The sequence below is a fragment of the Actinoplanes sp. KI2 genome, assembly GCF_025630775.1.
Taxonomy (GTDB): Bacteria; Actinomycetota; Actinomycetes; order Mycobacteriales; family Micromonosporaceae; genus Actinoplanes.
This window is the reverse complement of the sequence record NZ_JAOSZE010000041.1, coordinates 1-56697: the sequence shown is the minus strand read 5'-3', so window position 1 is coordinate 56697 and position 56697 is coordinate 1. Positions and strand designations below refer to the sequence as shown.

Annotated in this window: 55 protein-coding genes, 1 pseudogene and 1 riboswitch (1 of these 57 only partly in view); of the genes and pseudogenes, 19 read left to right on the top strand and 37 right to left on the bottom strand. The window is 70.4% G+C overall.

Annotation, left to right across the window (positions count from 1 at the left end; translation table 11 throughout):
* From ODJ79_RS35300 to ODJ79_RS35275, 6 genes are all read right to left on the bottom strand, one after another.
* A protein-coding gene (locus ODJ79_RS35300; RefSeq protein ID WP_263027993.1) for an acetylornithine transaminase crosses the window boundary here: on the bottom strand, window positions 1-360 show its start. The gene continues 789 nt to the left of window position 1, outside the view; only the first 360 of its 1149 coding nucleotides appear in the window; it begins with the start codon at window positions 358-360; its stop codon lies beyond the left edge, outside the window.
* Window positions 357-1271: an acetylglutamate kinase gene (argB, locus tag ODJ79_RS35295; RefSeq protein WP_263027992.1), complete on the bottom strand. Its 915-nt coding sequence runs from the start codon at window positions 1269-1271 to the stop codon at window positions 357-359. The genes ODJ79_RS35300 and argB overlap by 4 nt, the downstream gene beginning before the upstream one ends.
* Window positions 1268-2440, bottom strand: a complete 1173-nt coding sequence (gene argJ / locus ODJ79_RS35290) for a bifunctional glutamate N-acetyltransferase/amino-acid acetyltransferase ArgJ (RefSeq protein ID WP_263027991.1) — start codon at window positions 2438-2440, stop codon at window positions 1268-1270. The genes argB and argJ overlap by 4 nt, the downstream gene beginning before the upstream one ends.
* Window positions 2437-3438: an N-acetyl-gamma-glutamyl-phosphate reductase gene (argC, locus tag ODJ79_RS35285; protein ID WP_263027990.1), complete on the bottom strand. Its 1002-nt coding sequence runs from the start codon at window positions 3436-3438 to the stop codon at window positions 2437-2439. The genes argJ and argC overlap by 4 nt, the downstream gene beginning before the upstream one ends.
* Window positions 3439-3530: 92 nt before the next feature.
* Window positions 3531-4364 carry an LLM class flavin-dependent oxidoreductase gene (locus tag ODJ79_RS35280; RefSeq protein ID WP_263027989.1) on the bottom strand — a complete coding sequence of 278 codons (834 nt, stop codon included), beginning with the start codon at window positions 4362-4364 and terminating at the stop codon, window positions 3531-3533.
* Window positions 4365-4527: 163 nt separating this feature from the next.
* Window positions 4528-5655, bottom strand: coding sequence for a cellulose binding domain-containing protein (locus tag ODJ79_RS35275; protein ID WP_263027988.1), 1128 nt, complete (start codon window positions 5653-5655; stop codon window positions 4528-4530).
* Window positions 5656-6000: 345 nt separating this feature from the next.
* Here ODJ79_RS35275 and ODJ79_RS35270 point away from each other — a divergent pair, with 345 nt between their 5' ends.
* From ODJ79_RS35270 to ODJ79_RS35235, 8 genes are all read left to right on the top strand, one after another.
* Window positions 6001-7797, top strand: coding sequence for a cellulose-binding protein (locus tag ODJ79_RS35270; protein ID WP_263027987.1), 1797 nt, complete (start codon window positions 6001-6003; stop codon window positions 7795-7797).
* Between the two features lie 82 nt (window positions 7798-7879).
* The gene (locus tag ODJ79_RS35265; RefSeq protein WP_263027986.1) at window positions 7880-8878 is read left to right on the top strand and encodes a cellulose binding domain-containing protein; all 999 of its coding nucleotides are present in this window, start codon (window positions 7880-7882) and stop codon (window positions 8876-8878) included.
* A gap of 107 nt (window positions 8879-8985) precedes the next feature.
* Window positions 8986-9219 carry a hypothetical protein gene (locus ODJ79_RS35260; RefSeq protein ID WP_263027985.1) on the top strand — a complete coding sequence of 78 codons (234 nt, stop codon included), beginning with the start codon at window positions 8986-8988 and terminating at the stop codon, window positions 9217-9219.
* 114 nt (window positions 9220-9333) lie between these two features.
* Window positions 9334-11577, top strand: a complete 2244-nt coding sequence (locus ODJ79_RS35255) for a glycoside hydrolase family 3 N-terminal domain-containing protein (protein WP_263027984.1) — start codon at window positions 9334-9336, stop codon at window positions 11575-11577.
* A 40-nt stretch (window positions 11578-11617) separates the two neighbouring features.
* Window positions 11618-12286 (top strand): vancomycin high temperature exclusion protein, encoded by a 669-nt coding sequence (locus ODJ79_RS35250; protein WP_263027983.1) that lies wholly within the window; start codon window positions 11618-11620, stop codon window positions 12284-12286.
* A gap of 103 nt (window positions 12287-12389) precedes the next feature.
* Window positions 12390-13049 (top strand): hypothetical protein, encoded by a 660-nt coding sequence (locus tag ODJ79_RS35245; RefSeq protein WP_263027982.1) that lies wholly within the window; start codon window positions 12390-12392, stop codon window positions 13047-13049.
* Window positions 13050-13240: 191 nt separating this feature from the next.
* The gene (locus ODJ79_RS35240; protein ID WP_263027981.1) at window positions 13241-14623 is read left to right on the top strand and encodes a M20/M25/M40 family metallo-hydrolase; all 1383 of its coding nucleotides are present in this window, start codon (window positions 13241-13243) and stop codon (window positions 14621-14623) included.
* 40 nt (window positions 14624-14663) lie between these two features.
* Window positions 14664-15728, top strand: a complete 1065-nt coding sequence (locus ODJ79_RS35235; RefSeq protein WP_263027980.1) for a DUF3616 domain-containing protein — start codon at window positions 14664-14666, stop codon at window positions 15726-15728.
* A 48-nt stretch (window positions 15729-15776) separates the two neighbouring features.
* On the opposite strand, the gene ODJ79_RS35230 is transcribed toward ODJ79_RS35235, so the two are convergent.
* Window positions 15777-16058 (bottom strand): tyrosine-type recombinase/integrase, encoded by a 282-nt coding sequence (locus tag ODJ79_RS35230; protein ID WP_263027979.1) that lies wholly within the window; start codon window positions 16056-16058, stop codon window positions 15777-15779.
* A 15-nt stretch (window positions 16059-16073) separates the two neighbouring features.
* Between ODJ79_RS35230 and ODJ79_RS35225 the strand changes: the two genes are divergently transcribed.
* Entirely contained in the window at window positions 16074-16940 is an 867-nt protein-coding gene (locus ODJ79_RS35225) for an inositol monophosphatase family protein (protein WP_263027978.1), read from the top strand.
* Between the two features lie 244 nt (window positions 16941-17184).
* Window positions 17185-17925 carry a class I SAM-dependent methyltransferase gene (locus tag ODJ79_RS35220; RefSeq protein WP_263027977.1) on the top strand — a complete coding sequence of 247 codons (741 nt, stop codon included), beginning with the start codon at window positions 17185-17187 and terminating at the stop codon, window positions 17923-17925.
* A 302-nt stretch (window positions 17926-18227) separates the two neighbouring features.
* On the opposite strand, the gene ODJ79_RS35215 is transcribed toward ODJ79_RS35220, so the two are convergent.
* Complete coding sequence (locus ODJ79_RS35215) at window positions 18228-18515, bottom strand: hypothetical protein (RefSeq protein WP_263027976.1); 288 nt, start codon at window positions 18513-18515, stop codon at window positions 18228-18230.
* Window positions 18512-20281 (bottom strand): IS481 family transposase, encoded by a 1770-nt coding sequence (locus ODJ79_RS35210; protein WP_411267404.1) that lies wholly within the window; start codon window positions 20279-20281, stop codon window positions 18512-18514. The genes ODJ79_RS35215 and ODJ79_RS35210 overlap by 4 nt, the downstream gene beginning before the upstream one ends.
* A gap of 911 nt (window positions 20282-21192) precedes the next feature.
* Here ODJ79_RS35210 and ODJ79_RS35205 point away from each other — a divergent pair.
* On the top strand, window positions 21193-22290 hold the full coding sequence (locus ODJ79_RS35205; RefSeq protein ID WP_263027975.1) for a hypothetical protein: 1098 nt from the start codon (window positions 21193-21195) through the stop codon (window positions 22288-22290).
* 156 nt (window positions 22291-22446) lie between these two features.
* On the opposite strand, the gene ODJ79_RS35200 is transcribed toward ODJ79_RS35205, so the two are convergent.
* The 4 genes from ODJ79_RS35200 to ODJ79_RS35185 form a co-directional block, all read right to left on the bottom strand.
* A complete protein-coding gene (locus ODJ79_RS35200) occupies window positions 22447-22965 on the bottom strand; it encodes a hypothetical protein (RefSeq protein ID WP_263027974.1) in 519 nt (172 codons plus the stop codon).
* Between the two features lie 428 nt (window positions 22966-23393).
* Window positions 23394-24443, bottom strand: coding sequence for a serine/threonine-protein kinase (locus tag ODJ79_RS35195; protein WP_263027973.1), 1050 nt, complete (start codon window positions 24441-24443; stop codon window positions 23394-23396).
* A gap of 510 nt (window positions 24444-24953) precedes the next feature.
* Window positions 24954-25859 (bottom strand): multiprotein-bridging factor 1 family protein, encoded by a 906-nt coding sequence (locus tag ODJ79_RS35190; protein WP_263027972.1) that lies wholly within the window; start codon window positions 25857-25859, stop codon window positions 24954-24956.
* 97 nt (window positions 25860-25956) lie between these two features.
* Window positions 25957-26427, bottom strand: a complete 471-nt coding sequence (locus ODJ79_RS35185) for a hypothetical protein (RefSeq protein ID WP_263027971.1) — start codon at window positions 26425-26427, stop codon at window positions 25957-25959.
* A gap of 126 nt (window positions 26428-26553) precedes the next feature.
* Between ODJ79_RS35185 and ODJ79_RS35180 the strand changes: the two genes are divergently transcribed.
* Window positions 26554-27306 (top strand): ABC transporter ATP-binding protein, encoded by a 753-nt coding sequence (locus ODJ79_RS35180; protein WP_411267402.1) that lies wholly within the window; start codon window positions 26554-26556, stop codon window positions 27304-27306.
* Complete coding sequence (locus tag ODJ79_RS35175) at window positions 27303-29204, top strand: FtsX-like permease family protein (protein ID WP_263027970.1); 1902 nt, start codon at window positions 27303-27305, stop codon at window positions 29202-29204. Before ODJ79_RS35180 ends, ODJ79_RS35175 begins: the two co-directional genes overlap by 4 nt.
* 6 nt (window positions 29205-29210) lie before the next feature.
* Here ODJ79_RS35175 and ODJ79_RS35170 read toward each other — a convergent pair whose 3' ends face one another.
* Both ODJ79_RS35170 and ODJ79_RS35165 read right to left on the bottom strand, forming a co-directional pair.
* Complete coding sequence (locus ODJ79_RS35170) at window positions 29211-30212, bottom strand: LLM class flavin-dependent oxidoreductase (protein ID WP_263027969.1); 1002 nt, start codon at window positions 30210-30212, stop codon at window positions 29211-29213.
* Window positions 30213-30223: 11 nt separating this feature from the next.
* Window positions 30224-30913, bottom strand: a complete 690-nt coding sequence (locus ODJ79_RS35165; protein WP_263027968.1) for a class I SAM-dependent methyltransferase — start codon at window positions 30911-30913, stop codon at window positions 30224-30226.
* A 53-nt stretch (window positions 30914-30966) separates the two neighbouring features.
* On the opposite strand from ODJ79_RS35165, the gene ODJ79_RS35160 reads away from it, so the two are divergent.
* Both ODJ79_RS35160 and ODJ79_RS35155 read left to right on the top strand, forming a co-directional pair.
* Window positions 30967-31299 (top strand): hypothetical protein, encoded by a 333-nt coding sequence (locus ODJ79_RS35160; protein WP_263027967.1) that lies wholly within the window; start codon window positions 30967-30969, stop codon window positions 31297-31299.
* A 5-nt stretch (window positions 31300-31304) separates the two neighbouring features.
* Window positions 31305-31670, top strand: coding sequence for a MerR family transcriptional regulator (locus tag ODJ79_RS35155; protein WP_411267401.1), 366 nt, complete (start codon window positions 31305-31307; stop codon window positions 31668-31670).
* Window positions 31671-31687: 17 nt separating this feature from the next.
* Here the strand turns inward: ODJ79_RS35155 and pheT are convergent, their stop codons facing one another.
* The 10 genes from pheT to ODJ79_RS35105 form a co-directional block, all read right to left on the bottom strand.
* A complete protein-coding gene (pheT, locus tag ODJ79_RS35150; RefSeq protein WP_263027966.1) occupies window positions 31688-34165 on the bottom strand; it encodes a phenylalanine--tRNA ligase subunit beta in 2478 nt (825 codons plus the stop codon).
* A 5-nt stretch (window positions 34166-34170) separates the two neighbouring features.
* Window positions 34171-35232, bottom strand: a complete 1062-nt coding sequence (pheS, locus tag ODJ79_RS35145; protein ID WP_263027965.1) for a phenylalanine--tRNA ligase subunit alpha — start codon at window positions 35230-35232, stop codon at window positions 34171-34173.
* A gap of 121 nt (window positions 35233-35353) precedes the next feature.
* On the bottom strand, window positions 35354-36367 hold the full coding sequence (locus ODJ79_RS35140) for an alcohol dehydrogenase catalytic domain-containing protein (protein WP_263027964.1): 1014 nt from the start codon (window positions 36365-36367) through the stop codon (window positions 35354-35356).
* A complete protein-coding gene (locus ODJ79_RS35135) occupies window positions 36364-37140 on the bottom strand; it encodes a TrmH family RNA methyltransferase (RefSeq protein ID WP_263027963.1) in 777 nt (258 codons plus the stop codon). Before ODJ79_RS35135 ends, ODJ79_RS35140 begins: the two co-directional genes overlap by 4 nt.
* A 71-nt stretch (window positions 37141-37211) precedes the next feature.
* On the bottom strand, window positions 37212-37604 hold the full coding sequence (gene rplT, locus ODJ79_RS35130; protein ID WP_263027962.1) for a 50S ribosomal protein L20: 393 nt from the start codon (window positions 37602-37604) through the stop codon (window positions 37212-37214).
* 39 nt (window positions 37605-37643) lie between these two features.
* Window positions 37644-37838, bottom strand: a complete 195-nt coding sequence (gene rpmI, locus ODJ79_RS35125) for a 50S ribosomal protein L35 (RefSeq protein WP_263027961.1) — start codon at window positions 37836-37838, stop codon at window positions 37644-37646.
* A 56-nt stretch (window positions 37839-37894) separates the two neighbouring features.
* The gene (infC, locus tag ODJ79_RS35120) at window positions 37895-38491 is read right to left on the bottom strand and encodes a translation initiation factor IF-3 (protein WP_263028033.1); all 597 of its coding nucleotides are present in this window, start codon (window positions 38489-38491) and stop codon (window positions 37895-37897) included.
* A 336-nt stretch (window positions 38492-38827) separates the two neighbouring features.
* Window positions 38828-39283 (bottom strand): PH domain-containing protein, encoded by a 456-nt coding sequence (locus ODJ79_RS35115; protein WP_263027960.1) that lies wholly within the window; start codon window positions 39281-39283, stop codon window positions 38828-38830.
* Entirely contained in the window at window positions 39280-40122 is an 843-nt protein-coding gene (gene hisG, locus ODJ79_RS35110; RefSeq protein WP_263027959.1) for an ATP phosphoribosyltransferase, read from the bottom strand. Before hisG ends, ODJ79_RS35115 begins: the two co-directional genes overlap by 4 nt.
* Window positions 40123-40162: 40 nt before the next feature.
* Window positions 40163-40435: a phosphoribosyl-ATP diphosphatase gene (locus tag ODJ79_RS35105; RefSeq protein WP_317620729.1), complete on the bottom strand. Its 273-nt coding sequence runs from the start codon at window positions 40433-40435 to the stop codon at window positions 40163-40165.
* A 69-nt stretch (window positions 40436-40504) separates the two neighbouring features.
* Here ODJ79_RS35105 and ODJ79_RS35100 point away from each other — a divergent pair, with 69 nt between their 5' ends.
* From ODJ79_RS35100 to ODJ79_RS35090, 3 genes are read left to right on the top strand one after another with little or no spacing between them, the layout of a single operon-like run.
* Window positions 40505-41377, top strand: a complete 873-nt coding sequence (locus ODJ79_RS35100; protein WP_263027957.1) for an ABC transporter substrate-binding protein — start codon at window positions 40505-40507, stop codon at window positions 41375-41377.
* Between the two features lie 4 nt (window positions 41378-41381).
* On the top strand, window positions 41382-42230 hold the full coding sequence (locus tag ODJ79_RS35095; RefSeq protein WP_263027956.1) for an amino acid ABC transporter permease: 849 nt from the start codon (window positions 41382-41384) through the stop codon (window positions 42228-42230).
* Complete coding sequence (locus ODJ79_RS35090; RefSeq protein WP_263027955.1) at window positions 42230-42970, top strand: amino acid ABC transporter ATP-binding protein; 741 nt, start codon at window positions 42230-42232, stop codon at window positions 42968-42970. The genes ODJ79_RS35095 and ODJ79_RS35090 overlap by 1 nt, the downstream gene beginning before the upstream one ends.
* 1591 nt (window positions 42971-44561) lie before the next feature.
* On the opposite strand, the gene ribH is transcribed toward ODJ79_RS35090, so the two are convergent.
* The 6 genes from ribH to rpe form a co-directional block, all read right to left on the bottom strand.
* Window positions 44562-45038 carry a 6,7-dimethyl-8-ribityllumazine synthase gene (gene ribH / locus ODJ79_RS35085; RefSeq protein ID WP_263027954.1) on the bottom strand — a complete coding sequence of 159 codons (477 nt, stop codon included), beginning with the start codon at window positions 45036-45038 and terminating at the stop codon, window positions 44562-44564.
* 33 nt (window positions 45039-45071) lie between these two features.
* Window positions 45072-46277, bottom strand: a complete 1206-nt coding sequence (locus ODJ79_RS35080) for a bifunctional 3,4-dihydroxy-2-butanone-4-phosphate synthase/GTP cyclohydrolase II (RefSeq protein ID WP_263027953.1) — start codon at window positions 46275-46277, stop codon at window positions 45072-45074.
* Window positions 46277-46870, bottom strand: coding sequence for a riboflavin synthase (locus tag ODJ79_RS35075; protein ID WP_263027952.1), 594 nt, complete (start codon window positions 46868-46870; stop codon window positions 46277-46279). Before ODJ79_RS35075 ends, ODJ79_RS35080 begins: the two co-directional genes overlap by 1 nt.
* The gene (ribD, locus tag ODJ79_RS35070) at window positions 46871-47968 is read right to left on the bottom strand and encodes a bifunctional diaminohydroxyphosphoribosylaminopyrimidine deaminase/5-amino-6-(5-phosphoribosylamino)uracil reductase RibD (protein ID WP_263027951.1); all 1098 of its coding nucleotides are present in this window, start codon (window positions 47966-47968) and stop codon (window positions 46871-46873) included.
* A gap of 127 nt (window positions 47969-48095) precedes the next feature.
* A riboswitch (FMN riboswitch) is annotated at window positions 48096-48275 on the bottom strand.
* A 112-nt stretch (window positions 48276-48387) separates the two neighbouring features.
* A complete protein-coding gene (locus ODJ79_RS35065) occupies window positions 48388-49395 on the bottom strand; it encodes a response regulator (RefSeq protein ID WP_263027950.1) in 1008 nt (335 codons plus the stop codon).
* Window positions 49396-49419: 24 nt separating this feature from the next.
* Window positions 49420-50100 (bottom strand): ribulose-phosphate 3-epimerase, encoded by a 681-nt coding sequence (gene rpe, locus ODJ79_RS35060; protein WP_263027949.1) that lies wholly within the window; start codon window positions 50098-50100, stop codon window positions 49420-49422.
* 90 nt (window positions 50101-50190) lie between these two features.
* Between rpe and ODJ79_RS35055 the strand changes: the two genes are divergently transcribed.
* Window positions 50191-51036, top strand: coding sequence for a septum formation family protein (locus ODJ79_RS35055; protein WP_263027948.1), 846 nt, complete (start codon window positions 50191-50193; stop codon window positions 51034-51036).
* Here the strand turns inward: ODJ79_RS35055 and ODJ79_RS35050 are convergent.
* From ODJ79_RS35050 to ODJ79_RS35025, 6 genes and pseudogenes are all read right to left on the bottom strand, one after another.
* Window positions 51011-51658 carry a sulfotransferase family protein gene (locus tag ODJ79_RS35050; RefSeq protein ID WP_263027947.1) on the bottom strand — a complete coding sequence of 216 codons (648 nt, stop codon included), beginning with the start codon at window positions 51656-51658 and terminating at the stop codon, window positions 51011-51013. The two genes, ODJ79_RS35055 and ODJ79_RS35050, sit on opposite strands and share 26 nt — an antisense overlap.
* A gap of 45 nt (window positions 51659-51703) precedes the next feature.
* Window positions 51704-53179 (bottom strand): RsmB/NOP family class I SAM-dependent RNA methyltransferase, encoded by a 1476-nt coding sequence (locus ODJ79_RS35045; protein WP_263027946.1) that lies wholly within the window; start codon window positions 53177-53179, stop codon window positions 51704-51706.
* Window positions 53176-54102 (bottom strand): methionyl-tRNA formyltransferase, encoded by a 927-nt coding sequence (gene fmt, locus ODJ79_RS35040; RefSeq protein ID WP_263028032.1) that lies wholly within the window; start codon window positions 54100-54102, stop codon window positions 53176-53178. Before fmt ends, ODJ79_RS35045 begins: the two co-directional genes overlap by 4 nt.
* Before the next feature lie 5 nt (window positions 54103-54107).
* Complete coding sequence (def, locus tag ODJ79_RS35035) at window positions 54108-54665, bottom strand: peptide deformylase (RefSeq protein WP_263027945.1); 558 nt, start codon at window positions 54663-54665, stop codon at window positions 54108-54110.
* Window positions 54666-54726: 61 nt separating this feature from the next.
* Window positions 54727-55935: a cytochrome P450 gene (locus ODJ79_RS35030; RefSeq protein ID WP_263028031.1), complete on the bottom strand. Its 1209-nt coding sequence runs from the start codon at window positions 55933-55935 to the stop codon at window positions 54727-54729.
* Between the two features lie 58 nt (window positions 55936-55993).
* A pseudogene (locus ODJ79_RS35025) lies at window positions 55994-56697 on the bottom strand (primosomal protein N'); the annotation flags it as partial.

Below are 56697 nucleotides of genomic sequence, written 5' to 3'. Positions count from 1 at the left end.
ACGTCCGGTGAGGCGGGACAGCTTGAAGGCGGCCTCGTTCGCCTCCGCGCCCGAGTTGCCGAAGACGACCCGGCCCGACCGGCCGGCCAGCGCCAGCAGCAACTCGGCGAGGGCGACGCACGGCTCGGCCAGGTACAGGTTGGAGACGTGCCCGAGGGAGGAGATCTGCTGGGTGACGGCCTGGACCACGGCCGGGTGGGCGTGGCCGAGCGCGTTGACCGCGATGCCGCCGAGGAAGTCGACGTACTGCTTGCCGTTCTCGTCGGTGAGGACCGCGCCCTCGCCGCGGACGAAGGCGATCCGCGGGGTCCCGTAGTTGTTCATCATCGACTGTTGCCAGCGGTCGACCAGCGCGGTCATGCTTCTGTTCCGTTCAGGGGCGGCGGGTGGGGCGGTTGGATGGATGAGGGCACCACCATGGTTCCGATCCCTTCGGACGTGAAGACTTCGAGCAGCGTGGAGTGGGCGACGCGGCCGTCGACGACATGCGCGGCGGGCACGCCACCGCGGACGGCGCGCAGGCACGCCTCCATCTTGGGGACCATGCCGGACTCGAGGCCGGGCAGCAGCTTCTCGAGGGCGTCGGCATCGATGCGGGTGGTGAGCGAGCTCGTGTCGGGCCAGTCGGTGTAGAGGCCGGGCACGTCGGTGAGGATCACCAGCTTGCGGGCGCCGAGGGCTTCGGCCAGCGCCGCGGCGGCGGTGTCCGCATTGACATTGTGCAAGATTCCCGAAATGTCGGGCGCGACGGTGGCAATGACCGGGATGCGACCGGCGGCGATCAGGTCGTCGACCGCCGAGGTGTCCACCCTGTCCACGTCGCCGACCTGCCCGATGTCGACCGCCGAACCGTCCACGAACGCGGTCCGGCGCACGGCGGTGAAGAGTTTGGCATCTTCGCCGGAGAGCCCCACCGCGAACGGCCCGTGCTGGTTGATCAACCCGACCAGCTCGCGCCCGACCTGTCCGGTGAGCACCATCCGGACGACGTCCATCGCCTCGGGCGAGGTGACCCGCAGGCCTCCCCGGAACTCGCTCTCGATCCCCAGCCGGTCCAGCATCTTGCTGATCTGCGGCCCGCCCCCGTGCACCACCACCGGCTTGATGCCGACATACCGCATAAATACGATATCGGCGGCGAAGGCGGCCTGGAGCTCCGGGTTGATCATGGCGTTCCCGCCATATTTGATCACGACGGTGGCGCCATGAAAGCGCTCCAGCCACGGCAGCGCCTCGATCAGCACCTCGGCCTTCTCGTGCGGGGTGGTCACGACGAGTACGCCGAGTTCTCGTGCACGTACGCGTGCGACAGATCGGTGGTCCAGATCGTCGCCGCCATCTCGCCCTCGCGCAGGTTGATGGTGATCGTCACGTCCCGCCCGCTGAGGTCGACCTTGGACCGGTCCTCGGCCGCGGCCCCGCCCTTGCAGATCCACACCCCGTTGATCGCCACGTCCACCCGGTCCGGCTCGAAGCGGGCCGAGGTCGTGCCGACCGCGGCCAGGATCCGCCCCCAGTTCGGGTCGTTGCCGAACAGCGCCGTCTTCACCAGGTTGTTGCGCGCCACGACCCGCCCGACCTCGACCGCGTCCGCCTCGCTCGCCGCGCCCTCCACGGTGATCGCGACGTGCTTGGTGGCGCCCTCGGCGTCCGCGATCAGCTGCTGCGCCAGGTCGTGGCACACGGCCGTCACCGCCTCGGTCAGTTCCGCCGGCGAGGGCTGCACGTTGGAGGCGCCGCTGGCCAGCAGCAGCACCGTGTCGTTGGTGGACATGCAGCCGTCCGAGTCGATCCGGTCGAAGGTGACCCTGGTGGCCGCGCGCAGCGCCGCGTCGAGCACCTCGTTGTCCGCCGAGGCGTCGGTGGTGATCACGACGAGCATCGTGGCCAGGGCCGGCGCCAGCATCCCGGCGCCCTTCGCCATCCCGCCGACCGACCAGCCCTCCTTGCGCACGACGGCGTTCTTGGCGACCGTGTCGGTCGTCATGATCGCTTCGGCGGCCCGTGCGCCGCCGTCGGCCGTGAGCGCCTTGGCCGCCGCGGTGACCCCCGGCAGCAGCTTGTCCATCGGCAGCAGCTCGCCGATCAGCCCGGTCGAGCAGACCGCCACGTCGCCCGGGCCGATCATCTGCGGCCGCGCGCCGCCGCGCAGCACCGTCGCGGTGTGCTCGGCGGTCGCGTGCGTGTCCCGGAAGCCCTGCGAGCCGGTGCACGCGTTCGCGCCGCCCGAGTTGAGCACGACGGCGCGCACGATGCCGCCCTTGAGCACCTGCTGGCTCCAGAGCACCGGCGCGGCCTTGACCCGGTTGCCGGTGAAGACGGCGGCCGCGGTGAAGTCGGGCCCGTCGTTGACGACCAGCGCGACGTCCGGGTTGCCGGAGGGCTTGAGCCCGGCGGCGACGCCGCCGGCCCGGAAGCCCTTGGGGTGGGTGACGGTCATGGTGCGACTCCGAACACGGACAGGCCCGTCGTCTCGGGCAGGCCGGACATGAGGTTGGCGCACTGCACGGCCTGGCCGGCGGCGCCCTTGCCGAGGTTGTCGAGCGCGCTGACCACGATCATCCGACCGGAGTCGACGTCGACCGTGGCCTGCAGGTGGCAGGAGTTCGAGCCGGCGGTCGCCGCCGTGTGCGGCCACTGCCCTTCGGGCAGCACATGCACAAAAGCCTCGTTCGCGTACGCCTGCGCCAGCACCTCGCGGGGATCCCCGTCCCGTCGAAAACGCGCGGTGACCGTCGCCAGGATGCCGCGTGGCATCGGGGCCAGCACCGGGGTCATCGAGAGCGACGTCGCGCCGGTGGCCTGCTTGATCTCCGGCACGTGCTGGTGTGCGCCCACCTTGTACGGCGAGAGGTCACCCATCACCTCGCTGGCCAGCAGGCTCACCTTCGCGTTGCGCCCCGCGCCGGAGGTGCCCGAGGCGGCCACCACGACCACATCGGCCGGGTCGGCGAGCCCACCGGCGATCAGCGGGGCGAGCGCGAGCGTGATGGTGGCCGCATAACAACCCGTGTTCGCCACCCGGTCGGCGGCCGCGATCAGCTCCCGCTGGCCGGGCAGCTCGGGCAGCCCGTACGTCCAGGTGCCGGCGTGCTCGCCGCCGTAGTATTGCCGCCAGAGCTCGCCGTCCCGCAGCCGGAAGTCCGCCCCGAGGTCCACCACCTTGGTGCCGGCCGGCAGCTGCGCGGCGAGTGCCGCCGACTGCCCGTGCGGCAGGGCGAGAAACACCAGGTCGGCGTCGGCCAGGCCGGCCGCGTCGGTCGCGCCGAGCGTCAGGTCGAGACCGGTCAGCTGCGGGTGCACGGCGCTGACGTGCGCGCCGGCCTGCGCGTGCGCCGTGGCCGCGACCAGGTCGAACTCGGGGTGCCCGGCGAGCAGGCGGAGCAGCTCGCCGCCCGCGTATCCACTGGCCCCGGCGACCGCAACCCGGATTCCCATACCAACCTCCGCATGACTATGCAGAGGACCGTATCAAGCCGGGCAGCGGGGCGGCAAATGATTAGGCGGCAATCGCCCACAAGATGGGAGGGTCAGCCCGCGCCTGGCCCTGATCTCAGGAGGTGGGCGATCGCCTCGACCTGAGCGGGATCGGCGCCGTAGCAGTAGAAGACGACTTCGTCGGCGCCGAGCGCGGCGTACTCGGCCACCGCTTCGGCGATCTGGGCCGGCTCGGTCAGCGGCGCGCCCCAGCCGGCCCGGCCGGTGAAGGCGTAGTACTCGGCCACGGCCCGGCGGGCGTCGGCGATCGTCTCCCGGGCGCCGACCGCGACGTTGACCTGGCAGACGATGCGCGGCGCGCCGGGGCGGCCGGCCTCGGCCCACTGCTCTCGCACCGAGTGGATCAGACCGCCGGCCCAGGAGGCGGGCGCCGCGCAGATGAACCCGTCGGCGTGCCGGGCGACCCGCTGCAGCGCCGCCGGGGCGAACCCGCCGATCAGGATGGGCGGGTCGGCGACCGGTCGCGGCCCGATGAGGTCGCCGCGCCAGATTTCCTTCAGCGCCACCAGCTGCTCGTCGAGCATCCGCCCGCGCCGGGCGATCGGCACGCCGGCCGCGGCGTGGTCGTCCTCGCGGCCGCCGACGCCGATGCCGAGCACGAACCTGCCGCCGGACATCCGGTGCAGCGTGGCGACCTGCTTGGCCAGCAGCGCGGTCTGCCGGAGCGGGCCGAGCAGCACCTCGGTCTGCAGCCGGATGCGGCCGGTCGCGCCGGCCAGCACGGCGAGGGCGGTCAGCGGTTCGGGGTTGTCGAAGGCGAGCCGGTCCAGCAGCGCCAGGGTGTCGAAGCCGCACGCTTCGGCGGCGCGGGCCCAGTCGAGGAGGCGTGCGGGCGCGCTGATGGGCAGCCCAAGGCCGAATTCCATGAGATCTCTCCGTAGGTAGGCAGCGACAACTGAGTCGCCCCCTCCTCCCCGGTCATGGGGTCCCGGGCTCATCTGCGACGTACTTCTCGAGCCGGGGATACGGATTTCGCGGCCAAGGCTACCCGACCGGGGCGGGGGCCCGCGCGCCGCGGGCCCCCGGGAGTCAGGCGTACGTGATGGCGAAGCTGTTGCAGGTGAAGTTGGACTGGCCGGCCGTGCCGCTCAGCTCGAAGCCGAACTGGATGTCGCCGACCGTCACGTCGCCGTACCAGCCCTGGGTCTTCAGCCAGTTCAGGACGGCCAGGACGTTGATCGTGCCGGAGTTGGTCGTGCTGGTGCGGACGAACGAGTAGACCTGGTTGCTGCCGTTCGAGCCGCGGTAGACGTTCCAGGTGTGACCGCCGACGGTGACGTTGGCGGCCGACGGGACGGCGCCGTTCTGGTCGTAGGACGAGGCGATCGGGCCGACCGCGCCGTGCTGGTTCGTCCAGATCATGATCTCGTACGCGTTGTTGTTGGCCCAGATGTCGTACGCCGTCTCGTAGTCGCCGTCCGCGGGCACCGCGACGTTGAACGAGCTGGAGATCGAGCTCAGCGAGCTCAGCGTGCGGTTGAGCGTCTTGCCGGTGTGCGGGTACGACTTCACGCCGCTGGTCCGCGGGTGGTTCGCGACCACGCCCCAGTTCGTTCCGGTACGCGCCCAGATCGTCTGCGGTCCGGCACCCGAGCCCCAGACGTCGTTGTTGAGCGTGTAGCCGTTGTTCGTCCACGAGTCCCACTGCCCGGAGGCGACCCACACCGCGTCCGACGGCACGCCGCTGCTCGGCGACGTGGTCGGCGAGGTGGTGGGCGGGGTCGTCGGCGAGGTGGTCGGGTTGGTCACGGTGCCGGTGCAGGCCGTGCCGTTGAGGGTGAAGCCGGTCGGCGCCGGATTCGTGCCGGTCCACGAGCCGTTGAAGCCGAACGACGCGGTCCCGTTGGTGGCGATCGAGCCGTTGTAGCTCGCGTTCTTCGCGGTCACGGTCGAACCGCTCTGGGTGAGCGTCGTGTTCCATGCCTGGGTGACCGTCTGGCCGGCCCCGAACGACCACACCAGGGTCCACGAGCCGATCGCGTCGCCCAGATTCTTGACGGTGACATTGGCCCCGAAACCGCCCGGCCAACTGCTGCTCACCTGGTAGGTGACCGTGCAGCCGGCGGCCGCGGACGCGGGCAGCGCCGGGACGACTCCGGCGGCGGTCGCGATGCCCAGGCTCGCGGCCAGGCAGACGGCGAGATTACGCCTTTGCATGGTGCATCTCCTTGTCGATCTTCGCTGACCACACGGGCGTCACCTGCGACTTTGCCTGTCGAAGCGCTTCGACAGCCGGGCCCAAAGTTTCATGAACGTCAATGCGGTATTGCGCAGATGTTAGGAGCCCTTCGCCGCGGCACGCAAGAAGTGCCCGGAATGTCCAAGTTACCTCACGCCAAGATCAATGCAACAAACCTGCAAATAGAATGCATTGACTCCCATATATGGCGGGATGAGGATTTCCAGCAACGTCCTCGGGAAACCGCCGGCGCTTCTGGCAATTCCGCGCCCATTTCAGTTCTCCCCCGGCGGGCTCCGAAATTGCGATAAGGAGAAATGCAGATGGCAACCGCACTACGCCTGCGGCGGCTGGCTGTCGTCGGCGGCCTGGCCACCGTGGTCGCCGCCGGCCTGTTCGTCACCGTCACGAACGCCGAAGCGGCCACCGTCTTCAGCGCGGACTTCGAGAGCGGCAGCACCAGCGGCTGGTCGAAGTCCGGCGGCACCTGGTCGATCGTCAGCGACGGCAGCCAGGTCTTCCAGCAGTCCGACTCCGGCAGCGAGCGAGCCCGCGAGTTCGCCGGCGACACGAGCTGGACCAACTACTCCGTGCAGGCCCGGGTCAAGGCCACCTCGTTCGCCTCCACCGCGGGCGTCGTCGCGCTCACCGCGCGTGCCTCGGGCTCGACCAAGATGTACCGGCTGTCGCTGACCGGCGGCAACAAGGTGCAGCTGGAGACCATGAACGGCTCGTCGATCACCGTACTCGGATCACTCTCCCAGACGATCTCGACCAGCACCTTCTACACGCTCAAGCTCACCCTCAACGGCAGCACGATCAGCGGCACGATCAACGGGACCAGCGTCGGGAGCGCCACCGACACCACGATCAGCGCCGGCCGGATCGGCCTGCTGACCGAGCACGCGGCCGGCCGCTTCGACGACGTCGTCGTGGACAACGGCGGCGGTGGCGGGACCACCTCGTCGCCGACCACCTCGCCCACGACCAGCCCAACGACGCCTCCGACGAGCCCGACGACGCCTCCGACCAGCGGGGCCCTCTACGTCGCCACGAACGGCGTGGCCGGCGCGGCGGGCACGCAGTCAGCACCGACCACCCTGGCCGACGCGATCACCCGGATCGCGGCCGGCGGGACGATCTACATGCGGGGCGGGACCTACAGCCTCTCGTCCACGATCACGATCGCGGCCGGCAACAACGGGGCGTCCGGCGCGCTCAAGACGCTCTCGGCGTACCCCGGTGAGACCCCGGTCCTCGACTTCTCCGCCCAGAGCGAGAGCTCGAGCAACCGCGGCCTGCAGCTGATGGCCAACTACTGGCACGTGTACGGCATCACCGTCCAGCACGCCGGCGACAACGGCATCTTCATCGGCGGCAGCAACAACGTCGTCGAGCGGGTCGTGACCGCCTTCAACCGGGACTCCGGGCTGCAGATCTCGCGGGCCGCCTCGGACACCCCGACCAGCCAGTGGCCGGCGAACAACCTGATCGTCAGCTCCGAGTCGCACGACAACATGGACTCCGGCGGCGAGAACGCCGACGGCTTCGCCGCGAAGCTGACCTCCGGCACCGGCAACGTGTTCCGCTACGACGTGTCGCACAACAACATCGACGACGGCTGGGACCTCTACACCAAGACCGACACCGGCGCGATCGGACCGGTCACGATCGAGTACTCGCTGTCCTACGGCAACGGCACGCTGACCAACGGCACGGTCAACGCCAACGGCGACCGCAACGGGTACAAGCTCGGCGGCGAGGACATCGCGGTCAACCACCTCATCCGGCACAACATCGCCTACCACAACGGTCATCACGGCTTCACCTACAACAGCAACCCCGGCTCGATGACCATCGCCAACGACGTGAGCATCGACAACGCCGAACGCAACTTCTCCTTCGACGAGGGCACCTCGACCTTCACCAACGACACCTCCTGCCGATTCGGCGTCAGCGGCTCCAACGACAAGACCGTCGGCACCACGGACGGCACCGACCAGTTCTGGTCGGGCACCAACGGGTCGCGGTGCGCCACCTACAGCGGCGCGCTGGGCTGGTCGTTCGCCTCGGACGGCAAGCTGCAGGTCACCTTCGGCGGCACGGTCGTCAACCCGTGACCGCCGGCCGGGCCGGTTCCGCCGAACCGGCCCGGCCCTTTCGGGCGTTGACAGTCGTCTATATATGACGGACGGTCAGGGCATGTCTCGTCCTCGTGTCTGGTTCGCCGCGACGCTCCTCGCGGCGACGCTTCTGACCGTGGCGGCCCGTCCGGCCGCCGCCGCCCTGCCCGCCCCCGGTGACCTGCATGTCACCGCCATCACCCCGGTCTCGGTCACGCTCGCCTGGACCGCGGCCGACGGCGCCACCGACTACCAGATCAACTACCACCAGGCGTTCAACGACGTGCTCTGGTCGCAGCCCGCCGGCAACGTCACCACCGCGACGGTCACCGGCTACATCCTCGGCGGCCGGCAGTACACGTTCTCGGTCAGCGCCCGGGACGCCACCGGCGGCGGATACTCCACCAGCAACTCGGTCACCGTCGTCACCCCGGTATCCACCACCGGGGACACGACGCCGCCGGCCACCCCGGCCAACTTCCGGCTGACCGAGGTCACCGCGACCGGCCCGGCGCTCGCCTGGGACGCCGCCACCGACAACGTCGGGGTCGCCGGGTACGACGTCTACCTCTTCGACGGCTGGTACACCTCGACCCTGCTCGGCACCACCACGGGTACGTCGATCACCGTCCCGTTCGGCAGCAGCCCCAGCACCGGCATGCACTACTACTACGCCCGCGCCCGGGACGCGGCCGGCAACGTCTCGATCGCCACGAACACGGTTCAGACGCCAACGACGACCACGACGCCGCCCCCGCAGTTGTGTCAGGTCGGGTACAAGACGACCTCGGAGTGGTCCACCGGCTTCGTCGCCGAGGTGACCATCACCAACAAGCGCACCACGGCCGTCAACGGCTGGACGGCCACCGTCACCCTCGGCGGCGACCAACGGGTCACCTCGGCCTGGAACGCCACCGCCACCCAGACCGGCGCGACCGTGACGATGACCGCGCCGACCTGGAACCGCACGATCCCGGCCGGCGGCAGCGTCACGGTCGGGCTGCTCGGCGGATGGCACGCGAGCGACGCCCCGCCGATCTCGGCCACCCTGAACGGAGCCGCCTGCACACTCGCCTGACGGGCATCACCACCGCCCCGAGGCTCCTCGGGGCGGTGGGGTGCGCATTCTTGCGGGACATTTCTGCCTTATCGGGCAGTCATGAGCGGGGTGATATGACTGAATGCATGGCTGACAAGACGATCATCGCTCTCCGGGAGGCGGCGGGCGCTTATGCCGCGGCCGTCCGCGCCACCCAGCGGTTCTTCGATCGCGTCGAGGACACCGACGATCCGTCGGTGCTGGTCGAGTACGCCACGCTCGTCGAGCGGGAGAAGGAGGCCGCCGAGGCCAGGCTGGACGCGATCGAGGCGGCCGGCATCGAAGCGCCGAGCATCGATGAAAGCGATCCGGATAATTAAGTGAACAGTTCCGGAACCGACCCGGGGTGCCGGAACCGGTTCCGGGCTGGAAGACTGCCGGTTGTTAGCGTTCCACAGACCGTGCCACCGCGGTCGTGATGACCGGAGGCACGTGTGCCCGCTGAGCTGCCCTACCAGAATCCGGCACTGCCCGTCGAGCGGCGGGTCGACGACCTGCTCGCGCGCATGTCCCTGCCGGAGAAGGTCGGGCAGATGCTGCAGCTGGACGCCCGCAACGACGTCAAGGAGATCGTCAGCGAGAAGCTGGCCGGCTCGATCCTGCACACGTCCCCGGCGAAGATGCTGGAGGCGATCGACCTGGTCGCCAAGACCCGGCTGCAGATCCCGCTGCTCGTCGCCGAGGACTGCATCCACGGCCACTCGTTCTGGCCGGGCGCGACGATCTTCCCGACCCAGCTGGCGATGGCGGCGACCTGGGATCCTGCCCTGCTCGAGCGGGTCGCCCGGGTCTCCGCCCTGGAGGTGGCCGCGACCGGCATCCACCAGACCTTCTCGCCGGTCCTGTGCATCGCCCGCGACCTGCGCTGGGGCCGCATCGACGAGACGTTCGGCGAGGACCCGTTCCTGATCGGCGAGCTGGGCTCCGCGATGATCCGCGGCTACCAGGGCGGCGGGCTGTCCGACCCGACCGGGATCCTGGCCACCGCCAAACACTTCGCCGGCTATTCGGAGACGCAGGGCGGCCGGGACGCGAGCGAGGCCGACATCAGCCCCCGCAAGCTGCGCTCGTGGTTCCTGCCGCCATTCGAGCGGGTCGCCCGGGAGGGCTGCCAGGTCTTCATGCTCGGGTACCAGTCGATGGACGGCGTGCCGATCACCGCGAACCGGTGGCTGCTCAACGACGTACTCAAGGAGGAATGGGGTTTTTCCGGCACGCTGGTGACCGACTGGGACAACGTGGGCCGGATGGTCTGGGAGCAGAAGGTCTGCGCCGACTACGCCGAGGCCGCCGCGGTCGCCGTGCGGGCCGGGAACGACCTGGTCATGGTCACGCCGGGCTTCTTCGAGGGCGCGCAGGAGGCGGTCGCCCGCGGCCTGCTCACCGAGGCGGAGATCGACGCCGCGGTGCGCCGGATCCTGCGGCTCAAGTTCGAAATGGGTCTTTTCGAGAATCCCCGGGCCCCCGACGCCCAGCGGCAGCGTGAGGTGATCGGCATCGCCGAGCACGCCGACCTCAACCTCGAGGTCGCTCGCCGCTCGCTGGTCCTGCTCCGCAACGACGGCGTCCTGCCGCTCGAGGACGACCGGTTCCGGCGGATAGCGGTGATCGGCCCGAACGCCGACGACCCGAGCGCCCAGCTCGGCGACTGGGCCGGCAACTCCGGACAGGTCGACTGGATGCCCGACGGCCACCCGCGCGAAATGATCGAGACGGTCCTGGACGGCTTCCGGCGCGTCGCCCCGGAGAACTGGGACATCACCCACGCGCGCGGCGCCGACATCGAGCGGTTGGTGCCCGATCCGGACGGCGACACCTACCCGGACGGCCAACCCCGCCCGCCGATCTCGCAGGCCGCGCCCGTCGACAGCCACCTGATCTCGCTCGCCCGCGACGAGGCGATCCGGGCCGACTATGCGGTCGTGGTGGTCGGCGACACGGTCAACCTGACCGGCGAGCACAAGTCGACCGCGACGCTGGAGCTGCAGGGCGGGCAGATCGCGCTGCTCGACGCGGTGGCGGCCACCCGCACCCCGATGATCGTCGTGCTGCTCGACTCGAAGCCGTGCGTGCTGCCGCCCTCGGCGCTGAACGCGGCGGCGATCATCCAGGCGTTCAACCCGGGGATGCTGGGCGGCCGGGCGATCGCCGAGCTGGTGCTGGGCCTGATCGAGCCGAGCGGGCGGATGCCGCTGTCGGTGCCGCGCCACGTCGGCCAGCAGCCGGTCTACTACAACCAGATCCGCGGCCAGCACGGGACGCGATACGCCGACCTCACGCAAGATCCGCTGTTCGTCTTCGGCGAGGGCTTGTCGTACACAACGGTCGAGTATTCAGATTTGTCCGTCAGCAACGAGCAAATCGGCCAGGACGGGATGATCGAGGCCCGCCTCACCCTGACCAACACCGGGACAAGGCCGTCCTTGGAGACCATTCAGGCGTACGTGAGTGACCTGGTCACCAGCGTGACCTGGGCCGTCCGGGAGCTGAAGGCCTACCGCCAGGTCACCGTGCCGGCCGGCCGGTCGGTCACGGTCGAGATCGAGCTGCCGGCCGCGGCCTGCACGCTGGTCACCGCCGACGGCCGCCGGGTCGTCGAGCCGGGCGACTTCGAGCTGCTGGTCGGCCCCTCGTCCCGCGAGTCCGACCTGCTGCGGGCGCCCTTCCGGATCGGCTGATCGTCCAGCCGCATTGACTCGACCTGGCATTCTCGGCGGCGTGCTGCTCCGGATCATGCGCCGCATACTCTTCCCGGGCGCGATCGCCGCCGCGATCGCGATCACCGCCGCGTCGTTCTGCTCCCTCTGGGTGCGGGCCGAGGCTTTCGGGCATGTGTACGACGAAAGCTCCGTCCCGCCCGCGCCGGTGGCGATCGTGCTGGGCGCCGAGGTCTACCCGGGCGGCGAGCCGTCGCCGTTCCTCGCGGCCCGGCTGGACATCGCGAAGCGCCTGCTCGACGAGGGGAAGGTGCGGGCGATCCTGGTCTCCGGCGACCACAGCCGCTGGGAGTACGACGAGCCCGGCTCGATGCAGGTCTACCTGGTCGCCCGGGGCGTGCCCGCCGCCCAGGTGGTGCTCGACTACGCCGGCTTCGACACGTACGACTCGTGCGCGCGGGCCAAACGCGTCTTCGGCGTCCGCAAGGCCATCGTGGTGACCCAGAGCTACCACATCGACCGGGCCGTGACGCTGTGTCGCAGCCAGGGCATCGACGCGTCCGGGGTGGGCGACGACTCGGTGCGCATCTACACGGAGCCGTGGGCACACTCGTACGTCCGGGAACAGGGCGCGATCCTGAAGGCGGCGTTCGACACGATCTCGCATCGCGACCCGGTCTTCCTGGGCCGGCACGAGCCGGGCATCGACGACGCCCTGCGCGATTCATAGGTGGTGCTCGCGCGGTTCTTAGCCGTTTCTTAGCCTGCGGTGGGCTCACCTTTCAGGAAGCGTGCCGATCCTTGGTGAACGCCCGCACCTACGGAGTTCAGCGATGACCGATAGAAACCCCGCACCCTCGCCCGACGAGCCCACCGAGCCGCAGCCCGCGGTGCCCGCCACCCCGGCGGAGCAGCCCGCCGCCGCCCAGCCGGCCGCTTCCCAGCCGGCCGCTTCCCAGCCGGCCGCCGCGGGGCCCGCCGCCGCAGCGCCCGCCGCTTCGGGACCCGCCGCCGCAGGGGCCGCCGCAGCGCCCGCCGCCGCAGCGCCCGCCGCTTCGGGGCCGACCGCCGAGCAGCCCGCGGCCGAGCAGCCTGTCGCGGCCGAGCAGCCGCCGCCCACGCAGCCGGCGCCCGGTGCCTGGCAGCCGGCCGGGCCGCAGACCTGGCAGCAGCGCCCGCCGCGCGGCCCGCGCTGGTACGACCGCCGGGTGCCGCTGCTGCTGGCCATCGCGCTGCTGTTGATCGGCTGCGTGGCCGGTGCCGGTGTGGTCGCGGTCGGCGCGGCGCTGACCCACTTCGGGCACGGCGACAGGCACCACTCCCGCTTCGAGAACGGCCCCGGCCGGCGCGGCGGCCCCGGCATGGGCCCCGGCCAGGACGGCCGCCGCTTCCGGCAGTTCCCGCCCGGCACCAACCACCAGCCCGGCCCGGTGCCGAACCCGAATGCCCCGACCCCGAGCGCCCCGACCCCGGCCCCCTCGGCCTCGTCCTGACGGAGTCCACCCGGGCCCGACGGCCGAGCCCGGGCGGACGGCCCCGGGGCGGAACGATCCCGGGGCGGAACGATCCCGGGGCGGAACGATCCGGGGCGGAACGATCCGGGGCGGAACAGCCCCGGGCGTACCCCTCGCGGAAATATCGACGCCCGTGGACATGTCGTCGACGTAGGACGAGAGTGGTCGGCATGGCCAAGTCGACTCGGCGAACGTTTCTGACGGTGTCCGCGGCGACCCTCGCCGCCGGCGTCTCGACCTCGGGCGAGGCGCTGGCGGCCGAGCGCCGCAAGCCCTCCCCCGCGCCCGAGCTGCGCGCGATCCTCCGGGAGATCGACCCGAGGCGGATCGAGGCGACGATCCGCAAGCTGGTCTCCTTCGGCACCCGGCACACCCTGTCGGTGCAGGACGACCCCGCCCGGGGCATCGGCGCCGCCCGCGACTGGATCTTCGCCGAGTTGCAGCGCTACGCGGCGGCGTCGAACGGCCGGATGACCGTCGAGCTGCAGTCCTTCATCCAGCCGGTCTCCAACCGCATCCCGGTGCCCACCCGGATCACCAACGTCGTGGCCACCCTGCGCGGCGCGGTCACCCCGGCCCGCACGTACGTGGTGACCGGCCACTACGACTCCCGGGTGACCGACGTGTTGAACGCGACCAGCGACGCTCCCGGCGCCGACGACGACGGCTCCGGCGTCGCCGTGATCATGGAGCTGGCCCGGGTGCTGGCCACCCGCTCGCCCGAGGCGACCATCGTGTTCGCCGCGGTGGCCGGCGAGGAGCAGGGCCTCTACGGCTCCGACCACCTGGCCCAGTCGTTCAAGGACGCGGGCACCGACATCCAGGGCATGTTCAGCAACGACATCGTCGGCACCGGCGACGCCCACGACGGCACGCCCGCCGACCCGCACACCGTCCGGCTCTTCGTCGAGGGGGTGCCGACCTCGGAGACCCCGGCCCAGGCCGCCGTCCGGCAGAGCGTCGGCGGCGAGAACGACGGGCCGTCCCGGCAGCTCGGCCGCTTCGTCGACGACGTGGCGAGCAACCCGCAGACCGGGATGAACGTGCGGACGATCTGGCGCCGGGACCGCTACCTGCGCGGCAGCGACCACATCTCGTTCCTGCTGCGCGGCTACCCGGCCGGGCGCTTCACCGAGCCGCGGGAGAACTTCAACCACGAACATCAGGACGTACGCGTGGAGAACGGCGTCCAGTACGGCGACCTGATCGAGTTCTGCGACTTCGCGTACATCGCACGGGTGGCCCGGGTGAACGCCGCCACACTGTGGACGCTCGCCCAGGCGCCCGGCACCCCCAAGGGCGTGGTGATCGACACGACCCAGCTGACCAACCAGACCACGCTGCGCTGGACGGCGAACCCCGAGCCGGATCTGGCTGGCTACGAGGTGCTCTGGCGCGAGACGACCGCACCGGACTGGACGAGCTCGCGCTTCGTCGGCAACGTCACCACGTACACCATCGATCTTTCCAAGGACAACGTGTTCTTCGGCGTGCGCTCGGTGGACCGGGCCGGCAACCACTCGCCGGCCGCCGCCCCTCAGCCGTCGAGCTGACCGATCGGCGGGCGTGCGTGCGGCTGCCACGATGACGACCATGACGGTCGACTACACGGTTCGGTTGCGCTTCGGGGAGACGTCCCAGGCCGCCGCCACGCACACCAACCTCTCCGCGGTCCGGCTGGACGGGCACGTGCTCTGGATCGCCGGCGACGAGACGGCGACCCTCGAGCGGCTGCTCGCCGACCATCCGGAGAAGGCGGCCGAGTTCGGCGACGAGACCACGTTCCGGCTCGCCGACTTCGTCGACCTCCCCGGCGACGACGAGAACGAGGAGGCCGACGTCGAGGGCCTGGCCCGCGCCGGCGACTTCCTCTGGGCGGTCGGCTCGCACAGCCTGCGCCGCAAGCAGATCAAGGAGCAGCACGAGGGCCGGGGCGCGCTGAAGCGGCTGGCGCGGGTGGAGGGCCAGGACAACCGCCAGATTCTCGTACGCCTGCCGATCGCCGACGTGGACGGCGTGCCGACCCCGGTCCGCGAGGTGGAGGTCGACGGCGTCCGGCACCGCCCCGCGGCCCTGCGCCGCCGCGACAACCTGCGGTCGCTGCTGCGCGACGACGAGCACCTCGGGCCGTTCCTGCCGATTCCCGGCAAGGACAACGGGCTGGACATCGAGGGGATCGCGGTCCGTGGCGACCGGGTCTACCTGGGCCTGCGCGGGCCGGTGCTGCGCGGCTGGGCGTTCGTGCTGGAGCTGCGACCGTACGTCGACGCCGACGACCCCACGAGGCTGCGCCTGCGCGACTTCCCGGAGCGGCTGCCGTACCGCAAACACGTGCTCGACCTCGACGGGCTGGGCGTCCGCGACCTCTGCCCGCACGGCGACGACCTGCTGATCCTGGCCGGGCCCACGATGGACCTGGACGGGCCGGTGCGGATCTACCGGTGGCACGGCGCGGCGACCGCCGACATCCCCACCATCGTGCGCGACGACCTGATCACCCGGGAGCTGGAGATCGCGTACGGCGAGGGCGACGACCACGCCGAGGGCATCAGCATGCTCGGCGACGACCGGGTGCTCGTGGTCTACGACAGCCCGGCGCGGGCACGCCTGACCGACGACGGCGCGGTCATCGCCGACGTGGTGCTGCTGCCGCGCTGACGGTCCTCGCTACGCCGCCAGTTGCCAGTCGAAGTGGTACTGAACGAGCTAGACCTGTGACCTGCGGGTGTGTGCCCACAGGTGCCGTGCAGGCCGTCCACGGGCCGTCCGGCGTGTACGGGCGAGTCGTCCCCGGCCTGATCGGGCGCCCCCGTCGCCGAGTGCCCGGTCGATGGCCCGCCGGGTCCGGCCTTCGCTGGTCGGCAGTAGATGGGTGTAGGTCCGGAGGGTGAATCCGGCGTCCGCGTGGCCCAAGTATTCGGCAAGGGCCCTGATCGACTCGCCAGCGTCAAGCAGAACTGAGGCGTAGTGGTGCCGCAGTGCGTGCATACCGTTCTTACGCTCGTGCGTGATGCCGGCCGCATCGGCGGCCGGCCACCAGACGCCGGTGTTGAAGTAGCTGCGTGTAAGGGCGGCTCCGGTCTTGCCGTACTTATGCGTATTGCGCTCGACGCCGTAGCCGTAGCGTCCGACATGATGAGGCGGCGAGTCCCGGGCATCGTCACCTCGAAGGGTGATCGAGACATGGCGTCGGAGCTTGACATCGAAATCGAACGAGAGGTCAAGCGCCTGCTTAGTGAGCGAACGCCGCACATCGGAATCTTGGGAGAGGAAGAAGGCGGATCAGGTAATCCCGAGACCACATGGGTACTTGACCCTATCGACGGGACCGCGAACTTCCTAAGGGGAATCCCGCTATGCGGCGTAACGCTTGGGTTGATAGAGCACGCACGCCCCACATTGGGAGTAATAAGCCTTCCGTTTCTAAACGAAACGTACTCGGCACTCACAGGCCAGGGTGCTTTTTCCGGTAGACGACGGCTAGCCGTAAGCCGGACCAGCAAGGTAGAAGACGCAATCGCAGCTATTGGCGACTACGCAGTCGGCCCCGGTGCCGAGGAGAAAAACATCGTTCGGGTCGCTCTCACCGGTAGACTCGCTGCCACAGTACAGCGCATTCGGATGGTTGGAACAGCGGCAGCCGATCTGGCGTGGCTAGCGACTGGACGTATCGACGCCTCTATCACTCTATCCAACCATCCGTGGGACATGCTGGCAGGAGCCGTCATCGCACGCGAAGCCGGCGCTGCCGTAGTGGACACAGACGGCAGCGATTACACGCTGAAGTCCTCCAGTTTGATCGCCTGTACACCAGGAATCGCAACCGAAATGCTGCGACTCGTTACTAGCGTCGTCCCCACTAGTGCCTAAAGGCAGAGCCCGTTCCGGGCTAGTCCGCGCCAGATCTAACCCAGCACGCGGCGGAGTGTCACGCATCAACTGAAGCCGGGGTGTAACGCATCAAGCGGAGTCAGACAAGACAGTCGGCCAGTTGTCGGGCTTCAGTTGATGCGTTACGGATCCGGGTCAGATGAGCCGTGACAGCTCCGGCTAGGCGATCTTGGCTTTCCAGGTAAAGGGAAGAACATGTCCCTCGGCTACCTTGGAGCCACCGATGGACACAACCGACACAATCGACGGTTATGCCACTGCGTGGCAGGGTGGGGTGGTGGCCGAGAAGGATGCTCTGCCGGACTGGCAGCCGCTGACCGCCGAGCTCGCCAAGCGATCGCTCGCGGCCGACGACCCGACCGGATGGTTCGAGCCGCTCTACGCGGCGGGCCGCTCCGGATCGGTCAAGATGCCGTGGGAACGCCGAGCGGCCAGTCCGCCGCTTGTCGATGCCCTCGCCCAGATGAAGGCCGAGGGCCGGACCGCGGTCGTGGTCGGCTGCGGGCTGGGCCAGGACGCCGAGGAGGTTGCACGGCGGGGCTTCCGCACGACCGCCTTTGATGTGTCACCGTCGGCGGTGCAGATTGCGCGGGAGCGGCGTCCGGAGTCGGCGGTGACCTACGTGGTCGCTGATCTGCTGGACCTTCCCGCCGGTTGGCGGCATGCGTTCGACCTGGTCGTCGAGATCATCACCGTGCAGGCGCTGCCGCCGGCGCGGCAGCCGGAGGCGGCCGCCGCTGTCGCAGGGCTGCTGGCGCCGGGCGGGGACTTGCTGGTGATCTCGTCCGCACGGCTCGAGCCGGACCCGATCCCGCTGCAGCAGGGACCGCCCTGGCCATTGAGCCGCAATGAGGTACAAGCGTTCGCGGTCGCCGGGGTTAGGGCGACCCGTGTCGATCTGGTGCCGACGCCGTCCGGCTCGGCATGGCTGGCAAGGTTCACCCGGACGGCCGCGCACACCTGATCTGATCTGCCACCGGCGTGTACCACCGGAAGCCTTCAGGATGCGTTCGGCGGGATGTTCCCCGGGGCCTCGGTGAACTCCGCACCTCGGGCAGGGCCTGCTATCGCTGCTCCATCACGTCAACTCCACCAGCACGCGGCGGACTGTCACGCATCAACTGAAGCCACGACGTAACGCATCAAGCGGAGTCAGACAAGACAGTCGGCCAGTGTCTAGTCCCAGCTGATGCTTGACGGACCCGTCCCAGCTGTTGCTTGACGGTTGGTCTAGGTTTCGTTGACCGGACTTGCGGGGCCGGTGGTCTATTCGTAGCCGCTGGCTTTGACCAGGACGTCGGCGAGCAGCTTCCAGGTCGGCTGGGACGGGACGGCCTCGTTCGGGGTGGTGTGCAGCGGTTCGAGGGACTCGAGGCTGGCGGCCAGGGCCTCGAGGAAACGCTCCAGGGTCGGGTTCTCCCACTCGTGCGGGTGCGTGCGAAGGTCGGTGAGCATCTGCTCGACGATTCGTGCGACGTCGGTGTGCGTGCGTACCGCGGCGAGGTCCTGGTCCGGGACGTCGGCGAAGCGGCCGGTGTCGTACGCGCTGGTCATGGGATCACGTGGCCGTTCTGGTCGTCACGCCCGGGTCCGCCGGGTCGGTTGGCTTTCAGGTTCCGTATCGGCAGCGTATTCGTCCGGCGGATGACACGAGGCCCGTCGTCACAGGCGATGATCAGCTCGCTGTCGCTGACGTCGATGGTGACGGTTTTACCGGCATGGACGCGGCCCAGGGCGACGGTCTGCCGGGCGACCATGACGACGCCGGTGGCGGACGCCCGGCGCTGCACCCGGACCGGTTCCGGCGAGGCGGAAGGTGGCGGTCCGGCCCGGCGCAGCCCACGCAGCCGGGCCACCTCATCCGGGGTGAGCGGGTTCGGCCGGGTACGTAGCAACTGCCGGGTTTCCGGGTCGAAGAAGCTGAGCGTGGTCGTGTCGATGCGGATGCTGACGCGGCGGCCGCTGAGGATGTCCGCCGCGACAATCGGGCGTTGACCGAGCGAGACGGTGCCGAACCGGTTGACCGTGCGGTCGACCTCGACCACGTCACCGGGCCGCGGTGCCGGCATCGGCGGTGGGCCGGCCGGACGGCCACCCTGGCGCAGCAGCGCGGACAGATCCGCGACCGACAGATGCGAGCGGACGGTCTTGACCAGGGCGCCGGCGATGAGCAGATGGATCACGTCGGGATCGGCCCAGAACCGCACGGTCACCCCTGACCGGGCCGGGCCGAGCCAGAACTGTTTCCCCGCGACCTGCAGATTCCCCGACGGCGGCACCACCCGGTCGAACTCGACCGCCGCCCCGGACCACTCGATCACCGGTGGCAGGCTCAGCACCGCCATCGGCGCGGGCGGTGTCGCAGGCTCGGCCGGCACGGTGAAAGTCGCGGGTAGTTTGACCGGCACCGCGGGCGGCTCCATGGCCTGAAACCGGTCGGCAGGGAACGCCATGTCCAACGACTGGTGCGGCCGGTCGGTGTTGTAGTCCAGGCGAAACGCGTCGATCGCGGCCTGAGCGGTGTCGATATCGGGCCAGACCGGCACGTCGTCCAGCAACTCCCGGCGCAGGGTCTGATGGAATCTCTCTACCTTCCCGGTCGTCGTCGGGGTCGCCGGTTGAGTGAGCCGGTGCACGATGCCGTTCTCCCGGCAGATCCGGTCGAACATAACCTCCCCGCCGTTGCCGAACCGGGCCGTGAACTGCTTGCCATTGTCCGTGAGGACCTCCTCGGGCACCCCGAACTCCAGCAACGCGGACGCGAACGCGAGACACACGGCACGGCCGGTGGCCCGGCGCACCACCGACGCGATCACGCAATACCGGGAGTGATCGTCGACCCCGGTGACGACCTTGGCCTCCGACCCGTCAGACAGGAAGATCCCGCCGACGATGTCCATCTGCCACAGCTCCATCGGCCGGTCACGTTCCCAGCGGATGTAGTCCTTGCGGCCCCGGCGGCGCTTGGCCGGGGTCACCAGGCCGTGCCGGATCAGGATCCGATACACCGTCATCCGTGAGGGCACCGGCCCGGGACAGCCATGCCGGCCCAGCTCGAACGCGATCCGCCGCGATCCCCACTTCGGATGATGCCGACGCAGCTCACACACCAACGCCTCCACCTGCGGCGACGCCTGATGAGCGCACCCATCGGGCCGATGCGAGCGATCCTGCAAACCCGGCAGCCCTTCATCGGCATAGCGCCGCAGCCAGCCATGCAGGCTCTGCCGCGACACCCCGACCTTGGCCGCGACCTCGGTCACCGGATCACCGGCCAGCACCGCCAACACGGCCTGATATCGCTGTTCCACGATCGACATTCCCACCAGTGCCAATCCCGGCTCCCTGACCCTCGCGCTGCCGCAACAGCACGTGATCAAGAAGCCGAACGGTGATCATGTCAAGCATCAGGTGGGACACGAGTGTCAAGCATCAGCCGTGACGGGACAAAGACAGTCGGCCAGTGCATGTGAGAAGTTTCTGTACGGGTTCAAGGCGGCCCGCTCGCGGGCCGCTCGCGCCGCCGTGCAGGGCCGGGCTGAAACGCCCGCCGCTCGGGGCCCCGCCGCCCTTGGCGCAAGCGCCCGGGCGGCACCCCGGCGTGGTTTTGTTCGCGAGTTTGGGCGCCAGATGTCGCTGAGTTTCGGCACCACCGAGATCTCAACTATTTCGATGCTCGCGAGTTTGGGCTCCACCCAAGCGAGACCCGCTCAGGCGTCGTAGGTCGGCCCATCGTTCACGCACGGTGACGGGTGGCTGGGACCGACACGCCTTGTCCGCGGCAGATGAGGATGCCGCCGAGTACCGTCCGATGGGTGACTCCCGTCTGTCCCGAGTGCGGTGCCCCGGGTGTACCGCTGCTCTTCGGTCTGCCTGTTCCAGAGGCAGCCGAGGCTGCTGCAGATGGGCGGCTGGCGCTCGGCGGCTGCCTTGCTCCCGAGCGGCCGCCGAACTGGCAGTGCCCCCAGGAACATCGCTGGAGCGACCCCGATGAGGACGCGTGGAATGAGCGGCTGCGAGAAGTGCTGTCAGCACAGGGTTATAGCTACGAGGATGAATGGCCTGATTGACCGCGTACGCGCAGGTCGGCTCGCAAGTCGGCGCCTGAAACGGCATGCACGGGCATAACCCTCCGCATGTCACGGGCTCGCCTGCCTTGCGCGCACGGACGGCGGCAAATCCGGATGTGCGCGGCGAACGATCCGGCGAGGCCACCAGTAGGATCCCGAACGTGTCCGATCTTGCTGCGCGGTTTGGCCAGCTCGCTGGCGAGTACGACTCCCGAAAGGAAGCGGCGACCGCGCTCGTCGGGCGCTGGGACTGGTACACCTGGCCGGGCCTTGATCTTCGTCCGTTGCACTTCGAACGGGACCTGCTCAAGGCCGGCCGCCGGTTGGCCGCCAGGCCGCCGGTGGATCGGGATGTTCTGCGCATCGGGTTCGACGTCGACGGCCATGCGGTGGTTATCGAGGAGTACAGCGGCTTTCTCAACGGCCGCCTGTACTACGAGACGTTCGTCAGCCACAACGGCGACGTTGTCGAGGCGGCGCACTTCGATGCGGACGGGCCCATCTACCTGCACGAGTACCGTTTCGTGGACGGGTTGATGCGCTCGGTCGACATGGTCGCGCGGGGCGGCTGGGGGCGGGAGTTGTACGAATACTCCGGTGGACGTATCAGCCGCGTCGAGATCGAGCACAACGGCCGGGCGCCTTCAGTGCTGACGGCGGAGCACGACGACCGCGGTCTCGTCCGACTCGTGGAGGTCGTAGGCCGTCGCTCCGAGGTGCGCTATGAGCGGCCGCCGCCCGGATTCGACCTCGAAGCGGTGTGCCGGACGATCGAGGACGCGTTCCTGTCGCTGATCCCAGACGCTGTGGCGCGCCTGATGCTCGACGGCCCCGCCGCCTGCGTCGCGCTGAGCTACTACCGATCGGACGCGCTGTCCTTCGAACTCCATGGGGCCACTGAAGACGAGCGCGCCGCCCTGGCGGCGATCGATACTCGGGCGGCATGGTCGCCGGCCGACTTCGAGGCCAGTACCGATGTCGACCTCGACGACGTGGAATCCGTGCGGCTGGTACGACAGGAACTCGCCCTGCTCAACGCCGGTGACCTAGATGCCAACACCGGATCCGAGGTGGGCCGGCGGCTGTTGTGCGCGGTGGCGGCGCAGCTCAATCTCCGCGACTGGTCGGACACGCTGCCTGTCGCCGAAGACTTCGTGGTCTACCCGGTCGACCTCGAGCTGGTCGACCTGGAGCGGAACCTAGCCGACTGCCTGCCGCCGGACAGGCTCTCCCAACTACGCGAGCGCGGCCTGCTGTGACTGACACGGCCAGGCCCGGCCCGGCGTCCGCACATCGGCAGTTCAGGGCATCGGACACCAGGTCGGCCGATCACCGTGCGTGACCGTTCGCCGCTGCCTGGTGCGCACCATCGGCGGCAGAAGAGCGCATGCTCCTGCGCCACTACAGGCGACCCGTCATTCGCTCTCGGCCGGCCAGAACTGAATGAGGAACTCCTCCTTGATGTCGATTTCATCCATCATTTGCCGGCAGGCTTCGCTGTTCCAGTCCGCTTCATCGAACCGAGCCAGCACGTCGAGGTAGGCCTGTTGGGCTTCGCGGCCGTTCCGGCATGCCGCGCGGACGTGGTAGCGGCCGGGCCTGCTGAGGGCAAATCCGCTGTCCTGTGGTCCGGCCGTGACCTGGTTGATCGCGATGGTTTCGTTTTGCCCTACGTACTCCATGCTTACCGCTACGACGTCGTCCCACGGCCCGAGATCGTCGTCCGGCGCCGAGCCTGGCTCACCGTCCCACTCTTCGAGCCTTAGGACCGCGTCCGAGTTGTCATATGGGGTGCGCACCCAGAGAGAGTGATGCCCGGCGTTGACCCAGCCATTTCCGAAGTCGCCGGAACCCTCCCCGATCACATCCTCCAGTCCAAACATCTTGTGGTCGAGGATCGTCGTGGTGGCGATGTCCGCCAGCCGTTCGCTCACGGGCAAATTCCCCTCGAATTGAAGGAAGCCGGTTCAAATGCGTCGGGTTTCCGTCGAATCCTAAGTGGGGCTCCCATGACGTCGCAGACGTTTGAATGAACGTCACACCCGTGCCGATACAGCCGTCAGCGCAACGCACTCAACTCGGCAGATCCGCGCATGAACGCTCGGAGCGGCTTCGTGATCGCTTGCACGCAGCGTGAGCGGGCTCCTGAGGAACCGTCGGCGCCACCCGCGCGTCAAGATCCGCAAGTGGTGCCGGTTCTCACAAACATTGCGGCGACCGGTGCCAGCAGAGTGGTGCCGAAAGTCGCGAACATCTGGCGCCCAAACTCGCGAACGAAGCCACCGGCGGTTTCAGCCCCGACGGCAGGCGCGACGAATACAGAGAAGCCCGGACCGCCCTGGCGAGGGGCGAACGGGGCTGATCAAACGTCGTGAAGAAAGCATTCCGCACCGACAAGGGTAGCTGCAATTATCTCTTGTGCAGCCTCCGTTGGGTTTGGGAACCTCGTGCCAGCACGATCTGCCGCTGGCTGCTTGAGTGTTTCTATGTTGATATCTGTCAGTGCAAATATTCTCTCAATCTTCTCCTCGGTGCACTTGCTTGCGTCGAAAACCACCCGATAAGGCTTCATCAATGCCTTTGAAATTGAGTCAAAAATCGACCACAAGGTGCCGCGTTCCGTCCGCTCGCGGTTGAGGCCTTTTGTGATAGCAGCGGCGACCTCAGCATCAAGTGTGGGGTCTCGCTCGGATAGGGGCACCGGTGTCCCTGACTCCAGCCAGCGGTATAGACCCCACAATCCGTTTCCCTCATTAGCTGGCCTCCCCGCTAAGAGATGATAGAGAGTTGCAGCCAGCTGGTACACGTCCGTCGTCGCATCCGATTTTTCTTCCCGCCACTGCTCAGGTGCCGCGTATAACGGAGTCTGGCGGGCCCTCATCGTGTGAGTGCGTGTGATCTCCTCGATCACTCGCGCCAGTCCAAAGTCGGTGACCTTAACCCGGCCTTCCGTCGAAATAAGAACGTTAAGCGGCTTGATGTCACGATGAAGAATTCCCCGCCCGTGCGCCGCATGATTCGCTTGGATTACCTCAAGCGCGATGTACAGTCCCGTGACCTGCCGAGTTCGGTCGTCCAGTCGAGGGGCATAGATAGTAATCCATTCCGCCAAGTTGCAGCCCTCGACATACTCCATCACAAGGGCCGGCCCGTCATGCAAGGGCGTGCCAACCTCTATCAGGTCTACCAAACTCACAACCTGCGGGTTTCCGAGCAAACTGCCCAGCGCCTTGGCCTCGTCACGTAGAACTTCCCGCGCTCCTGGCGTTTCCCTCAGTTCTCTTTCGCCTACGAACTTGATGGCGACATTTCGACCCAGCAGAGTATCAACAGCCAGCCAGACGTCCCCCATGCCGCCAGAACCAAGCCGTCGCAAAACCTCGTATCTGTCGTTAATCACTTCCACGGCCACACGGAGACGTTACTTGCTACTTGGCCGTCGCCCACCCCGGCCGTTTAGGTGAGACACCTGGAGGGGTGCCACCCCTCGGGCATTGAGACCCGGAGCGGGCAACGGCAGACGCGCAGCGAACGCCGCAGTATGGGCTCTAGCTAGGGTCGCCCACTGTAGAGCACCGCGAACACCAGTCCTCGCCGGACAGGCAGGCTCCCAGGATGCCGGAGGCGAGGCCGTCAGGTAGTGAGGGGTAGCGGTCGGAGTCATCCCGCCCGCCTGCCCGAGGGATGCCAGACCACTGCCTGGGCGTCAAACGGTGGGGCTATTTGACGCCCAGGCAGTGGTCCAGCATGGCGAAGCCCAGGCGACCGGGATGACTCCTCGGGCATGAGGTGGTCGAGGGCACTCCAAGCCCCTCAGGCCGTCCCCAGGCCGTCAGAGGTTCACCAACGTTGACCAACAACACCTGCTGCCACCAACGTTTACCCAGCTCAGCGCGGCGATGCTGAATGACGACCTGGGCCCCTATGCGGCCAGTTGCCAGTCGAAGTGGTATTGGTTCGTCAGCGGGGGCACGGTCGTGCTCCAGCTGAAGTCGGTCACGCCGTCGCGGGTCGCGGCGGTGGGCGGGGACGGCAGGGTGCGGTCGCCGCCCCAGGTCACCTCGCGGCCGGTCAGGCTGACCCCGAGGCGCACCGGGAAGCGCAGGTGCACCGACAGCCGCTCGGTGGGCCAGCGGATCTCGCGCTCGAACCAGTTGCCCCACTTGGCGGCGTGCACGCGGTAGGAGCAGACGAGCGTGGCCGAGTGGCCCGGGTAGATCGGCGCGGGCAGGCCGCGCGGCTCGAACCAGATATAGATCTTCTTGTACGCGTCGCGATCCTCGACCAGCTCCCACCGGGACGGCTCGCCGTCGAAGGTGGCCCGGAAGTCCAGTTCGGTGAGCGTGATCGGATTGTCCCGGTAGAACGTGCGGGACAGGTGCGGGTCGGCCGGGTGCGCGTCGGCGTCGATGCGCACCGGGAAGCGGGTCACCGGCTGGTCGCCGGCGTTGTGCACGTCGCGCAGGATGCGGATGTGGTAGTAGCCGTCCTCGGTCAGGGTCAGCTGCGAATCCTCGCGGCGAACCACCAGGCCGGCCCGCATCCGCGCGGCGGCGCGGGTGGTGCGCGGGGACGGCCCGTCCTGCGTCTGGGTCTCGGCGAGGAAGGCGTCGAAGGCCGCCGCGAGCTCGCCGTTCGTCTGCAGCACGGCGTCGGCGCGGGCGGCGAACTCGCACGTCGGCCGGTGCCGCCCGTTCTCCACGTGGCTGACGTAGGACGGGTCGAAGCCCATCATCCTGGCCAGCGTCTTCTTGTTCAGTCCTCGGCTCGTCCGGAGCCTGGCCAGGGCGTCGGCAAACGCCTTCCGGCCGGAGAGATCGTCCGTCATGGGAGTCACCTCATAGCGGGACCCCAAGTATCACCACCGCCTCCCCGACCGCGCAATGTGACGTGCTGTGCACGGTTAGTGCGGCAAGTGTCACGTATCAGCCGAGGGCGGGCACACTGACCGCCGCGTCGCCGGCCAGATCGGCGACCGCGACCAGGGCCGCCGGGCCGCCGGACATCAGCACCAGCCGGGTGGTCGGCTGCGGGGTGCCGGTGTCCTGAGCGGCCATGCTCCTGAGCTTGGCGACCTGGTCGGCGGCCACCTTGACCTGCCCGGACGAGCGGGTGGCCCGCACCTGACCGAGCGGCCCGTTCAGCACCAGGCACAGCTTCCGGTCGCCGTCCTCGGCGTAGTAGGTGTCCGCGTCACACATGCCCAGGGCCCGGCCGACGAAGCCGGGCGGCTCGGTGACCTGTTCGGACACGGCGTCGTCCACGGCGTACACGTCGACGTCGTGCTCCCCCGGGAGCCGGAGCGGATCCCGTACGAGGAGAACCGCCGCGCCCGCACCCAGCGCGACCACCACGATCAGCCCGGCCACCCACGGCCATCTACGCCTTTTCGCCATGGCGAAACCCTATGAAAGCGGCGTCGGGCGCGCATGAGTAGCGGTGCTCAGGTAGTGCTGGCACCACCACCGAAACGCCTGCTCGCCGTAGCGATTCTCGTCGATCCTGACCCTAGCGTCTTAGTCATGACGACAACGACCATGACCAGGGCAGACGCGGCCGTGACGCTGCGCGGGGTGAGCCGGGTCTACGGCCGCGGCGCCGCCGCGGTGCGGGCCGTGAACGACGTGACTGTCGAGTTTCCGCGCGGCGGATGGACGGCGGTGATGGGTCCCTCCGGCTCCGGCAAGTCCACCTTGCTGCACTGCGCCGCCGGCCTCGAACGGGTCGACTCCGGCCAGGTCCTGCTCGGCGACACCGACCTGACCGCCGCGCGCGACCGCGAGCTGACCGCGCTACGCCGCACCCGCATCGGCTTCGTCTTCCAGAGCTTCAACCTGATCGGCTCGCTGACCGCGGCCCAGAACGTCGCGCTGCCGCTGCGGCTGGCCGGGCGCCGACCGCGCGGCTCCGAGGTGCGCGAGACCCTGGCCGCCGTCGGCCTCGCCGATCGCGCCCGGCACCGCCCGCGCGAGCTCTCCGGCGGTCAGCAGCAGCGGGTCGCGATCGCCCGAGCCATGGTGACCCGGCCCGACGTGCTCTTCGCCGACGAGCCCACCGGCGCACTCGACTCCTCCGCCGCCCGTACGGTGCTGGACCTGATGCGGCAGATGGCCGACGCCGGCCAGAGCATCGTGATGGTCACCCACGACCCGGCCGCGGCCGCCCGCGCCGACGCGGTGATCTTCCTGCGCGACGGCCGCGTGGTCGACCGGCTGACCGGTGCCGGCCCCCGCGAGGTCGCCGACCGGCTCGCCGGTTGGGAGGCGGCGCGATGATCGGGATGATCCGAACCGGCCTGATCGAGCGCTGGCAGCTTTTCGCCGGCGCGTTCCTCTCGGTGACGCTCGGCGTCGCGCTGGTGCAGTCCTCGCTCCTGCTGCTGATCTCCGCGGCCACCTACCAGCCGCCGCCCGGCCTGAGCGCCGCGGAGCGGATGGAGGTCACCGACGCCACCGCGGCCGTCGTCTCCATGCTGGGCATCATCCTCGGCGTCGCGACGTTCCTGGCCGGGTTCATCATCAGCTCGACGTTCGCGTTCACCGTGGCCCAGCGCCGCCGCGACCTCGCCCTGCTGCGCCTGGTCGGCGCCGGCCGCGGCCAGGTACGCCGGCTGCTGCTCGGCGAGGCGGTGCTGCTCGGCGCCCTCGGCGCGGCGGTCGGCGTCCCGCTCGGCCTGGTCGTGATGGCCGCGCAGACCTGGCTGCTGCACCGGATGGGCTTCGTGCCCGACGACTTCCGGGGGCAGTGGCGCGAGTGGATCCTGGCGGTCTCGTTCGGCACCGGCATCGTGCTCGCCGTGGCCGGTGCGACGGTGGCCGCGCGGCGGGCCGCCCGGGTGCGCCCGCTCGAGGCGCTGCGCGAGACCGGAGACGCCGCCCGGGTGATGACCGTGACCCGCTGGCTGGCCGGCCTGCTGTTCCTCGGCGGCGCGCTCGCCCTGATCATCGTCGCCCCGCACGGCGGACCGGACGGCGGCGCGGCGATGGCGATGAACGTGCCGCTGCCCGCGGCGATCGCCGCCGCCGCGCTCAGCCCGCTGGTCGTCCCGCTGATCGGCCTCCTGCTGCCGACCGGCTCGGGCGCGGCGGGCGTCCTGGCCCGGGCGAACCTGTGGGACGCCCGCCGCCGCAGCTCCTCGGTCGCCGCCCCGCTGATCGTCCTGGTCGCGCTGGTGGTCGGCACGGCCGGGGCCGGCAAGTCGTTCACCACCTCGGGCATCGAGGAGCTGCGCCGCCAGACCCACGCGGACCTGGTGGTCGAGACCATCGGCCCGGAGGCCGCGGCCATCGCCGCCGTCCCCGGGGTCGCCACGGCCTCCACCGAGTCCTACCTGCCGGCCACCTTCACCACCGGCCACGGCGACGACGCGGAGACCGACACCGGCTCGGTCCTGGTGATCGACCCGGCCGCCTACGCCGCCGCGCACTCGGCCGGCTCGACCTTGGACCCTCTTCGGGGAAGTGCCGTCGCGGCCGGTCCGGGCGGCGACGTCCCCGCGCACGGCACCGTCCAGATCAAGCTGCCCGGCCTCGACCTGGGCGAGCTGCCGATCGTCGCGGCCGTGCCCACCACCATGTCCGGCGGTGCCGACCTGCTGCTCCCGCCCGGCGTGGCCCCCGCCGCGCTGCTGCGATCGGCACCCACCCGCTCCTTCGTGACCCTGCGCCCCGGCGCCGACCCGGCCGCCACCCGCGCCGCCCTGGCGAAGATCGGCGCGGTCTCCGCCACGGACGACTGGCTGACCGCCGACGCCAAGGACCGCACCCGGACCAGCGACAAAATCATGCTGGTCATCATGGGCCTGGGCGGCCTGTACGCCCTGATCGGCGTGGTCAACTCGGTCGTGATCGGCGCCGCCGCTCGCCGCCGTGAGTTCGCCGAGGCCCGCATCACCGGCCTCACCCGCACCCAGGTGATCCGCTCGGCCCTGCTGGAGTCGTCCGCGGTGACGGTCGCCGGCCTGCTGCTGGGCGCACTGGCGGCCGCCGGCGCCTACACGGCCGCCGTAGCCTCCACCGCGGCGGTGACCGGCCACGCCACCCTCGCCGTCCCGTGGCCCCTGGCCGGCGCGGTGTGCGCGGTGGCCCTCCTGGTTACGGGCGCCACCAGCCTGATCACCTCGTGGTCCGCCACCCGCCATGCACCGATCACGCTGCTGGCCGCCCGCGAGTGACCAGCACTAGCGGCGGCCGAGGGCGGGGCCCAGCTCGGTGGCTATATCGGTGAGGATCTGGACGTAGTCGGCGTGGTCGAAGCTGAACGGCAGGGCGAACGCCACCTCGTCGATCTCCCGGAAGGCGGCGTGGGCGTGCAGCCGGTCGGCGATCTCGGCGGCGGAGCCTACGTAGTCGATGGAGAAGAGCATGCGGGCCGGGCCCTGCGGGGACCTGGTGCGGGGCGCGCGCTTCTCGGCGTACGCGAGATATTTGGATTTTTGTTCCGGCGTCGCGGTGTCGGTGGGGATCACCACCAGGCCCTGGGAGACGCGGGCCCGGTCGCCGTCGGGGTGGTGGGCGCGGAACGTGCGGATGTGCGAGAGCTGGATCTCGGCGAAGTCGTCGCCCTCCTCGGCCTTGACCACGCTGCTGGTCAGGAAGTTCATGCCGTGCTCGCCGGACCACTGCGCCGAGCGGAGACTGGCCCCGCCGTACCACATCCGGCTCGCCAGGCCCGGCGAGTGCGGCTCGACCCGGTTCGAGAAGACCTCGAAGCCCTCCGTCCCGTGGAAGTCGGTGGCGGGCTCACCGCGTACGAAATCGAGCAGTCTGCGCACCCGGCGGTAGGTGAAGTCCTCGGCCTCGGCGGTGTTGGGGTAGAGCGCGCCCTTGACCTTGTCGTAGTGCATCGGCGGGCCGATGCTGACCCCGGGGTTGAGGCGGCCGCCGGACAGGATGTCGACGGTGGCCAGGTCCTCGGCCAGGCGCACCGGATTTTCCCAGCCGAGCGGGATCACGGCGGTGCCCAGCTCGATCGTCGAGGTGCGCTGGGAGGCCGCGGCGAGCACCGCGACCGGGGACGAGATGCCGTACTGGAGGTGGCGGTGGCGTACCCAGGCGCTGTCGAAGCCCAGGTCCTCGCCCAACTTGATGATCTCCAGGGTCGCTTCGTGTCCGGGGCGGGGGTCGTCGCCGTCGAACAGGCCGATGGTCAGGAAACCCAGCTTGCGCAGGGGACGCGACATGTGCGGGCCCTTCAGGTGATCGGGGACGCGGCCACCCACGTCCCGTCCGGGGTCAGATAACGCTCGACGAACAGGCCCGCCTCGCGCAGGGCGGTCTCGAACTGCTGGACGGTCAGCGGGCGGGAACGGAAGGTCTGGGTCCAGTGGGCGTCCGGGAAGTCGTACTCGACGTGCACCTCACGCACGCCGTCGCCGATGTCGTCGGAGGCGGTGACCCGGCTGTGGCCGTCGGCGATCGGGTTCTGCCGGGGGATCCTGGTGTGCCAGCCGGCGCCCTCCCGCTGGATGATCACGGTGCCGTCGTCCTCGACGTGCCGGCGGCAGACCCGCAGCATTCGCCCGCGGACCGCGACGTCGGGGGCGTGCACCAGGAACGAGCTGAGGAGGATGACGTCGAAGACCCGGTCGAGGGCCAGGTCCTCGATCGCGCTCTGCACGGTGTACGCGCCGGTGACGAAGCCGAGCATCGCCGCGCTCTCGTCGACGGCGGTCACCTCGTACCCGATCTCGGCCAGCGCCCTGGTCACCCGGCCGGCGCCGCAGCCCAGCTCGAGGAGGGTGCCCGGCGGCGGCGCGGCGGCGGCGATGATCTGTGGCTCGTCCCGCACCGGGAGCCGCCGGTAGAGATCGACGGCGCAACCGTCGGGGGTGAACTCGCCGGGGCCCGTTCCGGCGTAGCCGGGCCGTTGTCGTCTCTCCACAAGATCTAGCCTGGCACGGATAGTACGCTTCGAGGTGACGAGAGGCAGGTGAAATGCGGCAGGCGTACGCGCACGGCGCGACTCTCGAAGCGGTGGCCGACGAGGGGGCGCCCGGCGCCGCCATCACCACCGCCCTGTGCGGGCACTGGGAGCACGAGCCGCCCTGCCCGCTCGCCCCGCATCACACCGGCGTCGTGCGCGACGGCGACACCGTCCGGCTGCGGATCCTCTTCGCGACCGAGCCCGACCGCGTCGACGAGGTACGCCGGCGGATCGACGAAGCGCTGGCCGGCGGCGACTGGCGGCTGATCGAGTCGGGCTGCGCGCGGGTCGGCGCGAGTGAGCGAGACCATGCCCGCCGCCTGCTCAAATCCCGGTTAGCCTGACGGTCATGTCCACCATGTACACCCCCGGAGAGGTCGTCGAGAAGACCGGCTTCAGCCTCGACACGCTGCGCTACTACGAGAAGATCGGCCTGCTGGAGAGCGTCGGGCGCACCTCCGGCGGCCGCCGGCAGTACCGCGACGACGACGTCGGCTGGCTGGAGATGCTGCGCTGCCTGCGCGACACCGGCATGCCGATCGCCCGGATGTTGGAGTTCACCGAGCTCACCCGGGACGAGGCGACGATCGCCGACCGGATAGCGCTGCTCGAGGAGCACGACCGGGACGTGCAGGAGCGGATCGACACGCTGCTGCGCCAGCGCGAGCACATCCGCAACAAGATCGCGTACTACCGGAGTGAGCTTCGGCGGTAGTACGCGATCTTGTGGAGTTACGCGCCGCGGAGCGTGGCCCCGAACTTCGCGGACACCGAGGCCACCGCGGCGTCCCGGGCGGCGAGGGCCTCCTCGGAGGTCAGCGTGCGGTCCGGGGCGCGGAACGTCAGCTTGTAAGCGAGCGACCGCTTCCCCTCGCCGAGCTGGTCCGACTCGTACACGTCGAAGAGCGCCACCGACTCGAGCAGCTCCCCCGCGCCGGCGGCCAGCGCCGCCTCGACCCCGGCGGCCGGCACGGCCCGGTCGAGCACCAGCGCCACGTCGATCAGCGCGGGCGGGAACGAGGAGATCCGCGCGCCCTGGACCACCGGCGCGGCCGGGATCGCGGTGAGGTCGAGCTCCATCGCCACGGTCCGCTTCGGCAGCTCCAGCGCCGAGAGCACGGCCGGGTGCAGCTCACCCGCGTGCCCGATCACCACCCCGTCCACGGCGATCGCCGCGCACCGGCCCGGATGCCACGGCGCGAGCTCGGTCGCCGCCACCGTGACCCGGTCGGCCGCCATGCCCGCGGCGGCCAGCGCGATCCGGGCCGCCTCGACGGCGTCCGCCCAGGTCGCCGGGCGGCCCGGACCCCACCAGCCGGAGGGCTCGATCTCGCCGGTCGCCACCGTGGCCAGGTGCCACGGCTGGTTCGGGACGAACGCGTTGGCCGCCTGCCAGTCGGCGTCGCTGGGCCGCCGGTCGACGCCCATCGCCGGCGGCGGGGTGGTCGAGCCGCTCGGCAGGAACACCGAGCCGATCTCGTACAGCGCCAGGTCGCGCAGGCCCCGGCCGAGGTTGCGCTTGAGCGTGCCGAGCAGCGGCCCCAGCAGCGACGTACGCAGCAGCGGCTCCTCCTCGGACAGTGGGTTGGTCAGCCGGACCGCGCTGCGCCGTGGGTCGTCCTCGGGGTAGCCGAGCGCGTCGGCCAGCCCCGGCGCCACGAACGGGTAGGACAGGACCTCGACGTACCCGTTCTCGGCCATCGCCCGCCCGACCGTGCGCCGCCGCAGCTGGGCGGCGCTGAACCCGGTGCCGCCGCGGGCCGGCGGCAGCAGGCTCGGGATGTCGTTGTACCCGCCGAGCCGGGCGACCTCCTCGACCAGGTCGATCGGGGCGACCAGGTCGGGGCGCCAGGCCGGCGGGGTGACCTCGAGCGGCTGAACCCCGGCGACCGTGCAGCCGACCTGGGTGAGCAGCTCGACGACCCGCTCGGCCGGGTAGGGCACGCCGATCCGCTGGGCCGGGAGCGCCGGGTCGAGCAGGATCACGCCGGGCTTGCGGACGTGGTCGAGGTCGAGCACCCGCTCGTCGACGACGCCGCCCGCGTGCGCGGTGAGGATCTGCACCGCCCGCTCCAGAGCGGGCAGGGTCAGGGTCGGGTCGACGCACCGCTCCCAGCGCTTCGCGGCCTCGCTGAACAGCTTGTGCCGGCGCGCGGTGCGGCCGACCATGATCGGGTCCCAGTGCGCGGCCTCGAGCAGCACGTCCACCGTCTCCGGCTGCCACTCGCTGGTCTCGCCGCCCATCACCGCGGCGAGCGAGATCGGTCCGGTGTCGTCGCAGATCACCATGTCCTCGGCGTCGAGCACCCGGGCCACGCCGTCCAGCGTGGTCAGCTTCTCGCCGGGGCGGGCCCGCCGCACCACCAGCGGGCCGTTGAGCCGGCCGAGGTCGAAGACGTGCATCGGCTGGCCGAGCTCGAGCATCAGGTAGTTGGTGATGTCGACCGGCAGCGAGATGGCCCGGATGCCGGCCTGCAGCAGGCGGCGCTGCATCCACTCCGGCGACGACGCGTTCGGGTCGATGCCGCGGACCACCCGGGCCGAGAAGCGGTCACAGCCGATCGTGTCCTCGACCTTGATCTCGTACGGCGCGGAAGCCGTCGCGCCGGGGGCGGGGATGTGCGCGGGATCGGTGTACGCGGCCTCGAACGGGTAGGACAGCTCGCGGGCCAGACCCCGCAGGCTCATCTGGTAGCCCCGGTCCGGGGTGATCTCCACCTCGACCAGCACGTCGTCCAGCCCCACCAGCGGCCGGGCGTCCTCGCCGGGGGTGCCCGAGCCGGCGGGCAGCACGATGATGCCGGAGTGGTCGCCGGAGAGCCCCAGCTCGGCGGCCGAGCAGATCATGCCGTTCGAGTTGCGGCCGTACGTCTTGCGGGCACCGATCTTGAAGCCGCCCGGCAGCTCGCCGCCCGGCAGGATGACCGCGACGAGGTCGCCCTCGGCGAAGTTCCGCGCACCGCAGACGATCTCCTGTGGTACGTCCTTGCCGACGTCCACGGTGCAGAACCGGATCGGCTTCTTGAAGCCGGTCAGCTCCTCGATGGTCAGCACCCGGCCGACCACCAGGTCGCCCTTCACCGTGGCGGCCTGGTCGACGATCGACTCGACCTCCATGCCCAGCTCGGTGAGCGCGTTGTCCAGCTGCGCGGCGGTGAGGTCCGCGGGCAGCTCCACGTAGTCCCGGAGCCACGAGAGTGACGTCTTCATCGGGCTCAGACCTCCATGCCGAAGTTCGCGGTGAAACGCACGTCGCCCTCGACGAGGTCGCGCATGTCGCCGACGCCGTTGCGGAACATCAGGGTGCGGTCGACGCCCATGCCGAACGCGAAGCCCGAGTACCGGTCGGGGTCGATGCCGCAGGCGACCAGCACCTTCGGGTTGACCATGCCGCAGCCGCCCCACTCGACCCAGCGCGGCCCGTCCCGGTGCTCGGCGAACCACACGTCGAACTCGGCGCTCGGCTCGGTGAACGGGAAGTAGTGCGGGCGCCAGCGGGTCCGCGCCTGCGGCCCGAACATCGCCTTCGCGAAGTGGTCGAGCGTGCCGCGCAGGTGGGCCATCGTGATGCCCTCGTCCACGACCAGCCCCTCGATCTGGTGGAAAACCGGGCTGTGCGTGGCGTCCAGCTCGTCGGAGCGGTAGGTGCGGCCCGGGCAGACGACGTAGATCGGGGGCTGCCGGGTGAGCATGGTGCGCACCTGACCGGGCGAGGTGTGCGTGCGCATCACGAGGCCGGGCAGGTCGACGTAGAAGGTGTCCATCGAGCCGCGGACCGGGTTGTCCGGTCCGATGTTGAGCGCGTCGAAGTTCGCCCACTCGAGCTCCAGTTCGGGGCCCTCGACCACGTCGTAGCCCATGCCCGCGAACAGGTCGCCCATGTGCTCCATCAGCGTGGTGATCGGGTGCCGGGCGCCGCGCGGCCGGCGGTCCCACGGAAGGGTGACGTCGACGCGCTCCTCGACCAGCACGCGCGCCGCCCGCTCGACCTCGAGCGCGGCGAAGCGCGCGTCGAACGCGGCCTGCACGGCCTGACGGGCCTCGTTCACCCGCTTGCCGGCGTCGGACTTCGCGGCCGGCGGCAGCGAGCCGATCTCCCGCCGGGCGAGCGAGATCGGGGACCGGTCGCCCAGGTGGGCCGGCTTCAGCGCGCCCAGAGCGTCGAGGTCTGTTGCCGTCGAGAACGCGGCGACCGCGTTCTCGACAGCCTCGGAAAGGGCCTCGGGCGACAGCAGCGACGCCTGCTTGGGATCGTACGGATCATTACGGTAGGACATGGTCTCCCTCACACCGGCAAATGCCGTTTGGCAGTCTACGGAGAGGCGGCTGAGCCGCGGCCCGCCGGTCAGGGAGTCAACGCGCAGATGTCAGATCCGGCGCCCGCGACCAGCGGGCCGGCTAAACAGCATCATCGGGTCCGACACGCCCGCCAGAATACTCGTTGATCGCGACCACGATGCCTCCGGCCCGCGCGATCGGGTCGTCCATCGCGGTCAGCGCCGCGCCCGCGGCCGCCAGGGGCACGATCTCCCGGACCAGCCGGCGCGGGTCGAGCCGTCCGCTCGCCACCAGGTCGATCATCGGCGGGTAGTCGGCGGCCGCCATCCCGTGCGATCCGACCACCGTGAGCTCGCGGGCGACGACCAGGTCCCACGGCAGCGGCGCGTGCGCATCCTGGCCGAGCATCAGCCCGACCTGGACGTGCCGGCCGCCGCGGCGCAGGCTGCGCACCGAGGCAAGCGCGGTCTCGGCCGAGCCGTAGGCGTCGATCGCGATGTCCACGTCGACCGGATCCTGCACGACGGCCCCGAGATCGACGGCGGCGGCCCGGGCGGCCGGCGAGGGGTCGACGGCGATCACCCGGGCGCCCATGGCCACCGCGATCATCACCACCGAGAGTCCGACGCCGCCGCAGCCGAAGACGGCGACCGTTTCCCACGGACCGCCGCGCAGGGCCCGGAACGCGGTGGCAAACCGGCAGCCGAGCGCCGCCGCGCCGACGAAATCGATCTCGTCGGGCAGGTGCACCAGGTTGGTGTCGGCCGCGCGCACGACCACCCGCTCGGCGAACGAGCCGTGCTGGGTGAATCCTGGCTGCGTCTGGTCGGGGCAGACCTGCGCGTTGCCCGACCGGCAGTAGTCACACGCCCCGCACCCGTTGACGAACGGCGCGGTGACCCGGTCACCGACCGCGAAGCGTGCCGAGTCGGATTCGACCACCACGCCGGCGAACTCGTGGCCGGGCACGTGCGGCAGCGGCACCGGGTCGTGGCCGCGCCAGGCGTGCCAGTCCGAACGGCACACCCCGGTGGCGCGCACCTCGACGACCGCGCCCCCGTCCGGACAATCCGGGTTTTTTATCTCTTTCAAGGAAATTGGGCCGCCGATGGCGTCGTAGACCAGAGCCCTCATCGCTGCGCCCGCGCCGACGCGTAGAGGCAGATCGCGGCGGCCGCGGCCAGGTTGAGGCTCTCCGCCCCGCCGTAGATCGGCACCCGCACCCGCCGGTCGGCCGCGTCGAGCACGTCCCGGGGCAACCCGTGCGCCTCCGACCCGAAGATCCACGCGGTCGGCCCGGCCAGCGCGCCGTCGTCCAGCAGCGAGTCCAGGTCGTCCGCGCCGTATCCGCTGGTCGCCAGCGTCTGCAGGCCGGCGGCTCGCAGGTCGTCGACGACGGCCAGCCCGGTCCGCACCACGTCGACGTGGAAGAGCGATCCGGCGGAGGCCCGAACGCACTTGCCGTTGTACGGGTCCACGGCGTCGCCCGCGAAGATCACGGCGCTCGCCCCGGCCGCGTCGGCCGTCCGCAGCACCGTGCCGGCGTTCCCGGGATCCCGGATCTCGGCGACCACCGCCACCAGGCGTGGCTGTTTGGCGAGGGCCTCCCGGAGCGTGACGTCCAACTGCTCACAGACCGCGACCAGGCCCTGCGGCTGCACCGTCTCGGTGAGCGCGGTCAGCGCCTCCTCGTCGACCGGGGACACCTGCGGCGCCTGCAACGCGAGATCGCCGTGCCGGGTCAGCGCGGCGTCGGTGCCGAACAACTCCAGCACCACCCCGGCGGCCAGCGCCTCGCGTACCGCCTGCGGGCCTTCGGCCAGGAATCGGCCGGTCTGGTCGCGATCCTTGCGGCGCTGCAGACGCCGGGCCGCGACAATGCGGGGCGTACGCGTCGTGAAAGTCAACAGTCCGGCCTCTCCAACGAGTCAGGCGCCCCCCGAGCAACTCGGGAGGCGCCTGTCAGGTGACGCGTGGATCAGGCAGCCTGAGCGGCCGCGCCGCCGGTGCCCTCGGCCGCGACGGCAGCCTTCGCGATCTCGACGATCCCGGCGAACGCCGCCGGGTCGTTGACGGCCAGATCGGCCAGGATCTTGCGGTCCACCTCGATCTCGGCGAGCTTGAGGCCCTGGATGAGGCGGTTGTAGGTCAGGCCGTTGGCCCGGGCGCCCGCGTTGATCCGCGTGATCCACAGCTGGCGGAAGTCGCCCTTGCGGTCACGGCGGTCGCGGTACGAGTACTGCATCGAGTGCAGCACCTGCTCCTTGGCCTTGCGGTACAGCCGGGAACGCTGCCCGCGGTAGCCGCTCGCGGTCTCGAGCAGGGTGCGACGCTTCTTCTGGGCGTTGACAGAACGCTTGACGCGTGCCATTTCGGTACTCCTAACAGGGGAACGTGTGTGGCGCGCGCGTCAGCGGCCCAGCAGCTTCTTGACTCGCTTGGTGTCGGCCTTCGACACGACGACCGTGCCGGTCATCCGGCGGGTGACGTGCGACGACTTGCCCTCGAGCCGGTGGCGCTTGCCCACCTGCTCGGTGACCAGCTTGCCCTTGCCGGTGACCTTGACCCGCTTGCCGGTCCCGGTGTGGGGCTTGAACTTCGGCACTTGAAGCCTCTTTCTGATCTTTCCGATCGGCCGGGTGGGCCGAGCGGAAAAGCTGTCTACTCTGCGGTGGTGTCGGCGGCGGCCTCGGCCGGCGGCGTGCCGGCACCATCGCCCTCGCGCTGTTCCCGGGCGGGTTTGCCCGCGACGGCAGCGGCCTTCGTCGCCCGGTGGGGGGCGAGCACCATGATCATGTTGCGGCCGTCCTGCTTCGGACTGGCCTCCACGAAGCCCAGCTCCGAGATCTCCTCGCTGAGCCGGCGCAGGAGCCGGAAACCCAGCTCGGGGCGGCTCTGCTCGCGACCGCGGAACATGATCGTCACCTTGACCTTGTCGCCCGCCTTGAGGAACCGCACCACGTGACCCTTCTTGGTCTCGTAGTCGTGCGGGTCGATCTTCGGGCGGAGCTTCATCTCCTTGATGACGGTCTGCTGCTGGTTGCGCCGCGCCTCGCGAGCCTTCAGTGCGCTCTCGTACTTGAACTTGCCGAAGTCCATGAGCTTGCACACCGGCGGCCGCGCCATCGGAGCAACCTCGACCAGATCCAGATCGACGTCCGCGGCCAGTTGGAGAGCGCGCTCGAGCGGCACGATGCCGACCTGCTCACCCTCGGGACCGACCAGGCGGACCTCACGCGCCCGGATCTGCTCGTTAATGCGTGGTTCGACGCTGATGGGGCCTCCTCAGAACGGTTTCTGTTCACGCCCCGCGGTTCCCCAACCGCGCAGGCGCTGCCAATGTCGGTCGGCCCCGAGCGCCCTCGTGGTGCGGGACGCCGAGAAAGCAGAAGGCCCCGGCGCATGCCAGGGCCCGCTCGACCGGTCATCGGCGCCCATGAGGACGCTCCCCAAGCCCGAGATATTCCCCTCGGGTCGGGTGACCGGACCCGGCCGCCTCGAGGACGTCGGGTGGGAACCAGCGGGCTCCTCTTTCGCGCCTGCGGCCCAGCTCTCTCAAGCGGGACACAGACGTGGTCGACTGCCGTAAGTCTATCAGGCCTTCACGGCGGATGAATGCAGGGCCCGGAGAGCCCGGACACCGTCGACCGCGTAGTCCTTGTCGGCCGCCTGCAGGGCGTGAATCGACACCTGCTCGTCGTTGGTCAGTTCGAGCTGCGCCCACGGCGAGTTCCGGTCGAAGCGCACCGCCCGGACCACCGACCAGGGCAGGTCGTAGCCGCCCACGACGTTCCGGATCTTGATGTGGTCGTCATCGGCGGTCACCCGGGGCCGGCAGAACGCCAGGATGCCCAGGGCGATCAGGATGCCGAGACCGATCATCGCGGTCTGGTCGCCCCGCTCGAACTTGCCGGAGTTGTCGAACCCCGCCGAGCCGTGCAGGCCGAAGCTGATCGCGGTGAACAGCACCACGACCCCGGCCGCCGTGCTCCCGGCAACCCAGCGGATCTTCTTCGGGCGGTATTCGACCACGCTGAAGAGCGTACTCATAGCCGGCAGTTGGCGATGTCGGTGACCAGGATGGCGCGCGCCCCGAGCTCGTACAGCTCGTCCATGGTCCGGTGCACCGAGGCGCGCTGCACCATGGCCTGCACCGCTACCCAGCCCTCCCGGTGCAGCGGCGAGACGGTCGGCGACTCGATGCCCGGGGTCAGCGCGGTCGCGTTCTCCAGCAGGTCGGCACGCACGTCGTAGGCGAGCATCACGTAGCTGCGGGCCACCAGCACGCCCTGCAGCCGGCGGATCAGCTGGGCGGTGCCGGCCGCGGTGCTGCCCGGACGGCCGATCAGGATCGCCGACGAGCGCAGCAGCGGCTCGCCGATCGTGACCAGCCCGGCCTGACGCAGCGTGGCGCCGGTCTCCACCACGTCGGCGATGAGGTCGGCCACGCCGAGGCGGACCGCGTTCTCCACGGCGCCGTCGAGCCGTACCACGTCGGCCTTCAGGTCGTGCTCGACGAGGTAGCGTTCGACCAGCCCGGGAAAGGCGGTGGCGACGCGCCGGCCGCCGATCTCGGCGGTCGTGGTGAGGGTCCCGGCCGGAGCGGCCCAGCGGAAGGTGGCCCCGCCGAACGCGAGGTCGACCAGCTCCTCGGCGGCGACGCCGGAGTCGAGCAGCAGGTCCCGGCCGGTGATGCCGAGGTCGAGGTCGCCGGTGCCGACGTAGGCGGCGATGTCGCGGGGTCGCAGGTAGAAGAACTCGACGTTGTTCGGCTCGTCTCGGCAGACCAGGTCCTTCGGGTCGGTACGCTGGCGATATCCGGCGTCGCGCAGCATCTGCGAGGCCGGCTGGGAGAGAGTGCCCTTGTTCGGAATGGCGATGCGCAGCATGACGTGCTCCTTCGTCTGACGAGAACGGGACGGAATCACGTCACAGATGTCGGTACACGTCCTCGAGGTCGAGACCAGACGCGATCATCAGGACCTGGGCCTGGTAGAGCAGCTGGGAAATCTCCTCGGCGGCCCGCTCGGGGCCCTCGTGCTCGGCGGCCATCCAGGACTCGGCCGCCTCCTCGACGACCTTCTTGCCGATGAAGTGGACCCCGCGCTCCAGGGCCGCGACGGTGGACGAACCCTCCGGGCGCGTCTCCGCCTTCTCCCGCAGCTCGGCGAACAACTCTTCGAACGTCTTCACGGCCGCCATTGTGACAACTCATCACGGGATCGATACGAACGACCCCAGCAGGTGAGACGTGCCCTAGGCTTGCCGGTCATGGTCAGCCGAAACACCCTCACGACCGTCGGCGGCGCGGCGCTGATGCTCGCCGCGCTCGCGGCCTGCGCCCCCGCCGACGAGAGCACCGCCACCGCACCGTCCGCCTCGGCGTCCGTGAACCCCTGCCCGGCCGGAGCGCTGCCGACGAAGACCGCCGGAAAGCTCACCATCGGCACCGACAACCCGGCGTACGAGCCGTGGTTCAGCGACAACAAGCCGAGCAACGGCAAGGGCTTCGAGTCGGCCGTGGCGTACCAGGTCGCCCAGCGTCTCGGCTATCCGGCCGAGAACGTGACGTGGGTCTCCGTGACGTTCAACAGCGCGATCGCACCCGGCCCGAAATCGTTCGACTTCGATATCAACGAGTTCTCGATCACCGACGACCGCAAGAAGGCCGTCGATTTCTCCTCGCCGTACTACCTGGTCCGGCAGACGGTGATCACCGTCAAGGGCTCGAAGATCGCGAACGCCAAGTCGATCGCCGACCTGCAGAACGCCAAGCTCGGCGCCCAGGTCGGCACCACGAGCTACCAGGCCATCACCGACGTGATCAAGCCCACGGTCCAGCCGTCGGTCTTCAACAACAACGACGACGCCAAGGCCGCCCTGATCAACGGCACGGTCGACGGCATCGTGGTCGACCTGCCGACCGCCTTCTACATGACCGGCGCCGAGCTCAAGGACGGCGTCATCGTCGGCCAGCTGCCGCAGGTCGGGGTGCCCGAGCAGTTCGGCCTGCTGCTGGACAAGGGCTCGGCCCTGACCGGCTGCGTGAGCGGCGCCGTCGACCAGCTGCGCAACGACGGCACGCTGGCGGTCCTGGAGAAGACCTGGCTGGCTCAGACCGGCGGGGCGCCCGAGCTCCAGTGATCCCGTGACGACCGAAGTCCACCGCCCGAGTGACATTCAGCTGGGCCGGATCGCCTACCGCCGCGGGAAGGCGATCCGGTCCGTGCTGCTCGCCGCTCTCTCCACCGCGGTGTTCGGCACCCTGATCGGGGTCCTCGTCACCGGCTCGCCCGGCTGGCCGCGGGTCAAGCAGTCGTTCTTCGACCCCTCCGTCGCCCGGAAGTTCCTGCCGAGCATCCTCGAGGGATTCTGGCTCAACATCCGGCTGTTCGTCGTCTGCGCGGCCGGCGCACTGCTGCTCGGCCTGATCGCCTCGGTGCTGCGCACGCTGCGCGGGCCGGTCTTCTTCCCGGTGCGGACGCTGGCCACGATCTACACGTACACGTTTCGCGGCCTCCCGCTGATCATCACGATCTACCTGTTCGCCTACGGCATCCCCGGCCTGCGGCTGCAGGGCACCCCGAGCGTGGTCGTGCTCGGTGGCGCGGCAATCACCATCACGTACGGCTCCTACATCGCCGAGGTGCTGCGGGCCGGCATCGAGTCGGTGCACCCGAGCCAGATGGCCGCGGCGCGCTCGCTCGGGCTCGGCTACCGCCAGTCGATGCGCTACGTGGTGCTACCGCAGGCGGTACGCCGAGCGTCGCCGGCGCTGCTCAACGACGTCGTCTCGATGCAGAAGGACGTGGGGCTCATCTCGCTGGCCGGCCCGATCGACGCGATCCGGGCCGCACAGATCGGTGCGGCACAGAGCGCGAACTTCACCCCGTACGTGGTCGCGGGTGTGCTTTTTGTGCTTTTTGCCCTGCCGCTGATCGGCGTGACCGACTACATGACGCTGCGCGCCGCCCGGCGCCAGAACGCGGGGACCTGATGCTGCTGACCTGCACGGGCATCCGCAAGACGTTCGGCGACACGATGGTGCTCGACGGTCTCGACCTGTCGGTCGACGAGCACGAGGTGGTCGCGCTGATCGGCGCCTCCGGCTCCGGCAAGTCCACCCTGCTGCGCTGCGTGAACCTGCTGGCCGAGGTCGACGACGGCACGATCGAGCTCGACGGCGAGGACATCACCAACCCCAAGGTCAATCCCGATCTCGTACGCCGGAAGATCGGTCTCGTCTTCCAGTCGTACAACCTGTTCCCGCACATGACCGTCCTCGACAACATCACCCTGTCCCCGGTGAAGGTGCACGGCCGCCCCGCGGCCGAGGCCAAGGAACAGGCGATGGACTGGCTGACCCGAATCGGCCTGGCCGACAAGGCCGGCAGCTACCCGGACCGCCTCTCCGGCGGCCAGCAGCAGCGGGCGGCCATCATCCGAGCCCTGGTCAACTCCCCCCGCCTGCTCCTGCTCGACGAGGTGACCTCGGCCCTGGACCCGGAACTGGTCGGCGAGGTGCTCACAATGATCCGCGACCTCAAGGGGGACGGGATCACCATGGTCCTGGCCACCCACGAGATGGGGTTCGCCCGGCAGGTGGCCGATCGGGTGGCGTTCCTGGACAACGGGAAGGTGCTGGAGGAAGGGCCGCCGGCGCAGGTACTGAAGGATCCGGTGGAGGCGCGTACCCGGCAGTTCCTGGCCCGCATCATCGAGGCGGGGCGTCTGTAGACCGGGCGCCCACTCGCGGTCCGTGCGGCCGGGCGCGCATCCGGGTGGCCAAGCCTGCTTGCCATGGGCCGACACCTGCCCACTCGCGGTCCGTGCGGCCGGGCGCGCATCCGGGTGGCCAAGCCTGCTCGCCATGGGCCGACACCTGCCCACTCGCGGTCCGTGCGGCCGGTCGCGGATCCGGGTGCCAAGCCTGCTTGCCATGGCCCGACACCTGCCCACTCGCGGTCGTGCGGCCGCGCGCGGATCCGGGTGGCCAAGCCTGCTTGCCATGGCCCGACACCTGCCCACTCGCGGTCCGTGCGGCCGGTCGCGGTGGGAATGGAATTGCCTTCCTCGGGAACGTTAATGTCGCTACCGCGCCAGGTTGGCATGATCGAACGGTTGTTCGGGCTTACCACCGCATTCCCTCGGCTGCGATAATATAGGGGTGCGACAGCTACAGTTCTTCACGACAGCCCAACTGGCCAAAATGCGTGACCGAACTAAAGCGCGCAATTATTCACCCGAGAAGGACGCATTTCGCCGAGAGCACGCCCGCCACCGCGATTGGGGCCTCGCCCAGCGGCACGCGCTAAAGCTGCGCCGCCTGCACGCAGCCCACACCGACGAGACGTCGCCGCCATTCACCACAGGGTCCACCCAAACGAAACCGGCCGACCCGCCCGCACACACCGGACATGCGGAGCCGTCGTCCCCCGCGGAGCTGGAGGAGCAGCCGTCACGAGCGGAGCCGGAGGAGCGACCGTCACGCGTGGAGCTGCGACCGTCGCGCGTGGAGCTGGAGCAGCGGCCGTCGCGCGGGCAGCCGAAAGAGCAGCCGTCACCAGCGGAGCCGAAAGAGCAGCGGTCACACGCCACACCGCCCGCGCGACCGTCACACGCCACACCGCCCGCGCGACCGTCACACGCCACACCGCCCGCACGACCGTCACACGCCGAGCCGATGGGGGCAAGTTCGGTCTCGACAAATCGGCGGGCGAGCCGGCCCTTGAAATCCATCCGCCAGAGCTCGATACCGCGTATTACAACGCTCCGCAAACGATCCTCCCAGCAGAGCATCGCCAGGCTCAAGGAAACTATAGCGGAAATTCGTGAACGCGAGTGCGACAGTTTTAACCGCCGTCATGTCGAGGGCTCATGCCATTCCTCGGGCGGGCGTTCGGTGTCGGTCGTTCGCGCATTTTCGCTGCGTGCGAAAGAATTGATCGCGCATTCGCTCGGGGAGCTCGAAACCGGCCCGCCACCATGACGTCCAACGAGCGGGCCCGCCACGACAGCGTCGGACGGGCGCCCTCGAGGTGGGCGGTTGCCCCAGGGCGGACTGCTTCGGGCGGGCCCGCTGGGGTGGTGTCGCTCTGGTGCGACAGATGCGGCCTCTGGCGAGACGGACGCGGCCGGCGGCGTGACGGACGCGGCCTCTGGTGCGACGGATGCGACCTCTGGCGAGACGGAGGCGGCCGGCGGCGTGACGGATGCGGCCTCTGGTGCGACGGATGCGGCCGGCGGCGTGACGGATGCGGCCTCTGGCGTGACGGATGCGGCCGGTGGCGTGCCGGGCGGGTGGTGTGCGCGCCCGGCACGTGCGGTTTTATGGCTTGGCCAGCTCGCGTAGGACCAAGGCGGTGTCGAGGGCCGCCACCGTGCTCTGGTAGCCCTTGTCTTCGATCGAGTCTTCCAGGCCGGCTCGGTCGCGGGCCTGGCCCAGGCTGTGCACCGTCAGCACGCCCTGGGCTACGGGGGTGTGCTCATCGAGGGCTATGCGGGTCAGGCCGGTGGTGACCGAGTCGCAGACGTACTCGAAATGCTCGGTCTCGCCCTTGATCACGACGCCCAGGGCGACGACCGCGTCGCACTGCTTGGCCAGGGCCTGGGCGACTACGGGTAGCTCTACGGCGCCGGCTACCCGGTGGATCGTGACGTCCGCGACGCCGCAGGCCTGGGCCGCGGCCTTGGCCCGCTCGATCATGTGATCGACCAGGTCGGCGTGCCATCGTGAGCCGACGATGCCGAGCCGTAGCCCGGCCGCGTCGACGGTCTGCACGTGCGGATCACCGAAGCCGGCCATCTCTGCCCCCTTTTTCCCAGAATTTCATACTAATCAGCCGAGGGCTTCGAAAAGGTGCCCCATGCGGTCTCGCTTCGTCCGCAGGTAGCGCACGTTCTCCGGGTGCAACCGCACCGGCAAGGCCTCGCGGCCGGTCACGGTCAGCCCGTAGCCCTCCAGGCCGGCCCGCTTCGCCGGGTTGTTGGTGAGCAGCCGCATCGAGCGCACGCCCAGGTCGTACAGGATCTGAGCGCCCGTCCCGTAGTCTCGCGCGTCGGCCGGCAGGCCCAGCTCCAGGTTCGCGTCGACCGTGTCGAAGCCGCGGTCCTGCAGCTGGTACGCCTGCAGCTTGTGCAGCAGCCCGATCCCCCGGCCCTCGTGCCCGCGCATGTAGAGCACCACGCCCCGGCCCGCCTCGGCGACCTGCTGCATCGCCGCGTTCAGCTGCGGGCCGCAGTCGCAGCGCTTGGAGCCGAACACGTCCCCGGTCAGGCACTCGGAGTGCACCCGGACCAGCACGTCCTCGCCGTCGCCGAGGTCACCGAAGACCAGCGCCACGTGCTCGCTGCCGTCGACCTGCGCGCGGTAGCCGACCGCGGTGAAGTCGCCGTGCTCGGTCGGCAGCCGGGTCTCCACCACCAGCTCGACCTGCTTCTCCTGCAGCCGCCGGTACGCGACCAGGTCGGCGATCGTGATCAGCGTCAGGTCGTGCTCCTTCGCGAACCGCTCCAGGTCGGGGCGGCGCTGCATGGTGCCGTCGTCGTTGACCATCTCGCAGAGCACCCCGGCCGGACGCAGGCCGGCCAGCACCGAGAGGTCGATCGCCGCCTCGGTGTGGCCCGGGCGGCGCAGCACCCCGCCGGCCTTGGCCCGCAACGGGACCACGTGGCCGGGGCGGGACAGGTCGGTGGGACGCGTGTCGGGCGAGGAGAGCAGCCGCAGCGTGCGGGCCCGGTCGGCGGCCGAGATGCCGGTCGACACGCCCTCGCTCGCGTCGACGGTCACGGCGTACGCGGTGCCCCGCCGGTCCTGGTTGGTGTGGTACATCGGCGGCAGCTCGAGGCGGTCCGCCTCCTCCTCGGTGATCGGCGCGCAGATGTAGCCCGAGGTGTAGCGGACCATGAACGCGACCAGCTCCGGCGTGGCCTTCTCGGCCGCGAAGATGAGATCGCCCTCGTTCTCCCGGTCCTCGTCGTCGACCACGATCACCGGGCGGCCGGCGGCAATATCGGCGATCGCCCGCTCAATGTCTTCGAACATCATCGGCTCCCCAGCATCTTTTCCACGTACTTGGCGATCACGTCGACCTCGAGGTTCACCGGGTCGCCCGCGCTCTTGGATCCCAGGACGGTCAGCTTCAGCGTGGTCGGGATCAGCCCGACGCTGAAGGATGCGTCGTCCACCGCCATGACGGTCAGCGAGACCCCGTCGACGGTGATCGAGCCCTTCTCCACCACGTACTTCGCGAGATGCGACGGCAGGGAGAAGCGGAGCACCTCCCACTCGGATTCGGGCGTACGGTCGAGGATCTTGGCGACCCCGTCCACGTGCCCCTGCACGAGATGCCCGCCGAGCCGGCTGCCGACCGTGGCGGCCCGCTCCAGGTTGACCTGGCTGCCCACGCGCAGCGCGCCGAGCGAGGAGCGCCGCAGCGTCTCGCCCATCACGTCGGCGGTGAACACGCCGTCCTCGTTCTCGATCACGGTGAGACAGACCCCGTTGACCGAGATCGAGTCGCCATGCCGAGCGTCCGACGTGACGACGGGCCCGCGGACCGCGATGACGGCGGAGTCGCCGCCGCCGTCGACCAGGCGGACCACCTCGCCCAGTTCCTCGACGATGCCGGTGAACATTTAGGCGTCCTTCCATTCCGAATTAGGGCGGTGGGTGGGGGGATCGGAGGGCTTTGTCTGGAGCGATGCGGTGAAGCGCAGGTCGGGACCGATCTGCGCGATGTCGGTGAGATCGAGCTCGATGGCGTCGGCGATCGTGCCGACCCCGGCGTCGACCAGGGCGGGCTTGCCGGCGCCGAGCAGCTTGGGCGCGACGTACCCGATCACCTGGTCGACCAGCCCGGCGGCCAGGAACGAGCCGGCCAGCGTCGGGCCGCCCTCCAGCAGCACCGAGCGGATGCCTCGGCCGAACAGCGCGGCGAGCATCGAGTGCAGGTCGACGCGGCCGTCCGGCCCCGCGCCGACCTCGTCGGTCGTGACGATCCAGGTGGGTGCGGCCACGTCGCGGACGCGCGCCGTCTTGGGCGTACGCCCGGCGGAGTCGACCACCACCCGCAGCGGCTGCTTGATCGCCAGCGTGCCGTCCCGCAGGTCGCGGACGGTGAGCTGCGGGTCGTCGGCGAGCACCGTCCCGGCGCCCACCATGATCGCGTCCATCGTGCTGCGCAGCACGTGCACGTCGCTGCGGGCCGGCGCCGAGGTGATCCACTGGCTGGTGTCGTCGGCGGCGGCCGAGCGGCCGTCGAGGGTGGCGGCGAACTTCCAGGTCACGTACGGTCGGGCGCGCCGCACCGCGGTGAGCCATGCGATGTTGCCCTGCTCCGCCTCCTTGCGGCGCACCCCGGTCTCCACCTGCACGCCGGCCGCCCGCAGCGTGGTGGAGCCGCCGGCGGCGACCGGGGTCGGGTCGTCCACGGCGATCACCACGCGGCGCACACCCGCATTGATCAGCGCGTGGCTGCACGGTCCGGTCCGGCCGATGTGGTTGCAGGGCTCCAGGGTGACCACGGCGGTGCCGCCGCGGGCCCGCTCACCGGCCTGGGCGAGCGCCACGATCTCGGCGTGCGGCCCGCCGGCGTACGCGTGGAAGCCCTCACCCACCACCTCGCCGTCGGAGTCCAGCAGGAGGCAGCCGACGACGGGGTTCGGGCTGGTCGTTCCGAGGCCCCGGGCGGCGAGCGCGATAGCGCGGCGCATCGCCTCGTCCTCGGTAACCATGGCGTTCCTCTCGGGCGCGGTACGGTCACGCGCCGAGGAACGGGAAATAACGCCAGGAATCGAACAGTCGGGTACGCTTCGCGCGCCCCGGTCGACGACACGCGAAGCGAGCCCTCGGTCCGATCCCGCGCGCTGTCTCCCATCCGGACTGTCTGACCGGGCGGCAAGTGCCGCTCGACCAACCGTCGGCCCCGGAGTCTCACCAGGTCCACCGTCCGTCATGACGACGTCCGGGTCGCGGGCTTACCGATGCTCACCGCATCGGATCACCGCCGGTTCGGAATTTCACCGAGTCCCGCCAGCGCGTGGTGGGTTACCCCTGAGTCTTGCACGATCACCCAGATTTGCCACCAGGTCGGCGAGGCATCTCACATTCGGCCGGATCTCGATGACGTGGATGAACAAAGCCGCCAAGCGGACTACTCGTCGCCGTCCCCGCCGGCTCGCCGCCGGTCGATCGCCACGTAGGACCCGGGCTGGGACTTGGCCACCTTCTTCATCTCGGAGGCCACCGCGATCACCACTCGCGGGTCGGTGAACGTGCGGCCCTCGACGGTGGCCTGGGCGACCCCGATGGAGAGGGTGACCAACGCTGCCTTGTTCTTGTTGCCGCGCCGGTCGGGGACCTCGATGTAGCCGCGCTCGGCGTCACCCGGGTCGTACAGCCGGTCGGCGGCCTGCTCGAAATCGGTGACCGTGCGCTTGGTCAGCGGCAGCACCTGGTCGGGGGCGCAGATGAAGACGAAGTCGTCGCCGCCGATGTGGCCCAGGAAGATCGACGGTGGGCCGATCGTGGTGACCGCCTTGTGCAGGCAGCGGGCGAGCGCGGTGATGAACTCGTCGCCGCGGTCGAACCCGTACACGTCGTTGACGCTCTTGAACCGGTCGATGTCGATGTAGCCCACGGAGTATTCGCCGCCGGCCCGCATCCGGTCGTGGATCTCGCGCCGCACCCGGGAGTTGCCGGGCAGCCCGGTCAGCGGGGAGACCTCGCGGAACTCCTTGTTGCGCTGCAACGTGTTGGTGACGCGGGCCAGCAGCTCGAAGGTGTCGAACGGCTTGACCAGGTAGTCGTCGACGCCGGACCGGAGGCCCACCACCTTGTCCGCGGTCATGCTCTTGGCGGTCAGCATGATCACCGGGAGGGTGGAGGTGAGCGGCTCGGCGCGCAGCCGGCGGGTCAGCTCGACCCCGTTCATCCCCGGCATCATCCAGTCGACCACCGCCAGGTCGGGGCGGCGGTCCTGAATCACGCGCAGCGCCTCCTCGCCGTCGGCGGCGCGGAGGACGTCGTAGCCCTCCATCTTCAGGTTGAACTCGACGAAGCCCGCAATGTCCTGATCGTCGTCGACCACCAGGATCAGGTCGGGCCGCTGCTCCGGTTCCGGCCCGAGATCGCCGATATCGCGCACCATGTCGGTGCTCATCCTGTCTCCCCGCTGCCGACCAGCTCAATAATGCGACGGACCAGCCCTCTCGGCCAGTGCGCGAAGATGCCGAACCGCCTCCGCGGGGTCGGCCGCGCCGTACACCGCGGTGCCGGCCACGAACGCGTCGGCGCCCGCCTCGGCGGCCTCGGCGATGGTGTCGGCAGCGATGCCGCCGTCCACCTCGAGGCGCACCTCGAGCTGTTTCGCGGCGATCCGGCGGCGCACGTCACGCACCTTCGCCAGCATCTCGGGCAGGAACTTCTGCCCGCCGAAGCCGGCCTTGATCGTCATGATCAGCAGCGTGTCGAAGTACGGCAGGAGCTCCAGGTACGGCTCGACCGGCGTGTCCCGGTCGATCGCCAGCCCGGCCTTGGAGCCGGCCGCCCGCAGCGTCTTGGCCAGGGCCACCGGGTCGTCGCAGGCCTCGGCGTGGAAGGTCACGTTGTACGCCCCGGCCTCCGCGTACCCGGGCGCCCAGCGCTGCGGGTCGGTGATCATCAGGTGCACGTCGAACGGGAGGCTGGTCGACTTGCGCAGGCTCTGCACCACCGGCAGGCCGATGGTCAGGTTGGGCACGAAGTGGTTGTCCATGACGTCGACGTGCACCCAGTCGGCCGCACCCTCGATCGCGCCCACCTCGTCGGCGAGACGGGCGAAGTCGGCGGCAAGGATGCTGGGCGCAATGATCGGCTTAGCTTCCACCGGGGCAGTCTAAGGCGTTCGGAGGTCGCTTCTCCGGCGGCTGTGGACAACCGGGATAGAGTGACCGTCCGATTGCCTGGGGAGGCGCGCATGTGGCGGTGGGCGGTTGGCGTGCTCTGCGTGCTGGCGCTCGGCGGGTGCGGCGAGCGGCCCGGCGGCCTGGACGGCGACCTGACCGACGACTGGCGGCCGATGGCCGCGGCCACCCCGTTCCGCCCGCAGGCCGGCACCTGCCACGCCGACCTGGTGCAGAGCACGACCGTGGACAGCTACGCTCCGATGCCCTGCGCCGAGCCGCACCTGGCCGAGACCGTGGCGGTGGCGACGGTCCGCAAGCAGAGCACGGCGCTGGCCTTCGCGGCCTGCTCGACGGCCGCCGGCGCGTTCCTGGGCGGCGATTGGCGTACCGGATGGGTGGTGTTGCAACCGGTGTTGCCGAGCAAGGCGGCCTGGGCCGGCGGCGCCCGCTGGGTCCGCTGCGACGTGGCCGAGACGTCCCCGGTCGACGGCTCGCTGGTGCACCGCACCGGCAGTCTGAAGGGCAGCGTGCGGACCGGCGGCCGGCTGCGGATGGGCTGCGCCAACCCGACCGTCGAGGGCGACAAGGTCACCGAGATGCACCCGGTGCCCTGCCCGAAGGCGCACACCGCCGAGTTCGCCGGCCTGTTCACCACCGCCAAGGCCAGGTCGGCCGACCTCAGCGGCGACGAGGTGGCGAGGGGCTGCGACCGGGCGATCGCGGCGTTCACCGGCCTCGCCGACGACTCCACGCTACCGAGCCGGGTCGGCTGGCTGGGCTTCCCGCCGGACGACACCGCGTGGCAGATGGGCGACCGGTCGATCCGCTGTTTCCTGTGGCTCAACGGGGAGAAGGTGACCGGCTCCTACCACGGCGCCGGTCCCGGCAAGCTCAAGATCCACTACGGGAGTCGATGAGCGTCAGCCGCTCCCGCAGGGCCCGGTGGAAGCCGGCGCCGTCGTTCAGCCGCGGGAACGGGGCGTCCGGCACGGGCGCGCCGAGGAAATCGCAGAGCGGCCCCCAGCCCTCGCTCACCGTGAACTCCAGCAGGCGATCGGGGGCGATCTCCGCGCGTACGGCCGCATTGTGCTCCTGGAAAAGTTGGAGGGCCGCCTCGCGGTCGGCGAAACGGCCGCCGAAGGTCCCCTGCCAGACGGTCTTCTCGGCCATCTCCCGCCCGGCCACCATGACCTGCGGCAGCGGCCCGTCCATGGTCGCCGCCGCATAGATGGTCCGGTACGCGCTGTCGTACCAGTCGCCGGGATCGCGCGTGGTCAGGATGACCTGCGCGGCCGGATGCGCGGCGGTGAGCTCGCGCCAGAAAAAGGTGCCGGGCCAATCCACGGTCGATCGATAGCCGTCAAAGGCGGCATCGAGGCAGGCCGCTTCCCCATCCGCGGCCCGGCCAAGGAGCGAGGCCCGCCAGGGGTCCTCGAGCAGCGGCATCATGTGCATGCACGGACCGAATCCGAGCTGCTCGAGCGCCACCTTCAGGCTGAGTGTCCCGGTCCGGCCGAAGCCCACGCCGATCACATCCATGGCCTGGTTATACCCGAGCCATGTCGATGCAGTCGGCCGAAAAGGTCAAGAAGTCCGGCGCAGAACCGCCAGGAACATCGCGTCGGTACCGTGCCGATGCGGCCACAACTGCACCGTCGGCCCGGGCCCCAGACCCGGCATGCCCGGCGGCAGCAGCAGCCGCGCATCGACGAAATCGACCTCGACCCCGCTGCGCCGCGCGCCCTCGGTGACCGTCACCTGCGTCTCGACCATGTGCGGCGAGCAGGTCACGTACGCGACCAGGCCGCCCGGCCGCACCGCCCGCAGCGCCGCCACCAGCAGTTCCCGCTGCAACTTGGTCAACGCCGGCAGATCCGACGGCTGCCGGCGCCAGCGCGACTCCGGCCGCCGGCGCAGCGAGCCGAGCCCGGTGCACGGCGCGTCGACCAGCACCCGGTCGAACGACTCCTCCGGCAGATCGGGGTCGCGGCCCACCGAGCGCCCGTCCATCGGCAGCACCGTCACCGGCATGCCCTCGGTGGCGTGCTCGACCAGGCGGGCCCGGTGCTCGGCCACCTCGACCGCGGTCACCTCGGCGTTGCGCAGCGCGGCGATCGAGCCGAGCAGCCCGGCCTTGCCGCCCGGGCCCGCGCACAGGTCCAGCCAGCGGGTGTCCCGGCCCTCGATCGGCGCGGCCAGCAGCGCGGCCGCCACCAGCTGGGAGCCCTCGTCCTGGACGTGCGCGCGACCCTGGCGGATCGCGGCCAGCTCGCCCGGCGAGCCGCCGGCGTTCAGATAGACCGTGTACGGCGAGAACGCCCCCGGCTCCCCGTCGACCTCGTCGGCCAGCTCGATCGCGTCGGCCCGCCCGGGCCGCGCGCACAGGTGCACGATCGGGGCCTGGTTGTCCTCGATCAGCAGCCGCTTGGTCTCCTCGAGATCGCCGCCGAGCGCCTCGGCGAACGCCCGCACGATCCACTGCGGGTGGTTGTGCTGCACCGAGAGGTTGCCGACCGGGTCGACGTCGTACGCCGGGGCCAGCCGCTCGAGCCAGCCCTCCAGCGGCGTCTCGGTGATCGTCCGCAGCACCGCGTTGGCGAAGCCGGCCGCACCCGGCGCGACCGAGCGCACCAGGTCGACGGTCTGGTTGACCGCGGCGTGCGCCGGCACCCGGGTGTGCAGCAGCTGGTAGGCCCCCAGGCGCAGCGCGTCGCGGGCCGGCGGGTCGATCCGGGCCACGTCCCGCCCGGCGGCCGCCCCGATGATCAGGTCGAGGGTGCCGACCGAGCGCAGCGTGCCGTACGTGAGCTCGGTGGCGAACGCGGCGTCCCGGCCGCTGAGCCCCATGCCGCGAAGGATCTCGGCGAGCGCGAGATTGGCGTACGCGTCGTCCCGGTGCACCGCGGCGATCGCCTCGTACGCGGCCTGGCGAGCCGGGTCGGACGGCGGCCGGCCGCCGCGCGGCGCCCGCCCGGTGCGGGAGTCACGGGAGTAGCCGGGACCGGCGGTCCCTCGTGGGCGGCCGGAACCGTGCGGCCGCCCGGCGCGATGGTCGCTCACTCGAACCGCTCCCCCGCCTGGATGCGCAGGCCACGGGCCCAGTCGGTGGCCGGCATCGCCTTTTTCCCGGCCGGGCGCACCTCGCCCAGCGCGACGGGCGTGGTCGCCGTGCCGACCAGCACCTGGGTCCGCTCCACCTGGATGGCGCCCGCGGTCAGCGAAGGCCCGTTGGCGATCGGACGCACCGGCCCCAATTTGACCCGCTCGCCGCGAAATATCGTCCAGGCGCCCGGGGCCGGAGTGCAGGCCCGCACGCGCCGGTCGACGGCGAAGGCTGGATCGTTCCACCGCACGTTGGCGTCCTCAACGGTGATCTTGGGGGCCAGCGTCACATCGAAGCCCGGCTGCGGATGGGCCTTGGCAGTACCCGCCTGGATCGCGTCAAGCACCGCCACCAGCAGGCCCGCTCCGCTGACCGCCAGCCGATCGAGCAGGTCACCGGACGTGTCCGTCGGCCGGATCTCCTCGGTGAGCGTCCCGTAGACCGGGCCGGTGTCCAGTCCCGCCTCCAGCTCGAAGACGCTCGCCCCGGTCACCTCGTCACCATGCAGCACCGCGTGCTGCACCGGCGCGGCGCCCCGCCAGGCGGGCAGCAGCGAGAAGTGCAGGTTCACCCAGCCGTGCCGGGGGATCTCCAGCGCGCTCGGCGGTACCAGTGCGCCGTACGCGACCACCGGCACGCAATCGGGCGCCAGCTCGCGCAGCCGCTGCTGGAACTCCGGCTCGCGCGGCCGGGCCGGGGTCAGCACCTCGATGCCGCGCTCGTCGGCCCAGGCGCCCGCGGGCGAGCGCACCAGGTGCCGGCCGCGACCGGCGGGCGCGTCCGGGCGGGTCACCACGGCGAGCAGCTCGTGGCCGGAGGCGGCGATGGCGTCGAGGCTGGGCAGGGCGACGGCCGGCGTACCGGCGAAGACGAGGCGCAACCCGGTCACCGTCCCAGCCCGAAGATGCCCCGGCCGTGCGGGCTGTCCTTGATCGTCGGCGGCTTGGCGGCGTCGTACCAGTCGGCGGCGCGGATCTGCTTCATCGCGTCCTTGCGCGAGGCGGCGTCCAGCCGGTCGAGGAACAGCACCCCGTCGAGGTGATCGGTCTCGTGCTGCACGCAGCGGCTCATCAGTCCGGTGCCGACCACCTGGATCGGGTCGCCGTGCTCGTTGAAGCCGTTGGCGATCACGTTCTGCCGGCGCTTGGTGTCGATGTAGATGCCGGGGATCGACAGGCAGCCCTCCGGCCCGTCCTGTTCCTCCTCGTCGGGGAAGGACAGCACCGGGTTCACGATGTGGCCCACCACGTCGTCCACGTCGAAGCTGAACACGCGCAGCCCGACGCCGAGCTGCGGGGCGGCCAGGCCGGCGCCGCCCTCGTCCTGCATGGTCTCGACCAGGTCGCGCACGAGGGTGCGCAGCTCCTTGTCGAAATCCACGACGGGGTCGGCCGGCGTCCGCAGCACCGGATCACCGAAGAGACGGATGGGCTGAACGGTCACGCGGCGAGACTCCTGACTTTCCGGGGTGGCACCCGGCCAGTCTACGGAGTGCCGCCGGCGGTCATCCCGCCAGCGTGACAGGTACCTCCCGCCAGCCACGAAGGTTCATCCGGGGGCGTCGGCGCGGGCGGGCGATCAGCTCCATGCCGGGGAATCGGCGCAGCAGCGCAGGCAGCGCGATCTGCGCCTCCAGCCGGGCCAGCGGGGCGCCGAGGCAGTAGTGCACGCCACCGCCGAACGACAGCGGCGGCGGCCCGGCGCGCCCCGGCTCGAAGACGTCCGGCCGCGGGAACCGAGCCGGATCGCGGTTGGCCGCGCCGAGCAGCAGGAGCAGGTCGCTGCCGGACGGGATCGCCAGGCCCGCGATCGCGCTCGCGCCTTCTGCCCGGCGCGAGGTGACCTGCACCGGCGGGTCGATCCGCAAGACCTCTTCCACGTACGCCGGAGCCAGCGCCGGATCGTCGCGCAGCTTGCCGGCGTACGCGGGATGATCGAGCGCCAGGACGATCCCGCCGGCGATCAGGTTGGTGGTCGTCTCGAAGCCCGCGACCAGCAGCAGCGCGAGGTTGGCCAGCAGCTCGTCGCCGGTGAGTCGCTCGCCGTCCGCCTCGTGCGCCGCGGCGAGCGCGGTGACCAGGTCGTCCCGCGGATCGGCCCGGCGCGCCGCCACCAGGTGCGCGAAGTAGTCGGTCAGCTCGTCGGCCGCCGCGTCCGCCAGCTTCCGGTCGTCCTCGCTCCAGTTCAGCTCCAGCACGCCGGTCAGGGCCGTGGCCAGCTCGCGAAACCGCCCCCGATCCGCGGCCGGAACACCCAGCAACGCGGTGATCACCCCGATCGGCAGCGGGTACGCCAGCCGGGCCACCAGATCAAGACCTTTCGCGTACGCGGTGAGCTCGTCCAGCAGCTCGTCGACCTGCTGGGAGATGACCGCTCGTAGCCCCTCGACCCGCCGGGCGGTGAAGACACCCGCGGCGAGCCGGCGCATGCGCGTGTGCCGGGGCGGGTTCGCCCGCAGCATCGAGTCGGCGAACAGCGCGATGGACCGATACTCCCGCCAGCCCGGCCGGACGGCGTCGAGCCGCTCGGCGTCGAGCTTCTGCATGGCGCTGTCCCGCAGGGCCCGATCGACGGCGTCGTACCCGTTGACGAGAAAAGCCCGGTCGCCGATCTGCAGGATCTGTCCGTGCGCGTGCAGGGCGGCGTAGGCCTCGTTCGGATCGAGGTCCCCGGTGAAGGTGAGCAGAGTCTTGGCGGCCTCGCTGGCATCCATCGTTCGATATTCCATGGTGTCCGCACCGTTCGCCACGTTTGCTGCTCAGGCCCGCCACTCAGAAGATCGTTGCCGGGTCGACCTCGATCCGGACGGTCAGCGCGGCCTTCTTGGCGCTGCGCACGGCGGCGGCCTCGTGCAGCGCCCGCGCCATCGCGGCGGCCTGCGAGCGGGAGGTGCGAACCAGCATCCGCTCCTCGTCGTCACCGGCCGGGACCGGCCCGAGCACCTCGGCCCCGGCCGGCAGCCGCGCGGCGGCGAGCAGCTCGGCGACCGCCTCCGGCTTCCCGGTGAGGCCGGCCATCCGTGCGGCCGGCGGAAAACCCAGCTCGCGCCGCTCGGCCAGCTCCCGCTCGGCGAACCAGCCCGGCTCCCACCGGATCAGCGCCTGCACCGTGGCCAGCGACCCGTCGGCCACCACCACGACCCGGCCGCCGTCGCGGGCCGACCGGGCCAGCGCCGCGGCGTTCAGCCAGCGCCGCATCGTCTCCTCGGCCGCGCGCAGGTCGGAGCGGGTCAGCAGCGCCCAGGTGTCGAGCAGCAGCACCGCGCCGTACCCGCCCTCGGCGTGCGGCTCGGCCCCCGGCGTGGCCACCACCACGGCCGCCTCGGCCGGCACGGTGTCGAGGATCTCGTCCCGCCCCGAGGTGCGCACCGGCACCCCCGGGAAGGCCCGACCCAGCTCCTCGGCGGTGCGGCGGGCCCCCGGTCCCCGGGCCCCCCGCCGCCCCCCCCCCCCCGCCCGGCCCCGAAACCCGGCCG

Coding starts and splice junctions, on each gene's coding strand:
- argJ (WP_263027991.1), bottom strand. CDS start 2,440: ATGACCGTCACCCACCCCAAGGGCTTCCGGGCCGGCGGCGTCGCCGCC.
- argC (WP_263027990.1), bottom strand. CDS start 3,438: ATGGGAATCCGGGTTGCGGTCGCCGGGGCCAGTGGATACGCGGGCGGC.
- ODJ79_RS35280 (WP_263027989.1), bottom strand. CDS start 4,364: ATGGAATTCGGCCTTGGGCTGCCCATCAGCGCGCCCGCACGCCTCCTC.
- ODJ79_RS35275 (WP_263027988.1), bottom strand. CDS start 5,655: ATGCAAAGGCGTAATCTCGCCGTCTGCCTGGCCGCGAGCCTGGGCATC.
- ODJ79_RS35270 (WP_263027987.1), top strand. CDS start 6,001: ATGGCAACCGCACTACGCCTGCGGCGGCTGGCTGTCGTCGGCGGCCTG.
- ODJ79_RS35265 (WP_263027986.1), top strand. CDS start 7,880: ATGTCTCGTCCTCGTGTCTGGTTCGCCGCGACGCTCCTCGCGGCGACG.
- ODJ79_RS35260 (WP_263027985.1), top strand. CDS start 8,986: ATGGCTGACAAGACGATCATCGCTCTCCGGGAGGCGGCGGGCGCTTAT.
- ODJ79_RS35245 (WP_263027982.1), top strand. CDS start 12,390: ATGACCGATAGAAACCCCGCACCCTCGCCCGACGAGCCCACCGAGCCG.
- ODJ79_RS35240 (WP_263027981.1), top strand. CDS start 13,241: ATGGCCAAGTCGACTCGGCGAACGTTTCTGACGGTGTCCGCGGCGACC.
- ODJ79_RS35235 (WP_263027980.1), top strand. CDS start 14,664: ATGACGGTCGACTACACGGTTCGGTTGCGCTTCGGGGAGACGTCCCAG.
- ODJ79_RS35230 (WP_263027979.1), bottom strand. CDS start 16,058: ATGCACGCACTGCGGCACCACTACGCCTCAGTTCTGCTTGACGCTGGC.
- ODJ79_RS35220 (WP_263027977.1), top strand. CDS start 17,185: ATGGACACAACCGACACAATCGACGGTTATGCCACTGCGTGGCAGGGT.
- ODJ79_RS35215 (WP_263027976.1), bottom strand. CDS start 18,515: ATGACCAGCGCGTACGACACCGGCCGCTTCGCCGACGTCCCGGACCAG.
- ODJ79_RS35210 (WP_411267404.1), bottom strand. CDS start 20,281: ATGTCGATCGTGGAACAGCGATATCAGGCCGTGTTGGCGGTGCTGGCC.
- ODJ79_RS35190 (WP_263027972.1), bottom strand. CDS start 25,859: ATGACGGACGATCTCTCCGGCCGGAAGGCGTTTGCCGACGCCCTGGCC.
- ODJ79_RS35185 (WP_263027971.1), bottom strand. CDS start 26,427: ATGGCGAAAAGGCGTAGATGGCCGTGGGTGGCCGGGCTGATCGTGGTG.
- ODJ79_RS35180 (WP_411267402.1), top strand. CDS start 26,554: ATGACGACAACGACCATGACCAGGGCAGACGCGGCCGTGACGCTGCGC.
- ODJ79_RS35175 (WP_263027970.1), top strand. CDS start 27,303: ATGATCGGGATGATCCGAACCGGCCTGATCGAGCGCTGGCAGCTTTTC.
- ODJ79_RS35170 (WP_263027969.1), bottom strand. CDS start 30,212: ATGTCGCGTCCCCTGCGCAAGCTGGGTTTCCTGACCATCGGCCTGTTC.
- ODJ79_RS35160 (WP_263027967.1), top strand. CDS start 30,967: ATGCGGCAGGCGTACGCGCACGGCGCGACTCTCGAAGCGGTGGCCGAC.
- ODJ79_RS35155 (WP_411267401.1), top strand. CDS start 31,305: ATGTCCACCATGTACACCCCCGGAGAGGTCGTCGAGAAGACCGGCTTC.
- pheT (WP_263027966.1), bottom strand. CDS start 34,165: ATGAAGACGTCACTCTCGTGGCTCCGGGACTACGTGGAGCTGCCCGCG.
- pheS (WP_263027965.1), bottom strand. CDS start 35,232: ATGTCCTACCGTAATGATCCGTACGATCCCAAGCAGGCGTCGCTGCTG.
- ODJ79_RS35140 (WP_263027964.1), bottom strand. CDS start 36,367: ATGAGGGCTCTGGTCTACGACGCCATCGGCGGCCCAATTTCCTTGAAA.
- rplT (WP_263027962.1), bottom strand. CDS start 37,604: ATGGCACGCGTCAAGCGTTCTGTCAACGCCCAGAAGAAGCGTCGCACC.
- ODJ79_RS35115 (WP_263027960.1), bottom strand. CDS start 39,283: ATGAGTACGCTCTTCAGCGTGGTCGAATACCGCCCGAAGAAGATCCGC.
- hisG (WP_263027959.1), bottom strand. CDS start 40,122: ATGCTGCGCATCGCCATTCCGAACAAGGGCACTCTCTCCCAGCCGGCC.
- ODJ79_RS35105 (WP_317620729.1), bottom strand. CDS start 40,435: ATGGCGGCCGTGAAGACGTTCGAAGAGTTGTTCGCCGAGCTGCGGGAG.
- ODJ79_RS35100 (WP_263027957.1), top strand. CDS start 40,505: ATGGTCAGCCGAAACACCCTCACGACCGTCGGCGGCGCGGCGCTGATG.
- ODJ79_RS35090 (WP_263027955.1), top strand. CDS start 42,230: ATGCTGCTGACCTGCACGGGCATCCGCAAGACGTTCGGCGACACGATG.
- ribH (WP_263027954.1), bottom strand. CDS start 45,038: ATGGCCGGCTTCGGTGATCCGCACGTGCAGACCGTCGACGCGGCCGGG.
- ODJ79_RS35080 (WP_263027953.1), bottom strand. CDS start 46,277: ATGTTCGAAGACATTGAGCGGGCGATCGCCGATATTGCCGCCGGCCGC.
- ODJ79_RS35075 (WP_263027952.1), bottom strand. CDS start 46,870: ATGTTCACCGGCATCGTCGAGGAACTGGGCGAGGTGGTCCGCCTGGTC.
- ribD (WP_263027951.1), bottom strand. CDS start 47,968: ATGGTTACCGAGGACGAGGCGATGCGCCGCGCTATCGCGCTCGCCGCC.
- ODJ79_RS35065 (WP_263027950.1), bottom strand. CDS start 49,395: ATGAGCACCGACATGGTGCGCGATATCGGCGATCTCGGGCCGGAACCG.
- ODJ79_RS35055 (WP_263027948.1), top strand. CDS start 50,191: ATGTGGCGGTGGGCGGTTGGCGTGCTCTGCGTGCTGGCGCTCGGCGGG.
- ODJ79_RS35050 (WP_263027947.1), bottom strand. CDS start 51,658: ATGGATGTGATCGGCGTGGGCTTCGGCCGGACCGGGACACTCAGCCTG.
- ODJ79_RS35030 (WP_263028031.1), bottom strand. CDS start 55,935: ATGGATGCCAGCGAGGCCGCCAAGACTCTGCTCACCTTCACCGGGGAC.